The 52,070-nt window shown below is 68.6% G+C and carries 57 protein-coding genes and 2 tRNA genes; 14 read left to right on the top strand and 45 right to left on the bottom strand.

Going from position 1 to position 52,070, the window contains the following annotated elements:
• Window positions 1-1,604: ArnT family glycosyltransferase (locus E4O86_RS09055; RefSeq protein ID WP_161140206.1), on the bottom strand; the 1,604-nt coding region annotated here is incomplete at its 3' end.
• A gap of 84 nt (window positions 1,605-1,688) precedes the next feature.
• On the opposite strand from E4O86_RS09055, the gene E4O86_RS09050 reads away from it, so the two are divergent.
• Window positions 1,689-2,456, top strand: a complete 768-nt coding sequence (locus E4O86_RS09050; protein ID WP_161140205.1) for a phosphatase PAP2 family protein — start codon at window positions 1,689-1,691, stop codon at window positions 2,454-2,456.
• Here E4O86_RS09050 and E4O86_RS09045 read toward each other — a convergent pair.
• The 7 genes from E4O86_RS09045 to E4O86_RS09015 all read right to left on the bottom strand — a co-directional run bounded on the left by E4O86_RS09045 (window position 2,453) and on the right by E4O86_RS09015 (window position 6,702).
• Complete coding sequence (locus E4O86_RS09045) at window positions 2,453-3,949, bottom strand: sensor domain-containing diguanylate cyclase (RefSeq protein WP_161140212.1); 1,497 nt, start codon at window positions 3,947-3,949, stop codon at window positions 2,453-2,455. The two genes, E4O86_RS09050 and E4O86_RS09045, sit on opposite strands and share 4 nt — an antisense overlap.
• Window positions 3,950-4,113: 164 nt before the next feature.
• Window positions 4,114-4,605 (bottom strand): copper chaperone PCu(A)C, encoded by a 492-nt coding sequence (locus E4O86_RS09040; RefSeq protein WP_343039129.1) that lies wholly within the window; start codon window positions 4,603-4,605, stop codon window positions 4,114-4,116.
• A gap of 137 nt (window positions 4,606-4,742) precedes the next feature.
• On the bottom strand, window positions 4,743-5,132 hold the full coding sequence (locus tag E4O86_RS09035; protein WP_161140203.1) for a hypothetical protein: 390 nt from the start codon (window positions 5,130-5,132) through the stop codon (window positions 4,743-4,745).
• A gap of 24 nt (window positions 5,133-5,156) precedes the next feature.
• Window positions 5,157-5,232: transfer RNA gene (locus E4O86_RS09030), tRNA-Arg, on the bottom strand.
• A 52-nt stretch (window positions 5,233-5,284) separates the two neighbouring features.
• The gene (locus E4O86_RS09025) at window positions 5,285-5,590 is read right to left on the bottom strand and encodes an ETC complex I subunit (RefSeq protein WP_161140202.1); all 306 of its coding nucleotides are present in this window, start codon (window positions 5,588-5,590) and stop codon (window positions 5,285-5,287) included.
• A gap of 63 nt (window positions 5,591-5,653) precedes the next feature.
• Window positions 5,654-5,729: transfer RNA gene (locus tag E4O86_RS09020), tRNA-Thr, on the bottom strand.
• A gap of 73 nt (window positions 5,730-5,802) precedes the next feature.
• On the bottom strand, window positions 5,803-6,702 hold the full coding sequence (locus E4O86_RS09015) for a CehA/McbA family metallohydrolase (RefSeq protein WP_161140201.1): 900 nt from the start codon (window positions 6,700-6,702) through the stop codon (window positions 5,803-5,805).
• 241 nt (window positions 6,703-6,943) lie between these two features.
• Between E4O86_RS09015 and E4O86_RS09010 the strand changes: the two genes are divergently transcribed.
• Window positions 6,944-7,081, top strand: a complete 138-nt coding sequence (locus E4O86_RS09010; RefSeq protein ID WP_161140200.1) for a hypothetical protein — start codon at window positions 6,944-6,946, stop codon at window positions 7,079-7,081.
• A 233-nt stretch (window positions 7,082-7,314) separates the two neighbouring features.
• Here E4O86_RS09010 and cutA read toward each other — a convergent pair whose 3' ends face one another.
• A complete protein-coding gene (gene cutA / locus E4O86_RS09005) occupies window positions 7,315-7,653 on the bottom strand; it encodes a divalent-cation tolerance protein CutA (RefSeq protein ID WP_161140199.1) in 339 nt (112 codons plus the stop codon).
• Between the two features lie 83 nt (window positions 7,654-7,736).
• Between cutA and E4O86_RS09000 the strand changes: the two genes are divergently transcribed.
• Window positions 7,737-8,498 carry an NAD kinase gene (locus E4O86_RS09000; RefSeq protein ID WP_161140198.1) on the top strand — a complete coding sequence of 254 codons (762 nt, stop codon included), beginning with the start codon at window positions 7,737-7,739 and terminating at the stop codon, window positions 8,496-8,498.
• A 3-nt stretch (window positions 8,499-8,501) separates the two neighbouring features.
• On the opposite strand, the gene E4O86_RS08995 is transcribed toward E4O86_RS09000, so the two are convergent.
• Window positions 8,502-9,635: a DUF2336 domain-containing protein gene (locus E4O86_RS08995; RefSeq protein WP_161140197.1), complete on the bottom strand. Its 1,134-nt coding sequence runs from the start codon at window positions 9,633-9,635 to the stop codon at window positions 8,502-8,504.
• A 151-nt stretch (window positions 9,636-9,786) separates the two neighbouring features.
• Here E4O86_RS08995 and E4O86_RS08990 point away from each other — a divergent pair, with 151 nt between their 5' ends.
• Entirely contained in the window at window positions 9,787-10,248 is a 462-nt protein-coding gene (locus E4O86_RS08990) for a MaoC/PaaZ C-terminal domain-containing protein (protein WP_161140196.1), read from the top strand.
• Window positions 10,248-11,123, top strand: coding sequence for an HpcH/HpaI aldolase/citrate lyase family protein (locus tag E4O86_RS08985; RefSeq protein ID WP_161140195.1), 876 nt, complete (start codon window positions 10,248-10,250; stop codon window positions 11,121-11,123). Before E4O86_RS08990 ends, E4O86_RS08985 begins: the two co-directional genes overlap by 1 nt.
• On the opposite strand, the gene E4O86_RS08980 is transcribed toward E4O86_RS08985, so the two are convergent.
• The gene (locus tag E4O86_RS08980; protein WP_161140194.1) at window positions 11,120-11,719 is read right to left on the bottom strand and encodes a flavin reductase family protein; all 600 of its coding nucleotides are present in this window, start codon (window positions 11,717-11,719) and stop codon (window positions 11,120-11,122) included. The genes E4O86_RS08985 and E4O86_RS08980 overlap by 4 nt on opposite strands.
• On the bottom strand, window positions 11,719-12,306 hold the full coding sequence (locus E4O86_RS08975; protein ID WP_161140193.1) for a nitroreductase family protein: 588 nt from the start codon (window positions 12,304-12,306) through the stop codon (window positions 11,719-11,721). Before E4O86_RS08975 ends, E4O86_RS08980 begins: the two co-directional genes overlap by 1 nt.
• A 69-nt stretch (window positions 12,307-12,375) precedes the next feature.
• Between E4O86_RS08975 and E4O86_RS08970 the strand changes: the two genes are divergently transcribed.
• Window positions 12,376-13,350, top strand: coding sequence for a hypothetical protein (locus E4O86_RS08970; protein WP_161140192.1), 975 nt, complete (start codon window positions 12,376-12,378; stop codon window positions 13,348-13,350).
• A 48-nt stretch (window positions 13,351-13,398) separates the two neighbouring features.
• Here E4O86_RS08970 and thrS read toward each other — a convergent pair whose 3' ends face one another.
• Together thrS and E4O86_RS08960 are read right to left on the bottom strand one after the other, a co-directional pair.
• The gene (gene thrS, locus E4O86_RS08965; protein WP_161140191.1) at window positions 13,399-15,336 is read right to left on the bottom strand and encodes a threonine--tRNA ligase; all 1,938 of its coding nucleotides are present in this window, start codon (window positions 15,334-15,336) and stop codon (window positions 13,399-13,401) included.
• Between the two features lie 307 nt (window positions 15,337-15,643).
• Window positions 15,644-16,030, bottom strand: a complete 387-nt coding sequence (locus E4O86_RS08960; protein ID WP_205520792.1) for a DUF1236 domain-containing protein — start codon at window positions 16,028-16,030, stop codon at window positions 15,644-15,646.
• 333 nt (window positions 16,031-16,363) lie between these two features.
• On the opposite strand from E4O86_RS08960, the gene E4O86_RS08955 reads away from it, so the two are divergent.
• Window positions 16,364-17,008, top strand: coding sequence for an outer membrane protein (locus E4O86_RS08955; protein WP_161140190.1), 645 nt, complete (start codon window positions 16,364-16,366; stop codon window positions 17,006-17,008).
• Here the strand turns inward: E4O86_RS08955 and yidD are convergent.
• On the bottom strand, window positions 17,005-17,307 hold the full coding sequence (yidD, locus tag E4O86_RS08950; protein WP_161140210.1) for a membrane protein insertion efficiency factor YidD: 303 nt from the start codon (window positions 17,305-17,307) through the stop codon (window positions 17,005-17,007). The two genes, E4O86_RS08955 and yidD, sit on opposite strands and share 4 nt — an antisense overlap.
• A gap of 29 nt (window positions 17,308-17,336) precedes the next feature.
• Here yidD and E4O86_RS23530 point away from each other — a divergent pair, with 29 nt between their 5' ends.
• Complete coding sequence (locus E4O86_RS23530; protein ID WP_161140189.1) at window positions 17,337-17,906, top strand: HD domain-containing protein; 570 nt, start codon at window positions 17,337-17,339, stop codon at window positions 17,904-17,906.
• Here E4O86_RS23530 and E4O86_RS08940 read toward each other — a convergent pair.
• Window positions 17,903-18,349 carry an iron-sulfur cluster assembly scaffold protein gene (locus E4O86_RS08940; protein WP_161140188.1) on the bottom strand — a complete coding sequence of 149 codons (447 nt, stop codon included), beginning with the start codon at window positions 18,347-18,349 and terminating at the stop codon, window positions 17,903-17,905. The two genes, E4O86_RS23530 and E4O86_RS08940, sit on opposite strands and share 4 nt — an antisense overlap.
• Window positions 18,350-18,467: 118 nt before the next feature.
• Here E4O86_RS08940 and folE point away from each other — a divergent pair, with 118 nt between their 5' ends.
• Complete coding sequence (gene folE / locus E4O86_RS08935; protein WP_161140187.1) at window positions 18,468-19,094, top strand: GTP cyclohydrolase I FolE; 627 nt, start codon at window positions 18,468-18,470, stop codon at window positions 19,092-19,094.
• Between the two features lie 11 nt (window positions 19,095-19,105).
• Window positions 19,106-19,507, top strand: coding sequence for a phosphoribosyl-AMP cyclohydrolase (gene hisI / locus E4O86_RS08930; RefSeq protein ID WP_161140186.1), 402 nt, complete (start codon window positions 19,106-19,108; stop codon window positions 19,505-19,507).
• An 11-nt stretch (window positions 19,508-19,518) separates the two neighbouring features.
• Here the strand turns inward: hisI and E4O86_RS08925 are convergent, their stop codons facing one another.
• Both E4O86_RS08925 and E4O86_RS08920 read right to left on the bottom strand, forming a co-directional pair.
• Window positions 19,519-19,947, bottom strand: a complete 429-nt coding sequence (locus E4O86_RS08925) for a CBS domain-containing protein (protein WP_161140185.1) — start codon at window positions 19,945-19,947, stop codon at window positions 19,519-19,521.
• Between the two features lie 72 nt (window positions 19,948-20,019).
• Window positions 20,020-20,724 (bottom strand): rhomboid family intramembrane serine protease, encoded by a 705-nt coding sequence (locus E4O86_RS08920; protein ID WP_161140184.1) that lies wholly within the window; start codon window positions 20,722-20,724, stop codon window positions 20,020-20,022.
• 229 nt (window positions 20,725-20,953) lie between these two features.
• Between E4O86_RS08920 and E4O86_RS08915 the strand changes: the two genes are divergently transcribed.
• The 3 genes from E4O86_RS08915 (at window position 20,954) to E4O86_RS08905 (ending at window position 23,033) form a co-directional block, all read left to right on the top strand.
• Window positions 20,954-21,562: a PAS domain-containing protein gene (locus tag E4O86_RS08915; RefSeq protein WP_161140183.1), complete on the top strand. Its 609-nt coding sequence runs from the start codon at window positions 20,954-20,956 to the stop codon at window positions 21,560-21,562.
• Between the two features lie 99 nt (window positions 21,563-21,661).
• Window positions 21,662-22,276 (top strand): PilZ domain-containing protein, encoded by a 615-nt coding sequence (locus E4O86_RS08910; RefSeq protein ID WP_161140209.1) that lies wholly within the window; start codon window positions 21,662-21,664, stop codon window positions 22,274-22,276.
• Window positions 22,277-22,421: 145 nt separating this feature from the next.
• The gene (locus E4O86_RS08905) at window positions 22,422-23,033 is read left to right on the top strand and encodes a transglutaminase-like cysteine peptidase (RefSeq protein ID WP_161140182.1); all 612 of its coding nucleotides are present in this window, start codon (window positions 22,422-22,424) and stop codon (window positions 23,031-23,033) included.
• A gap of 17 nt (window positions 23,034-23,050) precedes the next feature.
• Here E4O86_RS08905 and E4O86_RS08900 read toward each other — a convergent pair whose 3' ends face one another.
• Window positions 23,051-23,362: a DUF6949 family protein gene (locus E4O86_RS08900; RefSeq protein WP_161140181.1), complete on the bottom strand. Its 312-nt coding sequence runs from the start codon at window positions 23,360-23,362 to the stop codon at window positions 23,051-23,053.
• Between the two features lie 264 nt (window positions 23,363-23,626).
• On the opposite strand from E4O86_RS08900, the gene E4O86_RS08895 reads away from it, so the two are divergent.
• Complete coding sequence (locus tag E4O86_RS08895; RefSeq protein ID WP_161140180.1) at window positions 23,627-24,064, top strand: EamA family transporter; 438 nt, start codon at window positions 23,627-23,629, stop codon at window positions 24,062-24,064.
• A 21-nt stretch (window positions 24,065-24,085) separates the two neighbouring features.
• Here E4O86_RS08895 and E4O86_RS08890 read toward each other — a convergent pair whose 3' ends face one another.
• The 26 genes from E4O86_RS08890 to E4O86_RS08765 form a co-directional block, all read right to left on the bottom strand.
• A complete protein-coding gene (locus E4O86_RS08890) occupies window positions 24,086-24,724 on the bottom strand; it encodes a VUT family protein (RefSeq protein WP_161140179.1) in 639 nt (212 codons plus the stop codon).
• Window positions 24,725-24,731: 7 nt separating this feature from the next.
• On the bottom strand, window positions 24,732-25,034 hold the full coding sequence (gene rpmB, locus E4O86_RS08885) for a 50S ribosomal protein L28 (protein WP_161140178.1): 303 nt from the start codon (window positions 25,032-25,034) through the stop codon (window positions 24,732-24,734).
• A 379-nt stretch (window positions 25,035-25,413) separates the two neighbouring features.
• Window positions 25,414-28,878, bottom strand: coding sequence for a DNA polymerase III subunit alpha (dnaE, locus tag E4O86_RS08880; protein ID WP_161140177.1), 3,465 nt, complete (start codon window positions 28,876-28,878; stop codon window positions 25,414-25,416).
• 235 nt (window positions 28,879-29,113) lie between these two features.
• Window positions 29,114-29,824 carry an ABC transporter ATP-binding protein gene (locus E4O86_RS08875; protein WP_246206309.1) on the bottom strand — a complete coding sequence of 237 codons (711 nt, stop codon included), beginning with the start codon at window positions 29,822-29,824 and terminating at the stop codon, window positions 29,114-29,116.
• Window positions 29,825-29,856: 32 nt separating this feature from the next.
• Window positions 29,857-31,086 carry a lipoprotein-releasing ABC transporter permease subunit gene (locus tag E4O86_RS08870; protein WP_246206308.1) on the bottom strand — a complete coding sequence of 410 codons (1,230 nt, stop codon included), beginning with the start codon at window positions 31,084-31,086 and terminating at the stop codon, window positions 29,857-29,859.
• Window positions 31,087-31,144: 58 nt separating this feature from the next.
• The gene (gene proS, locus E4O86_RS08865; RefSeq protein ID WP_161140175.1) at window positions 31,145-32,473 is read right to left on the bottom strand and encodes a proline--tRNA ligase; all 1,329 of its coding nucleotides are present in this window, start codon (window positions 32,471-32,473) and stop codon (window positions 31,145-31,147) included.
• Window positions 32,474-32,822: 349 nt separating this feature from the next.
• Entirely contained in the window at window positions 32,823-33,074 is a 252-nt protein-coding gene (locus E4O86_RS08860) for a DUF1467 family protein (RefSeq protein WP_161140174.1), read from the bottom strand.
• A 3-nt stretch (window positions 33,075-33,077) separates the two neighbouring features.
• Window positions 33,078-33,482: a methylmalonyl-CoA epimerase gene (gene mce / locus E4O86_RS08855; protein ID WP_161140173.1), complete on the bottom strand. Its 405-nt coding sequence runs from the start codon at window positions 33,480-33,482 to the stop codon at window positions 33,078-33,080.
• Window positions 33,483-33,493: 11 nt separating this feature from the next.
• Entirely contained in the window at window positions 33,494-35,167 is a 1,674-nt protein-coding gene (locus tag E4O86_RS08850; RefSeq protein ID WP_161140172.1) for a ribonuclease J, read from the bottom strand.
• The gene (locus E4O86_RS08845; protein WP_161140171.1) at window positions 35,160-35,933 is read right to left on the bottom strand and encodes a biotin--[acetyl-CoA-carboxylase] ligase; all 774 of its coding nucleotides are present in this window, start codon (window positions 35,931-35,933) and stop codon (window positions 35,160-35,162) included. Before E4O86_RS08845 ends, E4O86_RS08850 begins: the two co-directional genes overlap by 8 nt.
• A 4-nt stretch (window positions 35,934-35,937) precedes the next feature.
• Window positions 35,938-37,374 (bottom strand): NADH-quinone oxidoreductase subunit NuoN, encoded by a 1,437-nt coding sequence (nuoN, locus tag E4O86_RS08840; protein ID WP_161140170.1) that lies wholly within the window; start codon window positions 37,372-37,374, stop codon window positions 35,938-35,940.
• Between the two features lie 16 nt (window positions 37,375-37,390).
• Entirely contained in the window at window positions 37,391-38,908 is a 1,518-nt protein-coding gene (locus tag E4O86_RS08835) for an NADH-quinone oxidoreductase subunit M (protein WP_161140207.1), read from the bottom strand.
• 10 nt (window positions 38,909-38,918) lie between these two features.
• Window positions 38,919-41,036, bottom strand: a complete 2,118-nt coding sequence (nuoL, locus tag E4O86_RS08830; protein ID WP_161140169.1) for an NADH-quinone oxidoreductase subunit L — start codon at window positions 41,034-41,036, stop codon at window positions 38,919-38,921.
• A gap of 4 nt (window positions 41,037-41,040) precedes the next feature.
• A complete protein-coding gene (nuoK, locus tag E4O86_RS08825; RefSeq protein WP_161140168.1) occupies window positions 41,041-41,349 on the bottom strand; it encodes an NADH-quinone oxidoreductase subunit NuoK in 309 nt (102 codons plus the stop codon).
• Window positions 41,349-41,954, bottom strand: coding sequence for an NADH-quinone oxidoreductase subunit J (locus E4O86_RS08820; RefSeq protein ID WP_161140167.1), 606 nt, complete (start codon window positions 41,952-41,954; stop codon window positions 41,349-41,351). Before E4O86_RS08820 ends, nuoK begins: the two co-directional genes overlap by 1 nt.
• Before the next feature lie 84 nt (window positions 41,955-42,038).
• The gene (nuoI, locus tag E4O86_RS08815; RefSeq protein ID WP_161140166.1) at window positions 42,039-42,530 is read right to left on the bottom strand and encodes an NADH-quinone oxidoreductase subunit NuoI; all 492 of its coding nucleotides are present in this window, start codon (window positions 42,528-42,530) and stop codon (window positions 42,039-42,041) included.
• Complete coding sequence (locus E4O86_RS08810; RefSeq protein WP_161140165.1) at window positions 42,530-42,745, bottom strand: hypothetical protein; 216 nt, start codon at window positions 42,743-42,745, stop codon at window positions 42,530-42,532. Before E4O86_RS08810 ends, nuoI begins: the two co-directional genes overlap by 1 nt.
• Before the next feature lie 5 nt (window positions 42,746-42,750).
• Window positions 42,751-43,818, bottom strand: coding sequence for an NADH-quinone oxidoreductase subunit NuoH (gene nuoH, locus E4O86_RS08805; protein ID WP_161140164.1), 1,068 nt, complete (start codon window positions 43,816-43,818; stop codon window positions 42,751-42,753).
• A gap of 10 nt (window positions 43,819-43,828) precedes the next feature.
• On the bottom strand, window positions 43,829-45,934 hold the full coding sequence (gene nuoG / locus E4O86_RS08800) for an NADH-quinone oxidoreductase subunit NuoG (protein WP_161140163.1): 2,106 nt from the start codon (window positions 45,932-45,934) through the stop codon (window positions 43,829-43,831).
• An 88-nt stretch (window positions 45,935-46,022) separates the two neighbouring features.
• Entirely contained in the window at window positions 46,023-47,330 is a 1,308-nt protein-coding gene (gene nuoF, locus E4O86_RS08795) for an NADH-quinone oxidoreductase subunit NuoF (RefSeq protein WP_161140162.1), read from the bottom strand.
• A 105-nt stretch (window positions 47,331-47,435) separates the two neighbouring features.
• Window positions 47,436-48,407, bottom strand: coding sequence for an NADH-quinone oxidoreductase subunit NuoE (nuoE, locus tag E4O86_RS08790; RefSeq protein WP_161140161.1), 972 nt, complete (start codon window positions 48,405-48,407; stop codon window positions 47,436-47,438).
• A 46-nt stretch (window positions 48,408-48,453) separates the two neighbouring features.
• Entirely contained in the window at window positions 48,454-49,644 is a 1,191-nt protein-coding gene (locus E4O86_RS08785; RefSeq protein ID WP_161140160.1) for an NADH-quinone oxidoreductase subunit D, read from the bottom strand.
• A gap of 88 nt (window positions 49,645-49,732) precedes the next feature.
• Window positions 49,733-50,125: a four helix bundle protein gene (locus E4O86_RS08780; protein ID WP_161140159.1), complete on the bottom strand. Its 393-nt coding sequence runs from the start codon at window positions 50,123-50,125 to the stop codon at window positions 49,733-49,735.
• 33 nt (window positions 50,126-50,158) lie between these two features.
• The gene (locus E4O86_RS08775) at window positions 50,159-50,779 is read right to left on the bottom strand and encodes an NADH-quinone oxidoreductase subunit C (protein WP_161140158.1); all 621 of its coding nucleotides are present in this window, start codon (window positions 50,777-50,779) and stop codon (window positions 50,159-50,161) included.
• 2 nt (window positions 50,780-50,781) lie between these two features.
• Window positions 50,782-51,306 carry a NuoB/complex I 20 kDa subunit family protein gene (locus E4O86_RS08770; RefSeq protein WP_425500117.1) on the bottom strand — a complete coding sequence of 175 codons (525 nt, stop codon included), beginning with the start codon at window positions 51,304-51,306 and terminating at the stop codon, window positions 50,782-50,784.
• Between the two features lie 41 nt (window positions 51,307-51,347).
• Window positions 51,348-51,713, bottom strand: a complete 366-nt coding sequence (locus tag E4O86_RS08765) for an NADH-quinone oxidoreductase subunit A (RefSeq protein ID WP_161140156.1) — start codon at window positions 51,711-51,713, stop codon at window positions 51,348-51,350.
• Window positions 51,714-52,070: the final 357 nt, after the last annotated feature.

The raw sequence follows: 52,070 nt of genomic DNA, 5'->3' as shown, positions 1-52,070 counted from the left end.
GCGCGCCCCTCCACGGCCGCCACGCGGCAGCCCTCGCCGGCGAGCCAGTCCGCGGCCGCCTCGCCGCTGCCGCGCCGGAGGTCGGTACCCGCGGAGAGCACGAGGCTCGGCTCGGTGTAGCCGGCCGCGGCAATCGCGACGTCCGGGCACCCGGCCGCGCGCTCCGCCTCGCCCACGATCCGCGGGCTGAGCCAGACCGTCTCGAATGCGGGCAGGGCAAACATGTAGATGCCCGCCTGGAGCGCCGCGCTGGCGAGAATTCCCGAAACGACGGCCGCCTGCACCCGGCCGTTCCAGAAGGCCCGCGCGCCGAGGAGGCCGGCCGCGATCGCCGCGATCAGGAAGAGGTCCGTCCAGGCCGGCAGGCGGCGTTCGACGAAGAGCAGCAGCCCGAGCGCGGCGAGCCCGAGCACGAGCGGGACGAGCGGCAGGAGGAACCCGAGCCCCCTCGCCCATCCCCGGATCCCGATCGTCCGGCCGGTCACGAGCGCCCTGCCTGCCATCAGGGCCAGGGCCGGGTAGAGCGGCAGCACGTAGTGCGGAAGCTTGGTCGGGATCGCTTCGAAGACGAGCCAGGCCGGCACCAGCCAGGCGAGGCAGAAGAGCGTTCCGGGCCGGCGCCAGTCGCGCGTCATCAGGGGCCAGGCAAGCAGCACGAAGGGCGTCGCCGGCCAGGCGGTGCCGAGAAGGGCAAGAAGATAGGAGCCCGGCGGCGCGCCGTGACTCTCCTGCCCGCCGGCGATCTTGCCGAGGAAATCGTGGCCGATCGCCTCGGAGAAGAAGGCGCCGTCCGTCTGGTAGGCGATCGCCGCGAACCAGGGCAGCACGACGAGCAGCATGAGCGGGAGCCCGGCGAGCGGCCTGAGCGACCCGAGGAGGGCGGCCGATCTCCGGGCGACCGTTAGCCCGAGCAGGGTGAGCCCGACGACGAGGACGACGACGGGTCCCTTGACGAGGATGCCGAGGCCGAGCGCGACCCAGAAGCCGAGCGCCATTGCCGTCGGCAGGCGCGCGCCCGGCGGGGACGCGCCGGTCCGGCCGGTGCCGGCCGCGCGCGGGACCGGGGCGGTCCGGACCCAGGCCGAGGCGAGAACCCATTGTGCCGCAAGCGTGAGGAAGAGAAGCACGGAATCGGTCTTCGCCAGCCGCGCCTCGACCCCGATCAGGATCGTGGCCGCGAAGAGCAGCGCCCCGACGAACCCCGACGCGCTGCCGAAGAGTGTCCAGCCGATCGCATAGACGAGGAGGACGGACCCGAAGGCGGCGACCTGCGAAGGCAGCCTGTATGCCCAGAGCGGCGCGTCGGCGCCCCCGAACGGCGCCGTCGCCGCCGCCTGCAGCCAGTAGATGCCGATCGGCTTCTTGTACCGCGCCTCGTCCTGGAAGCGGATGTCGAGATAGTTGCCGGTCTCGTGCATCTGGCGCGTCGCCTGCACGAACAGCGCCTCGTCGCGGTCGGTCGCCGGAAGATCGGCCACGCCGGGAACGAAAAGCGCGCCCGCGACTATGACGAGGATGAGGATCGCGATCGGCGGAAACCGGGCGGCACGTTTCAGCATGACGAGACCGCCGCCCTGCGGCGGCCGCTCGGGCAGATGGCTCATCCCGCTCTCCGTGCACCCCGCGTTCTGCTACGGAGAGATCCGTCGCATTTCAAGGCAGCCCGGGAGCGTGAAGAGCATGCAGCCATGAATGCCTATTACCAAGCCGGGGTCGCGCTGTTCCGCCGCAGCCTCGCGCTCGCGCGCGCGGAGATCGCGACGCTCGCCATCCTGCTCGTGATCGCCGGCGGCTCCTGGACCTTCGTCGAGCTGGCGGAAGAGGTCCGCGAAGGCTCCACCGCGGCGTTCGACCGCGCGATCATCCTCGCCCTTCGCAACCCGGCCAATCTGTCGGACCCGCTCGGTCCGCGCTGGTTCGAGGAGATGATGCGCGACGTGACCGCGCTCGGGAGCACGTTCTTCATCACCCTCTCCGCCGTCCTCGTCGTCGTCTATCTCCTGATGATCCGGAAGCGCGGCGCCGCGCTGATGGTGCTCTTCTCCGTCGCCGGCGGCACCCTCCTGAGCTTCAGCCTGAAGCGCGTCTTCGAGCGCAGCCGTCCCGATCTCGTGCCGCACGGCGCCGAGGTCTATACGGCGAGCTTTCCGAGCGGGCACGCCACCCTCTCCGCCGTCACCTTCCTCACCCTCGGCGTCCTGCTGACGCGGCTCGAACCGAAGCGGCGGCTCAAGGTGTTCTTTCTCGCCGTCTCGGTCGGGCTCACGCTCATCGTGGGCGGCAGCCGGATCTATCTCGGAGTCCACTGGCCCACGGACATCCTTGCCGGCTGGGCGCTCGGCTCCGCCTGGGCGATGTTCGTCTGGCTGGTCGCGCTCTGGCTGCAGCGGCGCGGCGAAGTCGAGCAGAGCGTGGACGCGGACGTGGACGACGGCGACGCGCCCGCCCGGCGCTAGGAACCCGGCCCGCGGCGCCGCTCCGAGCCGGGATTGCTGTAATAGGCCCGCTTCGTCTCATACATCGCGGCGTCGGCGCGCTTGACGACGTTCTCCAGCCGCTCGCCCGGCTCGCTCGTCGCGGCTCCGATCGCGAAGCTCAGCGCCGTTCCCGTATAGAACTGGTTGTTGAGCTCCAGAAGCTTCTCGAGCTTCTCGAGGAGAGGCTCGACCGCGGCCGCATCCGTTGCAGGCAGGAGGATCGCGAACTCGTCGCCGCCGATCCGTGCCGCATGGCCGGGCGGCTCCACCAGCTCGTTCAGCACCTCGCCCGCCCGCCTCAGAAGGGCGTCGCCGGCGGCGTGGCCGAGCGTGTCGTTGAGCGTCTTCAGGCCGTTGAGGTCGGCGATGATGACCGTCACGGGGGACGGTCCCTTCCGCTCGAGCCGGTTCAGCTCGTCGACATAGAAGGAGCGGTTGTAGAGCTTGGTGAGCACGTCGTGCTTGCCGAGATATTCGAGATAGGCCTCGGCCTTCTTGCGGGCGGTGATGTCCGTCAGCGCCACCTGCACCAGCGACCAGTCGCCCTCATGGCCCGGAAGCACGGAGAACTGCATGTGGACATGCAGCTCGCTGCCGTCCAGCGAGTAGTTCACCACCTCCCGCTGCTGGAAGAGCCTGCCCTCCCAGAGATCGGTGAGCTGTTCTCGGAAATGCGGCTCCATGTCGTCGCGCAGCACGTCCTGCAGCCGGTCGAAGAGCGTCTTCTTGTCCGGCGAGGAGAACATTTCGAGCGTGTGCCGATTGACGTCGATCACCCGGATCTCGCTCATGCAGCGCTCGACGAACTCGGGATGGACGTCCGTGAACACCCTGAAATCCTGGATGCCCCGGTCGCGAAGATCGTCGAGGAGCCGCTTCACGGCGGAGAAGTCCTCCACCCAGAGGGAAACCGGCGAATGCTCGAACAGCCCCCGCGCATATTCCTCGGCGGCCGTCAGCGCCCGGCGGGTCCTCTCCCGCTCGGTTACGTCCTCCACCGCGATGAGCACGCGGTCCAGGCTGTCCTCATGGCCGGGCAGGACCGTCCCCTGCAGGTGGATGTCCAGCCGGCGGCCGCTCAGCGTGTAGTTGACCGTGTTGCTCTCGAACTCGCGCGCGCCCTCCCAGAGCTGGCAGAGCTCCTCGATGTGGGTCGTCAGCATGTCGTCCCGGAACACGGTGCCGAGATTGGCGGCAAGGTGGGCAAGGTCGTCCGCCTCGAACAGCGAGAGCGTCTTGCGGTTCACCCTGAGGAGCCGGATGCGGTCGGAGCACGCCTTCACCCGGCCGGCATCGCACCGGAGATGATCCCTGAGCGAGGTGATGCCCGCCGCGCGCCAGGCCTCGAACTGCTCCCGGACCGCGCTGAAATCCTCCAGCCAGAGCGAAACCGGCGCGAGGTCGAACATCTCGGCCTCGTCGCGGCGATCCGTTTCCGTCGATCCTGAATCGGCTGTCGGGCTGATGAACATTAGCTGGCTCATTGGCGCAATGCGGTCTCGGCACGATCAAATTGCAGACAATTCTACTAACTTTGCATTGCTGGGGGAATTCGCCATGGGGGTCGGCCGCTCTGCGCGACCTGCATGGCGGACCGGCGCCGGAAAGGGGCCGGTCCGCTTTCGCCCCTCCCGGCTCAGTGGCCGGTCGCGCCGTGCTCCCCGGAGTCCGGCTGATGCCCGATCGCCTCGACCTTGAACGTGACCGCGACCGTGCCGGCCCGCTCGAAGGTAAGCGAGCCCGGAATGCTCTCGCCCTCCTTCAGGGGCTGCTTCAGCCCCATCATCATGAGGTGCAGGCCGCTCGGCTGCAACACCGCCTCGCCGCCGGCCGGAATCGCGATCCCGCCGGCGACCGGCCGCATCTTCATGACGCCGTCGCTCATCGTCATCTCGTGAATCTCGACCTTCGTCGCGGCTTCGGCCGTGGCGGATACGAGCCGATCCGGCTCCGTGCCCGCATTCCTGACGACGAGATAGCCGCCCCCGACCTCCGCCCTCGGCGGCGTTGCCCGGGTCCAGGGATGGACGATGGTGAGAGGCCCGGCCTTGAACTCGTGCGCCGACGCCAGGGTGGCGGCGGCCGGAGCAAGCGCCAGGGCGCAGAGGAGAAGAGCCAGGTTCCGCACGCGGGAAAACCTGGAGGACAAACGTGAAGCGGCGTTCGCGCCGGAAACAGAACGTGTCATTGCATGCTCCATCCGCTCCGCATCGCACCGATGCAGGCGATTTCGACTGAGTCTGGGGATCGCTGCCTGGGCAGCGTTCAGACCAGCCGGGGCGGCCCGCGCGATCCGACGGAGGATCGCTCGGCAGGCGTCGGGACGTCCTCCGCCGGCGGCGCGGGGAGAGAAGGCGACCCGTGCAGCGCGGCGAAGACGGGGCCGGGTTCCGGGAGGGGCGGCCCTCCCGTCGCGAGGTTGCAGCCCGCCTTGCAGCAATCAGCCGGCCCGCCCGGGGCATGATCGGAGCGGTGGTCGCCGGCCCCCGCATGCGCCGACGTGACGCAGAGCGCACCGCCCCAGGCGTCCCGCCCGGCCGGCGGCGCCGCATGGAGGCCGAGGGACGCCGCCATCAGGACCGCCTCGACGACGAGCGCAAGCGCGGCGGCGAGCGCCAGGTTGCTTCTCCGTCTCGCGATTGCGATGCGCCTCATCCGGCTTCCGATCGACCCTGGGATTGGTGACCCCGGCAGGATTCGAACCTGCGACCAATAGCTTAGAAGGCTACTGCTCTATCCACTGAGCTACGGGGCCATCTTTGCGGCCATGTCTGCGGCCGGGACGGCGGGACGGCGCGGCGCCGGACTTAATGGGTCCAGGGCTGCGCGCGGTCGCGCCGGAAATTGTCGGCATAGGAGATCGCGCGGCGCTTCTTCTCCCGGGGCTCGAAGACGAGATAGGGGATGTCGTTGCGCTCGGCATAGGCGATCGCCTCTTCCTTGGTGTCGAATCTGAGACGCACCTGGCTCAGCATGTCGGTCGAAGCCGTATAGCCCATCAGAGGCTCGATCGTGCGCGGCGCCTCCGGCTCGAACTCGAGCACCCATTCCTTGGTCTTCGCCTCGCCCGAGCTCATCGCGGTGCGCGCGGGCCGGTAGATTCGCGCCGTCATTCCACTTTCCTCGATCTGCGCAGCCGTCTCCGACCCGCCGAGGGGTCCGGAGGTCGATGATACTGGTGCCGGCTGAGGGACTCGAACCCCCGACCCTCTGATTACAAATCAGATGCTCTACCAACTGAGCTAAGCCGGCGCGCGGATCGATTTAGCCCGTTACGCCCGGACTGGAAAGAGTCCGGCGGGCGAGGCGAAGACGTCCGGGCGGCTCATTCCGGCCAGACCGGATTCGACCAGGCGCGCCGCCCGGCCGCATCGGTCACCACCACCCGCAGCCAGTCGCCGGCGAATTTCGCAACAGGAAGGCGCGCCCGCGTGATCTGGCGGCCATAGGCGGTCTCAGCACGCGTCCCGCGCCCGACGAGAGCCACCGTGGTCGCGGGCGAGCACGCCACCTCCAGCTCGCCTCCGTCGAGTCCCATGCCGTCGATCCTCAGACCCTGGCTCGAATAGAACGCGCCGTCCTTCATGGCGGAAAGGAGCGCCTCCGGATCGTTCTCCTCCGCCTTCACCATGATCCAGCCGCCGCCGGAATCCGGCCAGCGGAAATGCGCGTCGTCGGCCGCATAGGCGTTGAGCCGATGGCCCTCGTTGAGCAGCTGATCGAGAAGATAGGCGCCGTCCGGCCGTGCGCACTCGATGTCGCAGGTGAAGTTGTAGATCTCCACCGCATGGGCGATTCCGGCGAGGGCGCGGCCGTCCTCGATGGTGAGCCCGGACCATTGCGGATGGGCGATGCCGACGAACGCGCCGGATTTGCGCGCGCGCTGCGCGAGCGCGACGCCGTCCTCCTGCTCGGCCGGCGGCGCGAAATCCCGGGGCAGCCCGACGGCGAGAATATGCCAGAGCTCGCCGTGGCTCGTCGCCGGCGCGTGCGTCTCGGCCCCGAGGATCGTCGTGAAGCGGTTGGTGCGGCAGGCGCGCGTGTCGGTGATCGGAAAGCCGTAGCGCGGCAGGAAATGATCCGACAGGCAGAGGAAATCGTAGCCCGCATCGGCATAGATGCGCGCGACCGCCTCAGGCGGCAGAACGCCGTCGGAGCTGCTGGAATGCGTGTGGACATTGCCGCGGAAGAAGCGGCCTCCCCGCTCGAAGGCTCTCAAGGTCATGCGCTCTCGCTCTCCTCCTGTGCACGCGCGGCCCGGCCGGCGGACCAACTGCTTCGTCCGCGCGTGCATCGCCGGCCCGGACCGGCCGATCCCGCGGGCGCGCCCGGCGTGGCGAACGCCGCCTTAAGGGGCCGGGCCGCCTTTCTCTGAAAATTTTTCGCCTTAACCATCTTCGTTGGCGGTTTCGAAACCAAGGTTGCCGGAGGCTGATGGCATCCTGTTGACTTCCCGGATGGCGACCATGACTGCCGAAGAAGCGACCAGGCTCCTGGCACTCCTCCAGTCCGAAGACGACGACGTGCCGGAGATCGACCAGACCGCCCTGATCAGGGCCTATCTGTGCGCGATCCGGGCCGCGGGGACCGATCCCCTGCTCTGAGCCGGCCAGGCTCCGGTTCGCCGCGCCGTCAGAAGAAGACGATCATCATCAGGAAGATGCCTGTCGCGAAGGCGATCCCGACGATTGCCGCGCGGGCGATGTCCTTCCGAAACGGTGTCATGGCGGTGTGCGGCGTCTTCATGCGGCGGTCCGGCGGTCCGCGTGGTTTGAATCGGATTTTACGCAAAGGCCGTTCACGCGCCACAGCTTTCGCGGGCGTCGCTGTCCGCCGGTCAGGCCGCTTCGGGACCGATCCGCTGCCGCAGCCACGCGGCATAGCTTGCATTCGCGTCTTCGAGCGGAAGGGTGAGGACGGCCGGGATCTCGTAGGGATGCTCGCGCTCGACGAGCACGCGGAGGCGAGCGGCGGCGGAGGCCGAGGTCTTGAGGAGGAGCACGCATTCCCCGGCTTCCTCCACGGCGCCCTCCCACTCGTAGATGGCGGTCATCGACGGCAGGATGTTCGCGCAGCCGGCGAGCCGCGCCTCGACCGCGGCGCGCCCGATCCGCTTCGCCGTGTCGGCATCGGGACACGGCATGTAGAGCAGCTTGAACTCCGCCGTCGGATCCATCGGCAATGCCCTGCCCTCGGCCCTTTGCGATATCCGGCCGCCATGATAGGCCAGCTTCGCTCCCGGTCCACACCTCTCCCGCCATGACGAAGATCGCCATTCTCGCCAGCGACGCGCCCGACGCGATTGAGGCCGCCGAGGAGCTGCGCCGCCGCTACGGCGAGGTGCTGCCGCACCAGGCCGACGTCATCGTCGCGCTTGGCGGCGACGGCTTCATGCTGCAGATGCTGCACCGGTTCATGAACACGGGGCAGCCGATCTACGGCATGAACCGCGGCACGGTCGGCTTCCTGATGAACGAGTACCGTCCCGACGGGCTGCCCGACCGGATCGAGGCGGCGAAGACGCAGGTCATCCGGCCGCTCGCGATGATCGCGAAGCTGTCGGACGGCCGCACCCTCTCCGCAAAGGCGATCAACGAGGTCTCGCTGCTCAGGCAATCCTACCAGGCGGCCAAGCTGCAGGTCTCGATCGACGGCCAGGTCCGGCTCGACGAGCTCATCTGCGACGGCATTCTGATCGCGACGCCGGCCGGCTCGACCGCATACAACCTTTCCGCCCACGGGCCGATCATCCCGATCAACGCGCCTCTCCTCGCGCTGACGCCGATCAGTCCGTTCCGGCCGCGCCACTGGCGCGGCGCCCTGCTGCCGGACAATGTCAGGGTCCGGATCACGGTGCTGCAGCCCGACAAGCGGCCCGTCAACGCGGTGGCGGACCATTTCGAGCTGAAGAGCGTGCGCGAGGTCGAGATCGTCGAGGACAAGACCGATTCCTGCATGATCATGTTCGATGCCGGTCACAGCTGGGAGGAGCGGATCCTTGCGGAGCAGTTCCGCTACTGAGGCTCAGGCCGCCTGCATCACGCTCGCTATGTAGTCGCGGGCGGCCTCGCGCTTGGCCTCGGCCGCAAACCGGCGCAGCAGCGCGAGGATCTGGTCCAGCTCCTTGTCGGCGCGCGAGCCGTAGCGCGCGATGATGGCGTCGATCAGCCGCGTGGCGCGGCGATAGTCGGTGCCGGCGCCCTCGCCGTCGACGCTGCGGAGCACCTCGACGGCCGCTTCGAAGGCGGCGAATGTCCGTTCCGGAAGCTTTGCGCGGGCGAGGAGCGCACGCAGCGCCGAGGCGCGGCCGGACCGTACCACGCCGGCCACCCTGTCGTGCGGAACCTCGGCCAGGACCTCGAGCGCGGTCTCGAAGAAGAGCGTCTGCCCGGAAGCGATCGCCCTGACGAGGAGCGCCGGCGTCAGCGCGTTCGACCGCGCGAGGGCATCGACGAGGTTCGGCATCTCTTCGGCCGGCGCCTCGAAGGCCATCGCGATGGTGACCCGTTCGCAGGCGTCGCGCGTCACCAGCTCGGCCCGGTCCGCCGGCAGCCAGTTGCGCGAGACGGCGAAGTCCCGGAGCGCAGTGGAGAGCCTGGCGACGAGGGCCTGCCGGATCTCGACGGGCAGGTCGCAGCGGCCGAGAAGCAGCTCGCGGAGCTCCGGGTCGCCGCCGTGCCGCTCCACCATCCGGTCGAGCGAGAAGCGGGCGATCCGCGCGCCCGGATTGCAGAGGAGCTCGACGCAGACGCGCGCGGAGGCGACCTCGGAGAGCGCAGCCGCGACGGCGCGCGAGATGACCGGGCGCCGCGCGATCGCAACCTGCACCGCCTCCTCGCGCGTCCCGATCAGATCGACGAGTTCGGAATCGAAGAGGATCGGCGAGCGCTCGGCGACGAGGGCCGCAATCTGCACCCGGTCCGCTGCGAGGCCGAGCACGAGATGGTGCGGCGCCTGGTCGCTGTCGGCGACGGCATCGGCGAGCGCGAGGCGGACGTCCGGCGAGGGATCGTCCAGGAGCACGGTGAGCGTCGCCTCGATGCCGTCCCGCTCCTCCTCGGACAGGGCGGAATAGAGAAACGCCCGCGCCAGGGCATGGGCTGCTTCGGCCCGCCGCGGCACCGGCGCGCTCCCCATCCAATGCAGAAACCGCTCCACGATCATCCGGACTTCGGCAGCCGCCCCGTTTCGACGCCTGATCCTGCACGGGGAGGCTTAATGATTGGTTCACCCTAACGCGCCTTCGCGGCGCTTGCGCCGGCCGCGGCCGGTCGGCAAGGATCGCGGCACGAACCGAGGGAGGAACGGCGTGGCGGGGCTCCATTACGAGGATTTCGAGGTCGGCCGGCTGTTCCGGCATGCGATCACCCGCACGGTGACCGAGATGGACAACGTCCTCTTCTCGTCGCTGACCATGAACCCGCAGCCGCTCCACATCGACCGCCATTTCTGCGAGACCCGCACCGAATGGGGCCAGCCGCTCGTGAACTCGCTCTTCACGCTCGGCCTGATGATCGGCATCACCGTCCACGACACGACGCTCGGCACGACGATCGCCAATCTCGGCATGAGCGACGTACGGTTTCCGCATCCCCTCTTCCACGGCGACACGATCCGCGTGGAGACGGAGGTCGTCGGCAAGCGCCTGTCGAAATCGCGCCAGGACGCGGGCATCGTCGAGTTCGAGCACCGCGCCTTCAACCAGCAGGAGCGCCTGGTGGCGAGCTGCCGGCGCCAGGCCTTCATGAAGACCCGGACCCTGTCGGTCTGATGCGCTCGCTCCTCTTCGTTCCGGCCGACAGCCCGCGCAAGCTCGAGAAGTCCGTGTCGAGCGGCGCGGACGCCCTCATCCTCGACCTCGAGGATTCGGTCGCCGGCGACCGCAAGGCGGCCGCACGCGCGACCGCCCTCGCCTTCCTCCGGGAGTGGCGCAACGAAAGCGGCGTCCCCCGCATCTTCGTCCGCATCAACGCGCTCGGCTCCGGCCTTTCCAGCCTCGACCTCGACGTCGTCATGACCGGCGCGCCCGACGGGATCATGCTCCCCAAGGCGACCGGCGGCGCCGACATCACGCTCCTCGACGCACGGCTCGCGGTCCGCGAAGCGCTCCACGACTTGCCGCCCGGCTCGACCGGGATCCTCGCCATAGCGACGGAGACGCCGTCGGCGATCTTCGGCCTCGGCACCTACAAGGGGGCGAGCGCCCGGCTCGGCGGGCTGAGCTGGGGCGCGGAGGACCTCTCCGCCGAGATCGGCGCGCTGGCCACGCGCGAGCCTTCCGGGGCCTGGACCGAACCGTTCCGGCTCGCCCGCGGCCTCGTGCTCTTCGCCGCCCATGCGGCAGGCACCGCGGCCATCGACACGGTCTACGTGAACTTCCGCGACCAGTCCGGGCTGCGCGCCGAGGCGGCCCAGGCCGCCCGGGACGGCTTCACCGCGAAGCTCGCCATCCATCCGGACCAGGTTCCGGTGATCAACGAGGCGTTCACGCCGGACCAGGCCGCGGTGGCACGCGCGGAGCGCGTGGTCGCGGCCTTCGCGGAGGCAGGGCAATCCGGCGTCGCTTCGCTCGACGGAACGATGCTCGACCGGCCGCATCTCGTGCTCGCCCGGCGCATTCTTTCGCGAGCGGAAGCGCGGCGCTAGGCCTTCGGCCGCACCATCGCGAAAAGGCTGTCGACCGAAGCGTAGTCCATGTACCCGCACCGCGCGATCGGATGCGCGGCGGCGAGATCGAACCGTCCGTCCCGGACGAAGCGGTCGTCGATATGGACCCCGACCACCTGGCCGAAGGCGACGGTCGCCGACGTCGGGCTGCCGTCGAGATCGGTAAGCGGGACCACCTTGAGGAGCCTGCATTCGAGCGCCGCGGCGGCGCGCGCGACGCGTGGCGCGCCGACGACCTCGCATTCCGCCATTTCCAGCCCGGCGCGCTCGAATTCGCTGGCGCCCGGGGCAAGCGGGGCCGAGCTCGCGTTCATCGCCTCGCGAAGGTCGAAGGAGGCGAAGTTGCACACGAACTCGCCGGTCGCCTCGATGTTGCGGAGACTGTCCTTGCGGCTCTCCGAGGAGAACATCACCACCGGCGGCGCGCTCGCCACCGCGTTGAAGAAGCTGTAGGGCGCAAGGTTCGGGCGTCCCTCGGCGTCGCGCGTCGAGATCCATCCGATCGGCCGCGGCGCGACGATCGCCTTGAAGGGATCGTGCGGCAGGCCGTGCCCCTCGGCGGGCCGGTAGAACATCAGGCCGGTCCTCCGGGCCAGTAGGTCACGAGCGAATCGATGTCGGGCCGCTCCCGCTCGGCCGGCGGCAAGGAAGGAGTGCCGATATGGACGAAGCCGGCGATCCGCTCGCCCGGCTTCGCGCCGAGCAGCGCGGCGGCCTCCTCGTCATAGGCGTACCAGCCGGTGAGCCATTGCGCCGCGAACCCGAAGGCATGGCAGGCATGGACGAGGTTCAGGCAGACCGCGCCGGCCGAGAGCTGCTGCTCCCAGACGGGCACCTTCTGCCCTTCGGCGGCCCGGGAGACGACGGCGACGACCACCGGCGCCTCCCCGAAAGTCCTCGCCCGCTCCGCGCGCCGCGCCGCCTCCCGCTCGTCGGAGATGCCGGCCGCCATCGCCCTGAGCCTCTCCACCAGCCCCGGCCGCGCGGCATTCTCGTAGACGATGAAGCGCCAGGGCGCGAGCTTGCCGTGGTCGGGCACGCGCGCGGCGATCGTCAGAATGTCCCGGAGGGTGCGACCGTCCGGGCCGGGTTCCTTCAGCTGCGCGGCCGCGATGGTCCGCCGCGATCTCAGATAGTCGACAAGGGGTGCGTTCGCGCCCACGTTCTTCTTTCCCGTCTTGAATTCGCCACGCTGGCGGGATTACCACGGGGTCGAGCAAAAGCGAATTCCATGAGCCGCACACTCCTCCTCACCGGCATCATCCTCGCCATGGTCGCGGGCCAGCCGGCCGGGGCGGGGGACAATTTCACGAAGCGGCCGATGGAATTCCTGCCCGATCCGGGCTCGCTCAGCCTTCCCGATCCGGCCCAGGTGCTGAAGACGCCGGTCCCCTATGCACCGGCCGAGCGCAGCCATGACGGTGCGGACGCCGTCGGGACCGAGATTCTCCTCGAAGCCCGCCTGAACGAGCAGGGCGAGCCGGTGTCGCAGGGCGTGCTCTGGCGGGTCTTCAGCGAGACCCCGGAACAGAACGGCGACCTGCCGCTCGTTGCGACCGCGCGCGGCGGCACGACCTCGATCCAGCTCGAGCCCGGCGCCTATCTCGTGCATGCCGCGTTCGGCCTCGCGGGGGCGACGAAGCGGATCAATGTCGGCCAGGACGCCCTTCTCGAGAGCCTCGTGCTCGATGCGGGGGGTCTCAAGCTCAGCGCGATCGCCGGCGAGGATCATGCGATACCCACCGACCGGCTCACTTTCGAGATCTCCCGCGACGGCGAGGACAGCGGGCCCCCGCTCGTCGTGCCGAACGTCAAGCCGGACCGCGTCGTCCGCCTGCAGGCCGGCAATTACCACGTCGTCAGCCGTTACGGCCAGGTCAACGCCGTGGTTCGCGCCGATATCGAGGTGAATGCCGGCAAGCTGACGGAGATCGTCTTCCGCCATTCCGGCGCGCAGGTCACGCTGAAGCTGGTGGCGAACGAGGGCGGCGAGGCGATCGCCAACACGAGCTGGGCGGTCCTCACCAAGGAGGGCGAGACGCTCCAGGAAAGCGTCGGTGCGTTCCCGCAGCTCGTGCTGGCCGAAGGCGAATACACCGCCGTCGCGCGCCATGACGGCCACGTCTACCGCCGGGACTTCAAGATCGAACCGGGCCTCGACCGCGACGTCGAGGTGCGGCTCAGCGACATCGTCTCCTACGACTGACCGGGAACCGGCAAGCCGGGCGGAAGCTCGGCTTTCCCGCAAGCCCGTTCAGGCGGCAAGGTCCGGAGCGCGCGCTTCCGAGGCGAGCTGCGCCAGGATCTCCTCGAGCCCGGCGGTCGCCTGCTCCTTCGAGCCGAGCCTGCGCACGGAGACGGTGCGCTCCTCCGCCTCGCGCCGGCCGACGACGAGCATGACCGGCACCTTCGCCACCGAATGCTCGCGGACCTTGTAGTTGATCTTCTCGTTCCGAAGATCGGCGGCGACCCTCAGCCCGGCCTTCTCCAGGCGTTCCGCGACCTCCTCCGCATAGGGATCGGCATCGGAGGTGATGGTGGCGACGACGGCCTGGACGGGCGCGAGCCAGAACGGCAGCCGCCCGGCGGAATCCTCGATCAGGATGCCGATGAAGCGCTCGAACGAGCCGAGCACGGCGCGATGCAGCATGACCGGCCGGTGCTTCTGGCCATCCTCGGCGACATAGGCCGCGCCGAGCCGCTCCGGCAGCACGAAGTCGACCTGCAGCGTCCCGCATTGCCAGTCGCGCCCGATCGCATCGGTCAGCACGAATTCGAGTTTCGGTCCGTAGAAGGCGCCCTCGCCCGGGTTGAGCTCCACCTCGTAGCCGGCGGCGCGGGTGGCCTCCATGAGCGCGGCCTCGGCCTGGTCCCACACCGCGTCGGAGCCCGCGCGCTTCTCCGGCCGGTCGGAGAACTTGATGCGGAACTGCGAGAAGCCGAGATCGCGGTAGATCGAGGAGAGCAGCGCGCAGAAGCGCACGGTCTCGTCGGTGATCTGGTCCTCGCGGCAGAAGATGTGCGCGTCGTCCTGGGTGAAGCCGCGCACCCGCATGATGCCGTGCAGCGCGCCCGACGGCTCGTAGCGGTGGCACGACCCGAATTCGGCGAGCCGGAGCGGCAGGTCGCGATAGGACTTGATGCCCTGGTTGAAGATCTGGATGTGGCCGGGACAGTTCATCGGCTTCAGCGCCGCCACGAGCCTGTCCTCGCGGCCCTCCTCCTCGACCTCCGCCACGAACATCGATTCGCGGAACTTCTCCCAATGGCCGGACGCTTCCCAAAGCTTGCGGTCGATCAGCTGGGGCGTCTTGACCTCCTGATAGCCGGCCGCGTCGAGCCTCCGGCGCAGATAGGCCTCGAGCGCGCGCCAGATCGCCCAGCCCTTCGGGTGCCAGAACACCATGCCGGGCGCCTCTTCCTGGAGATGAAAGAGGTCCATCTCGCGGCCGAGCCGGCGATGGTCGCGCTTCTCCGCCTCCTCGAGCATGTGGAGATAGGCGTCGAGCTCGTTCCGGTCGCGCCAGGCGGTGCCGTAGATGCGCTGGAGCTGCGGCCCGCGCGCATCGCCCCGCCAATAGGCGCCGGCAAGCTTCATCAGCTTGAAGGCGTCGCCGATCCGGCCGGTGGAGGGCATGTGCGGACCCCGGCAGAGGTCGAACCACTCGCCCTGCCGATAGATCTTCACGTCCTCGCCCTCGGGAATGGCGTCGACCAGCTCGACCTTGAAGCGCTCGCCCTTCGCGTCGAAGACGGCCTTGGCGCGCGCGCGTTCCCACACCTCCTTGGTGAAGGGCCTGTCGTGCGCGATGATCTCGCGCATTTTCGCCTCGATCGCCGCGAAATCTTCGGTCGAGAACGGCTCGTTGCGGAAGAAGTCGTAATAGAATCCGTTCTCGATCACCGGTCCGATGGTGACCTGGGTTCCCGGAAAGAGGTCCTGGACCGCCTCCGCCAGCACGTGCGCGCAATCGTGGCGGATGAGTTCCAGCGCATCGCGGTCGCTGCGCGTGACGATCTCGATCCTGGCATCGTTCCGAATCGGATCGGCGAGGTCGCCGAGCACGCCGTCGACCTTCACCGCGACCGCCTTCTTGGCGAGCGACTTCGAGATCGAGGCTGCGATGTCCGCCCCCGAGACGCCGCGCTCGTAGGACCGCTGCGCGCCGTCGGGCAAGGTGATGGTGATCAAGATCTGCTCCGGCAGGTTTCTCGAGCTGGTCGAGCGCGAACTAGGATTGCGGTCGCGCGACCGCAAGCGAAGCGCTCCGGCCGGCGACGCGGCATTCCGTTACAGGAAGCGGCCCGGAGAGACAACGAATGCCGGGACGGCACGCGCGGCGGCGGAAGGGACTCCGCCCGGATTGCGGCGATCTCACCGCGACCCCGGTGCGCCCGGGGACCCCTGCTTGAAAGCTGCCGGCCCGGCGCGGCCGCAAAGAGAAGGCGGGCAGGATTTCCTGCCCGCCCACTCGCCGGTCGAACGGCGCGTGGCGCCGCTACTGGATGATCCGGACGACCTTGCGCGTGCCGGGATCGACCAGCACCCGCTTGTTGTTCACCACCGCGTACTGGTACTGGTAATTCGGTACCGGCTTCAGGACGACGGTGTCGGGCAGCGCCTCTCCGACGGCGACGGTGCCCTGTATCTCCACCGTGTCGGCCGGCTGCTCGACCACGTATTGACGCACCTCCGGCGGCGGCGGATCGATCGCGGTGCCTGCCGCGGCGCCCGCGACGCCGCCGACGACGGCACCGACGGGACCGCCGACCGCCGCACCGACCGCCGCACCGCCGGCAGCGCCCGCTGCGGTGCCTTCCTGCGCGAATGCGGCAGGCGAGGCCAAAGTGGCGGTCATCGTCGCGGCAACAAGAATCCTGAGCATGATCTCCTCCTGTCGTGCGATGCCCCCGAAACGCCTCGCACCGGCATGGGTTCCGAACCCTTTTCCTTGCAGGAACAACGACTTGGGAATCGTTCGGGAGGCTCTCTGCGCCGATCCCGGTCCGGTACCGCCCGGGAGGCCGGATCCGGGCCGCGGCTACGCCGCCCGGAATGTCCCGTCCGCTCCACGTGATGCTTCGGAACCGGAGCCGGTGTCACCGCCCGGCAACAAGCCGGGGCGCACATGCTCCAACTCCGCCCGCAGATGTGCGGATTCGGTTTGCGCACGGCGTCTTCGGCGCTATCAGTTCAACACGTCTTGGGGATCCCACCTATGAAACTCGTCCGCCTGCTCCTGGCCGGTACCAGCCTGGTCGCTCTGTCGGGCATGGCCGCCGCGGCCGACCTCTACGCGCAGCCGGACATGGCCGCCGCGTCGGACCGCCTCGCCTGCTATGTCGGCGCTTTCGGGGAAGGCATCGTCAGCCACCCCGAAGCCTATTACAACAACGTGTTCGGCGACTACGACATGTTCGGCGGCCGGATCGGCGGCGCCGCCGGCTGCGACTACGTCTTCGCGAGCGGATGGTTCGTCGGCGCCGAGGCGACGGCCGCCTATGGCTGGCTCGATGGCGACCTCGGCAACACCCTTTCCGGCGAGCTTCCCTTCGAAGGCATAGTCCGCGCGCGAATCGGCACCATGATGAGCCCCGAGGTGGCGGCCTATATTGCCGGCGGCTTCGCCGCCGCGCACTGGAAGGCCGGCAACGACGTCGACGCGAGCGATTCGATGTGGGTCGTCGGCGGACAGGCGGCGATCGGCCTCGAATATCATTTCGGGCCGCATTGGCGGGCGCGGGCGGAATACGCCTACAGCTATTACGGCCGCGAGAATTCCGGGTTCGGCGCGGGCATTCCGCTCGTGAAGACCGAGATCTCCTCGCACGCTTTGCGGCTCGGCCTTCTCTACGGCTTCTAGCGCTCGCCGCCGCGCCAGCTGCCGTAGCGCCAGGGCAGGTACCAGCGCGCCGCGGGAGGCGGCCGGTCGGGCACGGGATCGAAGCCGTAGGAGCCGAGCGGGCGGCAGCGCGACAGGCGCGCGAGCCCCATCCATCCGCCGGCCCACAATCCATGCCGGGCGATCGCCTCTTCCGTGAATTCCGAGCAGGTCGGCAGATGCCGGCAGGTCCGCCCGGCGATCGAGGAAAGCGTGAGCCGGTAGGCGCGGATCGCCAGGCGCGCGGCGAGCGCCGGGAAACCGAGCGGGCTCGGATGCATTCTGCTCACGGTCGCGGTCCGGTCCGGCAATGTCTGACGAGATCCTGAAAATCGTGCGTGCGGTCGCCTTCGCGGCGGAGCGGCATGGCCTCCAGAAGCGGAAGGGCGAGCGCGGCCTGCCCTATTTCACCCATCTCGCCGAGGTTGCCGCCCTCGTCGCTGCGGCAGGGCCGGAGGCGATCCCGGCGGCGGAACTCCCGGCCGCGGATCTCCTCGCGGCGGCCTATCTCCACGATGTCGTCGAGGACGGCCATGCGACAGCCGGCGAGGTCGAAACGCTCTTCGGGCGGAACGTCGCCGCGCTCGTCGGGGAGCTTACCGACGACGCGACGCTGCCGGACGAGGTCCGCAGGGAGCGGCAGGTCGATCACATCGCCGGCGCAAGCCGCGCAGCGCGCCTCCTGAAGCTCGCCGACAAGACCAGCAACATCCACGGCATCGCCGAGGACCCGCCCGCCGACTGGCCGCCGGCGAAGCTGCGCGCCTATGTCGAATGGGGCGTGCGGGTGGTGGACGCCGGCTGCCGCGGCATTGCGCCGGAACTCGAGCATCGCTTCGACGCCGCCGTCCGTGAGGCGCTTGCGCGCGCCGGGGACTAGGCGGCCGCCTCCTCCCGCTTGCGCTCCGCCTGTCCGACCGCGTCGACCACGGCGTCGAAGGTGAGGAGGGTCGAGGCGTGGCGCGCCTTGTAGTCCCGCACCGGCTCCAGATATCTGAGCTCCTCGAAGCGGCCCGTGGGGGCCGGCCCGCCCTCCTTCAGCATCCTGTACATGGCCGCGCGCACCTCCCGAAGCTCCTCCGGGGTCGCACCGATCACGTGCCGCGCCATGACCGAGGACGATGCCTGCCCGAGCGCGCAGGCCTTCACGTCGTGGGCGAAATCGGAGACGCGGCCGTCCTCGAGCTTCACGTCGACCGTCACGGTCGAGCCGCACAGGCGGGAATGGGCGCGCGCCGAGCCGTCCGGATCGGAAAGCCGGCCGATCCGCGGGATGTTGCCGGCAAGTTCCAGGATCTTCGTGTTGTAGATGTCGTCGAGCATGAGACCGTCCCGGAGCGTGGCGCCCGGCTTTAAAGGAGCCGGGGCGAAACCCTATATAGTGTCCGCCGGCTTGCCGATGCTATGGGTCACAAGCGGTCGTCGCCGAAGGAGCATTTGGATGGGTGCCGTCATCAACAAGCTTCCCCTCGACCGGGGTTCGAACGTGCAGGCGAGGCCGACCCGCGAGGAAGCCGAGGCGGCGGTGCGCACCCTGATCGCCTGGGCCGGCGACGATCCGTCCCGGGAAGGGCTGGTCGACACGCCGCGCCGCGTCGTCCGCGCCTTCGAGGAGCTCTATTCCGGCTATCGGCACGATCCGCGCGAGGTGCTCGCCCGGCGCTTCACGGATGTCGGGGGATACGAGGAGATGGTGCTCATCCGCGACATCCCCTTCACCTCCCATTGCGAGCACCACATGGTGCCCTTCATGGGCAAGGCGCATATCGCCTATTATCCGGTCGACGGCGTGGTGGGGCTCTCCAAGCTCGCGCGGCTCGTCGACATGTATGCGCGGCGGCTGCAGACCCAGGAGACCATGACCGCGCAGATTGCGACCGCGCTCGAGACCTATCTCGGCTCGCGCGGGGTGGCCGTCATGCTCGAGGCGGAGCATCTCTGCATGTCGATCCGTGGCATCCAGAAGGCCGGCGCCTCGACCATGACCTCCCGCTTCACCGGAATCTTCCGCGAGGATACGGCGGAGCGCGAGAAGTTCCTCAATCTCGTCCGGCCGACGAGCCGCTGACCGGCAGCGCGATGGAGCAGACGGCGCATCCGGATTCGATCGAGGAGACGGCGACCTTCAGCCCGCGCTTCGACGAGCACGGGCTCGTTCCCGCGATCGTGGTCGACGGAGCGAGCGGCTCGGTCGTCATGATGGCCTGGATGAACGCGGAGGCCCTGCAGAAGACGCTCGAGACGGGCTTCGCCCATTATTGGAGCCGGTCGCGGCGCACGCTCTGGAAGAAGGGCGAAACTTCGGGCGCCCTTCAGGAGGTGCTGGAGCTCCGGACCGATTGCGACCAGGACACGCTCGTTCTGACCGTCAGGATCGCACGGCCGGAAGATACCTGCCACACCGGCAGGCCCAGCTGCTTCTACCGCAAGGTGCCGCTCGGCGCGGGACCGCTCAGCCGCGACCTCGTCTTCGACACGTGACCGCGGCCGCTTCACGCGGTCGCGATATATTCCCGGATCTGCTCGGCTTCCTTCTCGACGTCTTCGATCCGCCGCTTCACGACGTCGCCGATCGAGACGAGCCCGGCCAGCCTGTTCTTCTCGATCACCGGCACGTGGCGGAACCGCCCGGTCGTCATCACCTGCATGACGTGGCCGATGCTGTCCTCGGGCGTGCAGGTCACGACATGGGCGGTCATGCAGTCCCCGGCCGTCTTCGACAGCGCCTCCTCGCCGTGAACCGAGATCGCCCTCGCGATGTCACGCTCCGAAAGGATGCCCCGGATCGACTCTCCCTCGGTGATGAGCACAGCACCGATGTTCTTCTGATGAAGCAGCTTGGCGACGTCGATCAGTTTCATTGCCGGTGTCGTGGTGACGACGTCCCGGCCCTTTTCGTTCAGGATCCGCAGGACAGTCATGCTTCAGCTCCCGTTCGCGCCCGCACCGCCGCGCGGCCGATGGAGGAAGTGTAGCCGCAGCGGGCCGAAATGCTAGCGCTCGGCGCGCGCGACGGGATCGAGGAGCGGGAAGAGGACGAGGCCGGCGAGAAAGCCGCCGATATGGGCCTGCCAGGCGATCGCCCCCTCGACCCCGGGAATGAGCGAACCCTGCACGCCGAAGAGCAGGTTGACCCCGAACCACATCAGCACGAAGAACGCCGTCCTGCCGTTCGCGAGAAGGCGTCGGATCGGCGGCGCCGGCACGAAATAGGCGGCGGCGCGCGACCCGCCGCCGAGCGGTCCGCCCTCGACGAAGGCGAACCGCGCGGTCGCCGCGGTCATGCCCGAGACGGCGGCCGAGGCCCCGATCATCGGCACGGCCTCGCTCGGGAAGACGACATAGTGCGCGAGCGCGCCGGCGGCCGACGACAGGGCCGAAAGAAGGAGGAAGCGCCGGGTGCCGAGCCGCCGCGCGGCCGGCGTGCCGAAGCCGGCCATCCAGAAGAGGTTCACCGCGAGGTGCACGAAGTCGCCGTGCAGGAAGGCATAGGTGATGGGCGTCCAAAAGAGCGCGCCGACCCCGCCCGGCCATGCGGCGGGCGCGACATAGCGCGCCGGCACGAAGGCGAACTCGACGATCAGGCGGAAGTCGAGATCCGCGCCGACGGCCATCCGGAGGACGTGGACCGCGACCATGATCCCGCCGAGGGCCACGATCGCCGGCGGCAGGTTGAAGACGGGCTCGCGATCCGGCATGCCGCTTCTCTGCCCGCCCCGGCCCCGCTTCTCAAGCTCAAATCCATCGGGGCGCGCCGCCGCCCTCCCCGCTCCCCGGCCGCCGCCCCGCGAGGCGAGACCGCGGCGTGCCGTCCGAATGGTTCGGCGCGCCGGGCTCGCGGGGCAGATGGCACCCCGGATGCAGAGTTCTTCTTCGAACATGCTTACCGGGATCGAAACGGGACAGCCGGGGCGCGGCTGCTCAGGAATGAGACATCCGACCTCCGTTCTGCTGTACCAATACTGGATTCGGCTGTGGGCCTCCGAGGGCATGCCGCGCCGGCTGGCGGTCGAGCCCTTCGCGCTCGGAGCCGCCATCGTCGACGTCTTCCTGGTCGACCTCGATCCTGCCGCCGCGGGCACCTTCCGCTTCTGCGGGTCGGCCGTCGGGATGCGCTTCGGCCGGGATCTCGCGGGCGAATGCCTCCTGAGGCTCTGGCGCGGAGACGACCGCGCCGCCTTTGCAAAGCAATTGTCCGCCATGCGGCGCGAGCCGCTCGGATGCCTGGCGAGCGCCGTCGGCGAGACGGCGGCGGGCGGCGCGGTGATCCTCGAATGGATCCTGTTGCCGCTTCGCGGCGGCGGCTTCAACGACCGCGCCATCGGCGCCGTGGCGCGGATCGGCGGCCATGACGGGCGGCACCTGCCTGGGGCCCGCGTCGCCGCCCAGTCGCTCCGTTCGATCCGCTCGCTCCGGCCGCCGCGCGGCGGCGGGAACGCCGGAAAACAGGCCGCCTCGTCGGAGCGGCCCGGGGATTCCGGGGGGCGCCCGCCGCGGGAGCGGCCAAACCTCGTGCTCGTTCAAGGTGGTAAATGAATCTTCGCGCCACTTACCGCCTGTTAACGCGGTGGGAATAGTTTTGCGGCCGCCGATGACGGTCGCGATATGATGGCAGAAGGTCAGATCATGCCCGCGATGGAAGCCGTTCAGCTCGATATTGCACCGACCGAAGACCGGCGGATGCATCAGCGCGTCAAGCTGAGCCTTCTCGGGCGCTGCATGTTCGAGGACCGCCGCGAATGCCCGTGCCAGCTCGTGGACATCTCGCCCGGGGGCGCGGCCTTCATCAGTCCCTTCTGCGGTGAGAAGGGGCAGCGGGTGGTGGCCTATATCGACCAGATCGGCCGTCTCGAAGGGGTGATCGTGCGGGTGACCGGCAACGGCTTCGCCATGACGATCAACGCCTCCCCGCGCAAGCGCGACAAGCTCGCCGACATTCTGACCTGGCTCGCCAACCGCCACGTGCTGAACCTCGCGGAAGACCGGCGCCATGCGCGGCGCGTCCCCCGCCGGACCGAATCCGTGATGGAGCTGCCCGACGGCGAGAAGGTGCCGGTGCAGGTGATCGACATGTCGCTCTCCGGCGCGGCGCTCTGCACCGATGCCCGCCCGCCGCGCGGCACGGTCGTGCGCCTCGGCAGGCTCGGTGCGCGGGTCGTCCGCCATTTCGACGACGGGATCGCCATCGAGTTCATGCGCGTGATGTCCGACGCCGTCATCGAGAAGACGATCGAGAAAGACTTCTTTTAGATTCCGATCTCGGTAACTAAGCCGATTGAGCCTTTCTTAGACCGGATCAACAATCCATTTCCCGAGAGCTGCAGAATCGCGGCTCCCGCTTAGCCGCGCCGAAATCCGAAGATGCTAGCCTCCTTTGCAATAAAGGAGGCGAAAAATGTTTGGGGGCTTTGTCAAACTCGCCTGCTGGGCGGCGCTGCTGACGGGAATTGCGGCCGGCCCTGCCGGTGCCGTTTCGGTATCCAAGGAGATGACCGTCGGCGGCCGCGCATCCGCCCCGGTCGGCTATGTCGCGTTCTGCCGGGCCTATCCGGCCCAGTGCCTCGCCTATGGCAAGCCGGCCGAGATTCCGCTGACGAGCGTCCGGCTGCGGGAACTCGAGGACGTGAATATCAGCGTCAACCGCGCGATCGCGCCGCGGACCGATGCCGAGCTCTATCATGTCGAGGAGTACTGGACGCTGCCCTTCGCGCAAGGGGACTGCGAGGATTACGTCCTCCTCAAGCGGAAGGAGCTCATCGAGCGGGGCTGGCCGTCGGGCGCGCTGCTGATCACCGTCGTGTTCGACGAGGCGGGCGGCGGCCACGCCGTGCTCGTCGCCCGCACCGGCGCCGGCGATCTCGTGCTCGACAACAAGGTCGACGAGATCAGGCCCTGGTACGTGACCCCCTATGTCTACGTGAAGCGGCAGTCGGTGGTCGACCCGAACGCCTGGGTGTCGATCGGCGATCCGCGCTGGCCGGTGCCGGTCACCGCAGCGCCGCGCTAGCCCGGCCTCTCCCCGCGTCAGGCCGACAGGAGCACGCTCAGGAAGAAGATGCCGGCGCAGGTGCTCCACATCGCCGAAACGACGAGACCGACGAGCACCGGCGCGACCGACATCTCCCGGGTCCGAAGCCCCCGCAGGACGAGACGCGCGACGATGAAGGGCCCGCCGAAGATGCTGATCACGACGGCCGTCAGATTGCCGAACACCGAGTTCGCGCCGATGCGGAAGTTCGCCGGCTCCGACGTGACGAGCTGGTAGAAGCTCGAGACCGCGCCGGCCAGCGCGAAGCCCATGGCCATGCAGAACACGAATACCTGCAGGTCCGGCATCCGACCCTCCGTTAACATTCTGTTAACGAGGCCGAACTTAGCCGTGCCCGCTTTCCTGCGCAAGCCGGGCCGTGTGTGGCAGGCCGGGCCTTCCGTGCGGCACCACCCCTCCTCATGTCGTCGTCGCCGGACCTGATCCGGCGATCCAGGAGCCGGCAGCGGCGCGCCAGGCGCGCCGGCTGTCCTCCCGCCGGTTTCGGCGCCTTCCACCTCAGCGCCCGCCGGAGCTAGGCGACCGGGTCCCCTCTCGGCTAAGAGCGGGGCATGAAGCCGCTACTCCTCAGCTGGCAGTTCTGGGCGATCCTCTCGGCCATGTTCGCGGCGCTCACCGCGATCTTCGCGAAGATCGGCGTCGCCGGGGTCAATGCCGACTTCGCGACCTTCGTGCGCACGATCGTGATCCTCCTCGCCCTCGGCGCGATCCTCGCCGGAACCGGCCAATGGCAGCCCTTCGCATCGGTCTCCGGGCGGAGTTACGCCTTCCTCGTGCTTTCGGGCCTTGCCACCGGCGGCTCGTGGATCTGCTACTTCCGCGCCCTGAAGCTCGGCGACGCCGCGCGCGTCGCGCCCCTCGACAAGATGAGCGTGGTCCTGGTCGCCGTCTTCGGCGTCCTCTTTCTCGGGGAGCGCCTGACGCTGCCGAACTGGATCGGAATCGCCCTGATCGCGGCCGGCGCGATCCTCGTCGCCCACAAAGCCTGACGGGTCAGGGGGGCTGAGGGGTCAGGCCGTGGCCGGCCGCGTCGCGCTCGCGACCGCCCGGTAGGGCAGGAGCGCCACCGCCATCATCAGGAGCTTCACGAAGAAATCGCCGAGCGCCCAGGACACCCAGCGCGGCGCCTCGGCCGGCAGGATGCCGAAGAGCGGGGCCGGCTCGACCGCGAAGGTGTCGCTCGCGGCGATGAAGGCGAAGGCCGGCGCGAAGGCGAGCGAAAAGAAGATGAGCGTGTCGAGCGCCGAGCCGAAAAGGCTCGAGACCGCCGGCGCCTTCCACCAGGATTGCCGCCGAAGCCGGTTGAACACCGAGACGTCGAGAAGCTGCGCGGCGAGAAAGGCAGAGCCGGAGGCGAGCGCGATCCGCGGCGTGGAGAGCGCGACCGACAGCACGACGGCAGTCGCGAACCCGGCAAAGACCACGCGCCGTGCCGCGCCCGGACCGAGATTGCGGTTCGTCAGATCGACGACGAGGAAGGACACCGGATAGGTGAACGCGCCGAAGGTCAGGATATCGGCGAGGTTCAGCCGCCCGATCGACGCGGCGACCGGATACTGGACGAGCACGTTCGACGCGACCACCACCGCCGTCATGGCGGCGATGGCGAGCCAGAAACCTCTGCCGAATCCTTTCGGCCCGCGGGGCATCGGCGCGTCAGGCCGCCGGCGCGGCCGCCTCGGCCTGCTTCTTCACGAGTTCGCGGCGGATGAGGCGCGCCTTCGGCGAGAGCTCCTCGTCCCGCGCCTTGAGAAGGAACGCATCGAGCCCGCCGCGATGCTCCACGCTCCTCAGCGCCGCCGCCGTGATGCGCAGGCGCACCTTGCGGTTCAACGAGTCGCTCACCAGCGTCACGTTGCAGAGATTGGGCAGGAAGCGCCGGCGCGATTTGTTGTTCGCGTGGCTCACATTGTTGCCTGTCAGCACGGCCTTGCCGGTCAGTTCGCAGCGGCGCGCCATGGTAAGCCTCTTCGTTCTCTCGGGGTCCGGCAAATGGCTGATGCGCCTCGCGCGGGGTGCACGGAAGCGCCGGCCGAACCGATCTGTTTCCGGAATTGGCTTCGTATAGTGATGCGCTCCGCGGAGGTCAAGGATCTGTCCCCTCGCGCGCCGCACGCGACGCCGTCCCTGCACCGCGCAACACCGTCCGTGCAGCGCGCAACACCGTCCGCGCACCGCGCAACACCGTCCGTGCACCGCGCGACACCGCCCGTGCAGCGCGCAACACCGCCCGAGCAGACGGACGCGGTCATCCCCCGAGCGGTGCCGACGCGAAACCTGCAACCCCGCCTCGCGGATGCTTCGCCCCGCACAAGGCTGCCGCCGGCCGACCCCTTCCTCACGCATATTCCACGTGCACGACGCCCGGGACCGCCTTCACGGCCCCCGCGACCTGCGGCGTCACCCGGTACTGGCCGGGCAGCCTGATCTCCACCTCCCGCCCGGCGCGGTCGAGCAGGAGGACGAGCGACACGGTCGACTCGCCCGGCGCATCGAGCCTGCTCGCAACCCGGTCGAGCGGCTCGGGCGTATCGACGAAGACGCGAATCTGCCGGCTCCGGCTCGCGGCGACATCCTCCAGCGAATCGATGCCGAGGATCCGCGCCCGGATCTCCTCCGTCTCTGCGTCGAAATCGGCGCCGATCTGGAGGAGCAGCGATTGCCCCGGCTCGAGCCGGTCGCGCCATTCGAAGAGGCGCTCCTGGTAGACCACCGCCTCGAACTGGCCGGTCGGATCGGAAAGCGTCACGATGCCGATCCGGTTTCCCGACTTCGTCCGGCGCTCCTGCCGCTGGACCACGGTCGCCGCGATGAGCGCGGTGAGCGAGCGCAGGCTTCGCACCTGTTCCGCGAAGGCGAGCCACGTCAGGCCGCCCCGTGCCGCCACCATGGCGCCGTATTCGTCGAGCGGATGCGCCGAGAGGTAGGCGCCGGTCGCCGCGAACTCGCGCTGGAGCCGCTCGGCCGGGGTCCAGTCGGGCTCGTCCACGAGATGGATCGGCTGCGGCCCGCCGGACCCGCCGAATAGGTCGGCGACCCCGCTCGCCGTGCGCGCCGCCTTCTCCTGCGCCGCCGCGAGAATCCGGCCGATATTCGCGAACACCTTCGCCCGGTTCGGCTCCATCCGGTCGAACGCGCCGGCCTGGACGAGGCATTCGAGCGAGCGCCGGTTGGCCTGCCGGGGGTCGATCCGGTCGGCGAAGTCCGCAAGGCTCGCAAACGGCCTGCCGTCCCGGACCGCCACGATATGGTCGATCACCTGCGTCCCGACACCCTTCAGCGCGGCAAGCGCATAGACGATCCTGCCGCCGCGGGCGTCGAAGGCGGAACCGGAACTGTTCACGTCCGGCGGCACCACCTCGATCCCGAGCCGGCGCGCCTCAAGCCGGAATTCGTTGAGCTTGTCCGTGTTTCCCATGTCGAGCGTCATGGAGGCGGCCAGGAACTCGACCGGGAAGTTCGCCTTCAGATAGGCGGTCTGGTAGGAGACCAGCGCATAGGCGGCGGCGTGCGACTTGTTGAAGCCGTAGCTTGCGAATTTCGCCACGAGGTCGAAGATCGCCACGGCATCGGCCCTGCCAATGCCGCGCTCCACGGCACCGTCGACGAAGCGGGCCCGCTGGGCGTCCATCTCCTCCTTGATCTTCTTGCCCATCGCCCGCCGCAGGAGGTCCGCCTCGCCCAGCGAATAGCCGGAAAGCGCCTGCGCGATCTGCATCACCTGCTCCTGGTAGATGATGACGCCGTAGGTCTCCTCCAGGATCGGCCTCAGCATCGGGTGCAGGTAGTCCGGCTCCTCCTCACCATGCTTGCGGCGGTTGTAGGTCGGGATGTTGTCCATCGGGCCCGGGCGGTAGAGCGCGACGAGGGCGATGATGTCCTCGAAGCGGTCCGCCTTCATCCCGGCCAAAGCACGCCGCATGCCCTGGCTTTCCACCTGGAAGACGCCGACGGTCTCGCCATGCGCGAGCATCTCGTACGTCTTGGCATCGTCGAGCGGAATCGCCGAAAGATCGATCCGCCGCCCCGACCGCTCGATGAGCTCGACCGCCTTCTGGAGCACGGTCAGGGTCTTGAGGCCGAGAAAGTCGAACTTCACCAGGCCGGCCTGCTCGACCCATTTCATGTTGAACTGGGTGACCGGCAGCGGCGAACGCGGATCGCGATAGAGCGGCACGAGCTCGTCGAGCGCCCGCTCCCCGATCACCAGCCCGGCCGCATGCGTGGAGGCATGCCGGTAGAGCCCTTCGAGCTTCATCGCCGTGGCGAGCAGCCGGTCGACGACCGGCTCGGCCTCGCGCGCCTCGGCGAAGCGCGGCTCGCCCGCCACGGCATCGGCGAGCGAAACCGGGTTGGCAGGGTCGGCCGGCACCATCTTGCAGAGGCGGTCGACCTGGCCGTAGGGCATTTCGAGCACGCGCCCGACATCGCGGAGCGCCGCGCGCGCCTGCAGCGTCCCGAACGTGATGATCTGGGCCACGCGGTCCGCGCCGTAGCGCTTCTGGACATAGGCGATCACCTCGTCCCGCCGCTCCTGGCAGAAGTCGATGTCGAAATCCGGCATCGAGACGCGTTCCGGATTGAGGAACCGCTCGAAGAGGAGCGCGAAGCGCAACGGGTCGAGGTCGGTGATGGTGAGCGACCAGGCCACCAGCGAGCCGGCGCCCGAGCCGCGGCCGGGCCCGACCGGAATGCCCTGCTCCTTCGCCCATTTGATGAAGTCGGAAACGATCAGAAAATAGCCCGGATAGCGCATGCGCTCGATGATGCCGAGCTCGAACTCCAGGCGCTCCTCGTAGTCCTTCCGGGTGCGGCCGGGCGCGAGCCCGTGAAAGCCGAGCCGCGCCTCCAGCCCGGCGACGGCCTGGCGGCGGAGCTCCGCCGCCTCCTCCCGCGCCGCCTCGTCCGGGTCCTCCGCAGTCGCCGCGAAGCGCGGCAGGATCGGCTGGACCACGAGCGGGCGCGCCCGGCACCTGATCGCGATCTCGACGGTGCTGGCAAGCGCCTCCGGCACGTCCGCAAAGCGCTCGACCATCGCCGCGCGGGCAGCGAAATGGTGCTCGGGCGTCAGCCTGCGGCGGTCGTCCTGCGAGAGCAGCCGCCCCTCCGCGATGGCGAGCAGCGCATCGTGCGCCTCGTGGTCCGCCGCCGCCGGGAAGAACGGCTCGTTGGTGGCGACGAGCGGGCAGTCCATCGCATAGGCGAGCGCGACGACGCCGCCCTCCCCCTGCCGCTCGACGGCCATACCGTGCCGCTCGAGCGCGACATAGAGCCGGTCGCCGAAGATCGCCCGCAGCCGCGCGAGCCGCGCCTCGGCCCGCCCGCCATCGCCGCGGGCCAGGAGCGGATAGAGCGGCCCGTCATGGCCGCCCGTCAGCGCGACCAGCCCCGGCGCGGCCGCCTCCAGGAGCGGCAGCTCGAGCGGCAACGCCCGTCCGAGCTCGTTCAGGTAGTACCGGCTCACGAGCTTCACGAGCGAGCGGTAGCCGTCCTCGTCGGCGGCGAGCAGGAAGACCGGGGCATGGTGCTGGACCCGTTCGCCGCCGCCGCGCGCGCCCGCCCCCGGATCCTCCGGCTCGAACCGGACCGGCAGCTTGCAGCCGATCAAAGGCTGGATGCCGGCCTTCGCGGCCTTCTGCGAAAATTCGAGCGCGCCGAAGAGGTTGGCCGTGTCGGTCACGCCCACGGCCGGCATGCCGTCGGCGACCGCCAGGTCGATGAGCTTGCCGATCGGCAGCGCGCCCTCGAGCAGCGAATAGGCCGAATGGCAATTGAGGTGAATGAAATCCGGGCCGCCGTCCATCGTCTCCTCCGCCGGGCCCAAGTCTGTCGCGTCGGCAGCCTTCCTCGTAAAGGCCGCCGGGGACTTATCCACTCACATGCCGGACACGACGCCGCAGAGCCAGCCGGCAACGCTCGTCATGAGCACGGTGACGAGCATCAGGCTGACGGTCTCGCGCAGGACAAACATCTCATTTCTCCCCCTGTTTGTTCTCATCATGTTCTCATGCGCATGACGAGTCAAGGGCAGAAGCGGATCAGCCGATCTCGGTCGGAACGACGGCGCCGTCGGACAGCGTGATGGCCCGGTCCATGCGGGCCGCGAGCGCGAGATTGTGCGTCGCGATGAGCGCGGCGAGGCCCGATTCGCGCACCAGGCCGAGAAGCGCGGCGAAGACATGGGCCGAAGTGCGCGGGTCGAGATTGCCGGTCGGCTCGTCGGCGAGAAGGAGCCGCGGCGCGTTGGCGACGGCGCGCGCGATCGCCACGCGCTGCTGCTCGCCGCCCGAAAGTTCCGCCGGCCGGTGCTCGGCGCGATGGTCGACGCGGAGATAGGAGAGCAGCTCGCGGCCGCGGCGCTCGGCCTCGCGGCGGCCGAGGCCCGCGATCATCTGCGGCACGACGACGTTCTCGAGCGCCGAGAATTCCGGCAGCAGGTGGTGGAACTGGTAGACGAAGCCGATCTCGCGCCGCCGCATCGCGGTGCGGCCCTGGTCGTCGAGCCGGATGGTGGATCGCCCGCCGACGACGACGTCGCCGCCGTCCGGGCGCTCGAGCAGCCCCGCCACGTGGAGGAGGGTCGACTTGCCGGCTCCCGAGGGGGCGACCAGCGCGACGATCTCCCCGGGCCGGACGGCGAGGCTCGCCTGCTGCAGCACCACGAGCGGCCCCTCCCCCGTGCGGTAGACGCGCTGCACATTGTCGAGCAGGAGCACGGGCTTCGGGAGGCCCTCCCGCAGCGGCTTCATCTCGGGGGCGGATTCGAGCTCGGTCACGCCGGTCATTCGTAGCGCAATGCCTCGACCGGATCGAGCCGCGCGGCCCGCCACGACGGATAGGCCGTGGCGAGGAAGGAGAGCGCCAGCGCCATCAGCACGATGGCCGTGGTTTCGGTGCCGTCCATGTCCGCGGGCAGCCGGCTCAGGAAATAGAGGTCGGGCGAGAACACTTCCGTGCGGCTGATCCAGGAGATGAATTCGCGGATCGATTCGATGTTCAGGCAGACCACCACCCCGAGCACGAGCCCGGCGAGGGTGCCGACCACGCCGATGCTCGCGCCGGTTATGAAGAAGATCCGCATGATCGCGCCCCGCGTTGCGCCCATCGTCCGCAGGATCGCGATATCCCTGCCCTTGTCCTTCACCAGCATCGTCATGCCGGAGATGATGTTGAGCGCGGCGACGAGCACGATCAGCATCAGGATCAGGAACATCACGTTCCGTTCCACTTCGAGCGCCGAGAAGAAGGTGACGTTGCGCTGCCGCCAGTCCGTCGCGAAGACGGGCCGCCCGGCAGCCGCCTCGATCACCGGACGCATCTCGCCGATCCGGTCGGGATCCCGCACATAGACCTCGATCGCGCCGACCTGATCGGGCTGGTTGAAGTAGGCCTGCGCCTCGTCGAGCGGCATGAAGACGAAGGTCGCGTCATATTCGGACATGCCGATCTCGAAGGTGGCGACGATCGGATAGGACTTCACCCGCGGGGCGACCCCCATCGGGGTGATGGCGCCGCGCGGGCTGATCAGGGTGATGCTGTCGCCGGTCCGCAGCCCGAGCGACTGGGCGAGGCGCGCGCCGACCGCAACGCCGTGGGCGGTGTCGAAATTCGCGATCGAGCCGCCGTCCTGGATCGTATCGGCGACCTTCGGCAGGCGCTCGAGATCCGCGCCGCGCACCCCGCGCACCAGCACGCCGGAGCCGCCGCCGGCCTGTCCGGAGGCGAGCGCCTGCCCCTCCACCAGCGGCACCACGTTCCTGACGCCCGCGACGGCGGCGATGCGGCGCGCCACGGCATCGTAGTCCGTGAAGGGCGTGTCGACCGGCTGCAGGATGAGATGGCCGTTTATCCCGAGAATCTTGTCGAGCAGCTCGTTGCGGAAGCCGTTCATGACGGCCATCACGATCACCAGCGTCGCCACCCCGAGCATGATGCCCGCAAAGGAGAACCCGGCGATGACCGAGATGAAGGCCTGCCGCCGCCGCGGCCGGAGGTAGCGCAGCGCGAGCAGCCACTCGAACGGCGCGAAGAGGCCGGTGTCGCCGGTCTCCCGGCCGCCCGGGCGGAGCCTATCGCGCCCGGCCCTGAACCAGGCGTGCAAGCGCGGCATCCAGGCCGAGGGCCTGGCGTTCTCCGGTGGCACGGCGCTTGATCTCCACTTCACCCTTTGCAGCCCCCTTCGGACCCACGATCACCTGCCAGGGCAGGCCGATCAGGTCCATGGTCGCGAACTTCGCCCCGGCCCGCTGGTCGAGATCGTCCTGGAGTACCTCGAGCCCGGCCCCTTCGAGCCGCGATGCGAGCCCGTCGACGACCTCGTCGGTCACCGCGTCGCCGGGTTTCAGGTTCACCAGTCCGACATCGAACGGCGCCACGCTGTCCGGCCAGATGATTCCGGCATCATCGTGGCTCGCCTCGATGATCGCGGCGACGAGGCGCGAGACGCCGATCCCGTAGGAGCCCATGTGAACCGGCCGCTCCTGCCCGTCCGGCCCGGTCACCCGCGCCCGCATCGGATCGGAATATTTCGTGCCGAAATAGAAGATGTGCCCGATCTCGATGCCGCGCGCGGACATCCGCCGCTCCTCCGGCAGGGCGGAGAACGCCGCCTCGTCGTGCATCTCGTCGGTCGCGGCGTAGGGCTCCGTCCAGGCGGAGACGATCGGGGAAAGGTCCGAGCGGAAGTCGGTGTCGGCGGCCGGGATCGGCAGTTCGAGCAGCGAGCGGTCGCAGAAGACCGCGCTCTCGCCGGTCTCGGCGAGGATGATGAATTCGTGGCTGAGGTCGCCGCCGATCGGCCCGGTATCGGCCCGCATCGGGATCGCCTTCAGCCCGAGCCGGTCGAAGGTGCGCAGATAGGCCACGAACATGCGGTTGTAGGCGGCGCGCGCGCCCTCCGCGTCGACGTCGAAGGAATAGGCGTCCTTCATCAGGAATTCGCGGCCGCGCATCACGCCGAAGCGCGGCCGCACCTCGTCGCGGAACTTCCACTGGATGTGGTAGAGGTTGAGCGGCAGGTCGCGGTAGGAGCGCACGTAGGAGCGGAAGATCTCCGTGATCATCTCCTCGTTGGTCGGGCCGTAGAGCATGTCGCGCTCGTGGCGGTCCCGGATCCGCAGCATCTCCTTGCCGTAATCGTCGTAGCGCCCGCTTTCGCGCCAGAGGTCGGCCGACTGGATGGTCGGCATCAGGCATTCGATCGCGCCGGAGCGATCCTGCTCCTCGCGCACGATCGCCTCGATCTTCTTCAGGACGCGCACGCCGAGCGGCAGCCAGGCATAGATCCCCGCCGCCTCCTGGCGCAGCATTCCCGCGCGCAGCATCAGCCGGTGCGAGACGATCTCGGCCTCTTTCGGGTTCTCTTTCAGGATAGGCAGGAAATAGCGGGACAGCAGCATGGCGAGTCATCGTTGGAGGTACCGGACACAAGCCCATCGCATTACCGATAGCAAGAGCCGGCTCGCCGGTGTCCCGGGCGACTGCCTGATCCCGCGCCGCTCCGTGCAAAAAAAGGCGGCACCCGATCAGTAAACCTAGTGACAGGCGGATTTCGATTCGCTATGGTCCCCTGCATCAAATAAGGGTGTCGGAGATACCCGAGTACCTCGCGGTCCAAGTCTTGGGAGGGGTCATCGAGGCAGCGTGAAGATGCGCTGAGAAGATGGCAGGTAATCGCGAAGTCCTCGAGCAAGGCTGGGCCTTGCTCTTTCTTTTTGTCGCAGCCCTTCATCGGAACAGACAGGGACGTCAGACCATGATGTCCTCGAACGTGACGCCGTAGACGGCGATCGCCACATAGATGGCGGCGAACAGGACTGCCGCGATCAGCGTGGTGGCAAGCAGCTTCCGGCCCATGAAATGGCGCGTGGGCGCGCCGTGCTCCGTGCCGAGCGTCACGTCGCCGGATTCCGCCTGGCTCTTCACGCCGAACGGCAGCACCGCAAAGAGCACCAGCCACCAGATGATGAAGTAGATCGCGACCGAACTGACGAGGCCCACGGTTCAGACCTCCTCCAGCTCGATCAGCGTTCCGGCGAAATCCTTCGGGTGCAGGAAGAGCACCGGCCTGCCATGGGCGCCGGTCTTCGGTTCGCCGTCGCCGAGCACGCGCGCGCCGGCGGAGGTCAGCCGGTCGCGCGCCGCCCGGATATCCGCGACCTCGTAGCACATGTGGTGCATGCCCCCGGCCGGCGAGCGCTCCAGGAAGGCGGCGATCGGCGAGGAGGGCCCGAGCGGCTCGAGAAGCTCGACCTTGGTGTTGGGCAGCCGCACGAAGACCACGCTCACCCCGTGCTCGGGAAGCCGCTGCGGCTCGGAGACGTCGGCGCCGAGCGTATCCCGGTAGATGCGGACGGCGGCCGCGAGATCCGGCACGGCGAGCGCGACATGGTTGAGACGTCCGAGCATCTGGCCTCCGCTCAGTCGGCCACGTGGGTGACGTGGACGATCGTCGCCGGCTTCTTGCCCCAGGCGGCGCTGATCGCGGACCGGACCGCGCGGCGCACCGCCTCGCGGACGAGGCCGGCATCCCGCCGCCGCGGCTGCGGCAGGGAATCGAGCGCTTCGTCGGCCGCGTCAAGCGCGATCTCCAGCATCGGTTCGCCGTCGCGGTCGGCCGCCGGAATGCCGACGAGCGCGGCGGTCGGATCCTCCAGCACCACGCCGCTCTCCGAAAGGACGACGGCAACCGACACCACCCCCGCGAAGGCGAGCCGCTTGCGGTCGCCCACACCCGCCGCCTCGGAGCCCACCACCAGCCGGCCGTCGCGGTAGAGCCGGCCGGAAGCGATCCGCTCCAGCCGCTCCGGATCGCCCGGGCCGAGCTTCGTCACGTCGCCGTTGCGCACCTCGAGGACCCTTGCGGCCGTGATCGAGCGCGCGAACCTGGCATGCTCGTGGAGATGAAGCGCCTCGCCGTGAACCGGAATGACGATGTCCGGCTTCGTCAGGTCGTAGAGCTGGCGAAGCTCGTCGCGCCGCGGATGCCCCGAGGTGTGGACGAGCGCCAGCCGATCGGTGATCACCTCCGCGCCGAGATCGATGAGCGCGTTGATGATGTTGTTGACCGCCTTCTCGTTGCCCGGGATGGTCCGCGACGAGAAGATCACGCGGTCGCCCTGGGCGAGCGCCACCGCGCGATGGTCCTTGGTCGCGATCCGGGCGAGCGCGGCGCGCGGCTCGCCCTGGCTCCCGGTCATCAGCGCGAGCACCTTGTTGCGCGGCAGATATCCGTAGGCATCCTGGTCGTGGAATTCCGGAAGACCGTCGAGATAGCCGAGTTCGCGCGCCACCTCGACCGCCCGGCGGATCGCCCGCCCGACCACCACAACGTCCCGCCCCGCCCGCTGCGCCGCCTCGGCGACGGCGCGGATCCGCGCGACATTGCTCGAGAAGGTGGTCACGATCACCCGCTGCGGCGCCTCCATGATGAGCCGCTCCAGCGAATGCGCCACCTCGCCCTCGCTCGGGCTGATGCCGTCGCGGACCGCGTTGGTGGAATCGCAGACGAGCGCGCGCACGCCCTCCCGGCCGAGTTCCGCGAGGCGGTCCTCGTCGGTCGGCGCCCCTGCCCCCGGCGCGGGATCGAGCTTCCAGTCGCCGGTGTGAAGGACGACGCCATAGGGCGTCCGGATGGCGACGGCGTTCGGCTCGGGGATCGAATGCGCCACCCGCACGAACTCGACGTCGAAGCGCCCCACCATCAGGCGTTCGCCCTGCTGCACCGTCTGGACCGGGATTTTCGGCGCGCCTGGCTCCTCGGCAAGCTTCGCCGCCAGCAGGCCGGCCGCGAACGGCGTCATGTAGACCGGCGCCTGCAGCCGCGGCCAGAGGTCCTGGAGCGCGCCGAAATGATCCTCGTGCGCATGCGTGATGACGATGCCGTCGATCCTGTCCTTGCGATCGGTCAGGAACTTGATGTCCGGCAGGATGCCGTCGATCCCGGGCAGATCCTCGGTCGAGAACGACACGCCCATGTCGACCACCAGCCAGCGACGCTCCCGCGGCGGGCCATATCCATAGGCGGCGAGATTCATGCCGATCTCGCCGACCCCGCCGAGCGGCAGGAAAACGAAAGCGTCGGCCTCAGCCATGCGGTGCGAACTCCTGCTGGTCCGATCCAAAGAAGACGTCGCCCGCCGAGATGCGGCGCTCGCCGCCTTCGGTGACGAGGCGCAGGTAGCCGGCCTCGTCGAGGCCCATGAAGCGGCCGACGAGCGTCTCGCGCGGCAGCCGCACCGTGATCGTCTCGCCGAAACTTGCCGCAGCCGCGTTCCAGCGCCTGCGCTGGTCCTGGAATCCCCGCCCTTCGTCCCAGGCCGCCAGCTCGCGCGCCATCTCGCCGGCGAGGGCATCGAAAAGCAGGTCCGGATCGACGGTCACGCCTGACGCCGCCAGGCTGGTCGCCGGGTAGCGGGTCTCGGTCGGCGCATGTCGGCAATTGACGCCGATCCCGACGACGATCGCCGTGCCGCGCTCGCCGAGAGAGCGGGATTCGGCAAGAATGCCCGCGACCTTCCGACCGCCGAGCAGGAGGTCGTTCGGCCACTTGATCGCAAGACCCGCGGCGAGCGTGTCGGGGAGGACGCGCAGCACGGCGCCGTAGGCAGCGAGTGCCGCCACCGTCGGAAGCTGGACGAGGATCGGCAGCGGGATCTGCCGGACGAGCCCGAGCGAGGCATAGAGATTGCCGGGCTCGGAGACCCAGGTCGAACCGAGCCGCCCCCGGCCGCTCTCCTGCCGCGCCGCCGTCACCCAGAAGGGGTGCGGCTCTCCGGCGAGGAGCCGCCGCATGGCTTCGTCGTTCGTCGAGCCGATCCGCTCCAGGATTATGCGGCGAACGCCTTCCGTCGGCTTCATCCCGTCAGAACAGGCTTCGCGCGGCGACCGCGGCCGCCTCGACGAGCGGCGCCGCAAAGAGCACGAAGACCAGAAGGAACGCGCCCGAGAGAGCCGAGACGGTCTTGAGTTCGGCCGGCATCCGCTCGAACGTCACGAGCGGCTCGTCGAAATACATCAGCTTCACGATCCGCAGGTAATAATAGGCGCCCACGACGCTGCTCAGGACGCCGATGACGGCAAGCCCGTAGAGGTGCGCCTCGATCGCCGCCAGGAACACCCAGTATTTCGCGAAGAAGCCCGCGAGCGGCGGGATGCCGGCAAGCGAGAAGAGAATCGCCGCGAACATGAAGGCGGTGAAGGGCTGCGTGCGGGCGAGGCCGGACAGCGATTCGATGTCCTCCACCATCTGGTCGCGCCGGCGCATCGCCAGGATGCAGGCGAAGGCGCCGAGCGTCATGACCACGTAGATCACGAGATAGAGCACGACCCCCTGCACGCCCGCCTGCGTCCCCGCGGCGAGGCCGACCAGGATGTAGCCGACATTGCCGATGGAGGAGTAGGCCATCAGCCGCTTGATGTTGGTCTGGCCGATCGCCGCGAACGAGCCGAGAAGCATGGAGGCGATCGCGACGAAGGAGACGACCTGCTGCCAGTCCGCGGTCACGGGCCCGAACGCCTCGATGGTGACGCGCACCATCAGCGCGACGGCGGCGAGCTTCGGCGCGGCGGCGAAGAAGGCGGTCACCGGCGTCGGCGCGCCCTCGTAGACGTCCGGCGTCCACATGTGGAACGGGACGGCGGAAATCTTGAAGGCGAGGCCGGCGAGCACGAAGACGAGCCCGATGACGAGGCCGACGGAGCGGCCGTCGACGAGGGCCTGCGCGATCGCCTCGAAATTCGTGTGGCCCGTGAAGCCGTAGACGAGCGACGCGCCGTAGAGGAGCATGCCGGAGGCGAGCGAGCCGAGCACGAAGTACTTGAGGCCGGATTCGGTCGAGCGGACGGAATCCCGGTGGATCGCGGCCACGACATAGGCCGCGAGCGACTGCATCTCCAGGCCCAGATAGAGGCTGATCAGGTCGTTCGCCGAGATCATCATCATCATGCCGGTCGTGGCAAGCACGATCAGCACGGGATACTCGAAGCGCTCGAACCGTTCGTTCCGCGCGTAGCCGACCGCCATGGCGATCGCGACGGCGGAGGCCACGAGGGTCGCGATCTTCATGAAGCGCGAGAAGGCGTCGCTGATGAAGGCGCCGCCGAAGGTCACCGAGGTGCCCTCCCCGAGCGCCACCACCAGCACCGCGCCGGCGAGCAGCGCCACCGCCATGCCGGTCACCGTCGGCGTCGAGCGCTCGCCCGTGAAGACGCCGAACATCAGCAGCAGCATGGCGCCGGCCGTCAGCATGATTTCGGCCAGCACCGGCGTCAGGTTCGGCATCGCTGCAACGTCGATCATTCGCGCGGCTCCGCGGTCAATGGCCCAGCAGGGAGGCGGTCGCGCCCGCCCCGCTGATCGCCGCCTGATAGTTGTTCACGAGGTTGTCGACCGCGGCCGTGGTGACGTCCATCAGCGCCGCCGGGTAGATCCCGAAATAGAGGGTGAGAACGATGAGCGGGACGAGGATCACCTTCTCCCGCGTGCCCATGTCGAGAATGGAGCGCAGGCTCTCCTTCTCCAGTTCGCCGAAGACGACGCGCCGGTAGAGCCAGAGCGCGTAGCAGGCGGAGAGGATGACGCCGGTCGTCGCGAACACCGCCACCCAGGTGTTCGCCTGGAAGGCGCCGACGAGCGTCAGAAACTCGCCGACGAAGCCGGACGTGCCAGGGAGCCCGACATTGGCCATGGTGAAGACCATGAAGGTCAGCGCGTACCACGGCATCCGGTTCACGAGCCCGCCATAGGCGTCGATCTGCCGGGTATGGAGCCGGTCGTAGACGACGCCGACGCAGAGGAAGAGCGCGCCGGAAACGAGGCCGTGCGAGAGCATCTGGAAGATGCCGCCCTGCACGCCCTGCATCGTGCCGGTGAAGACGCCCATCGTCACGAAGCCCATATGGGCGACGGAGGAATAGGCGATCAGCTTCTTCATGTCCTCCTGCATCAGCGCGACCAGCGAGGCGTAGACGATCGCCACGACGGACAGCGTGAAGACGAGCGGCGCGAGGTCGGCGCTCGCGAGCGGGAACATCGGGATGGAGAAGCGCAGGAAGCCGTAGCCGCCCATCTTCAGGAGGATGGCGGCGAGCACGACGGAGCCCGCCGTCGGCGCCTCGACATGGGCGTCCGGGAGCCAGGTGTGGACCGGCCACATCGGCATCTTCACCGCGAACGAGGCGAAGAAGGCGAGCCAGAGCCAGGTCTGCATGGAGGCGGGGAACTGGTGCTGCAGGAGCTCGGGGATCGATGTCGTCCCCGCCTCCCAGTACATCGCCATGATGGCGAGCAGCATCAGCACCGAGCCGAGCAGCGTGTAGAGGAAGAACTTGAACGCCGAATAGACGCGCCGCGGGCCGCCCCACACCCCGATGATGAGGAACATCGGGATGAGGCCGCCTTCGAAGAAGACGTAGAAGAGCACGAGATCGAGCGAGCAGAAGACGCCGATCATCAGCGTCTCGAGCACCAGGAAGGCGATCATGTATTCCTTGACCCGGTGCTCCACGCTTTCCCAGCTCGCGAGGATGCAGAGCGGCATCAGGAACGTCGTCAGGATGACGAACAGCATCGAGATGCCGTCGACGCCCATCCGGTAGCTCATGAAGCCGCCGAGCCAGCCGGCCTCCTCGACGAACTGGAAGCCCGGATTGGCCGGGTCGAAGCCCGTCCAGATCATGATCGAGACGATGAACGTGACGACCGTGACGCCGAGCGCGACATGGCGGATGTTGCGCCGGTGGACCTCCTCGTCCCCGTGGATGAAGAAGAGGATGATCGCCGCCCCCACGAGGGGCAGGAAGGTCACCGTGGAGAGGATGGGCCAGTGCATGATCAGGTAATCCTCAGCCCGCGAACATCATCCAGGTGACGAGGATCGCGACGCCGATCAGCATCGCGAAGGCGTAGTGATAGACGTAGCCCGTCTGCAGCTTCACCACGTTGCGCGTCACGTCGAGCACCCGGGCGGAGACGCCGTCCGGACCGAACCCGTCGATCAGCCAGCCGTCGCCGCGCTTCCAGAGGAAGCGGCCGAGGGCCATGACGGGGCGCACGAACAGGAAGTCGTAGAGCTCGTCGAAATACCACTTGTTGAGCAGGAACCGGTAGAGGCCCTCGTGCTGTTCGCCGATCCGCCGCGGCGTGTCCGGGCTGAGGATGTAGAACCAGAGCGCGACGAGGAACCCGAGCACCATCGCGACGAAGGGCGAGATCCCCACCCAGAACGGCGCGTGGTGCATCTCTTCGAGGATCTCGTTCTCCGGTCCGAAGAACAGCGCCCCCTTCCAGAAGCCTTCCTGCGCCTCGCCGATGAAGAGCCCCGAGAACGCGATGCCGGCGAGGAGCGCCCCAGCGGCCAGCACGTAGAGCGGGATCAGCATGACCGAGGCGCTCTCGTGCGCGTGCTCCATCACCTCGGCGGAGGCGCGCGGCTTGCCGTGGAAGGTCATGAAGACGAGACGCCAGGAATAGAAGGAGGTGAAGGCTGCGGCCACGACGGTCAGGACGAAGGCGAGGCCCGCCGCCGTCGTGTGGCCGGCATAGGCCGCCTCGATGATGGCGTCCTTCGAATAATAGCCGGCCGTGAAGGGGAATCCCGTGAGCGCCAGCGTGCCCACCAGCATCATCGCGTAGGTGACCGGGATCACGCGCCGCAGGCCGCCCATCCGCCGCATGTCCTGCTCGTCGGAGACGGCGTGGATGACGGAGCCGGCGCCGAGGAAGAGCAGCGCCTTGAAGAAGGCGTGCGTGAAGAGGTGGAAGATCGCGACCGAATAGGCGCCGAGCCCCAGCGCGACGAACATGTAGCCGAGCTGCGAACAGGTCGAATAGGCGATCACGCGCTTGATGTCGTTCTGGACGAGGCCGACGGTCGCCGCGAAGAAGGCCGTGATCGCGCCGACGACGGTGACCACGATCAGGGCGTCGGGCGCGTGCTCGAAGAGCGGCGAGAGCCGCGCCACCATGAAGACGCCGGCGGTGACCATGGTCGCGGCATGGATCAGCGCCGAGACCGGCGTCGGGCCCTCCATGGCGTCCGGAAGCCAGGTATGGAGCGGCACCTGCGCCGACTTGCCCATCGCGCCCATGAAGAGGAGCAGGCAGACGACGGTCAGCGCGCCTTCGCCGGTGAAGACCGAGCCGAAGATCCGCAGGCCGACCTCTCCGCCCTCCGCCACCGCCTGCGTGTTCGCGAAGATCGAGCTGAACTCGACCGAGCCGAACAGCACGAACACCCCGAATACGCCGAGCGCGAAGCCGAAATCCCCGACCCGGTTGACGATGAAGGCCTTCATGGCGGCCGCGTTCGCCGACGGCCGGTGATACCAGAAGCCGATCAGCAGGTAGGAAGCGAGGCCCACGCCCTCCCATCCGAAGAACATCTGGACGAGATTGTCGGCCGTCACCAGCATCAGCATGGCGAAGGTGAAGAGCGACAGATAGGCGAAGAAGCGCGGCCGGTGCGGGTCGTGGCTCATGTAGCCGATCGAATAGACGTGCACGAGCGCGGAGACGGTCGTCACCACGACCAGCATCACCGCGGTCAGCGTGTCGACCCGCAGCGCCCAGCCGGCGGCGAGCGCACCCGACTCGATCCAGCGCAGGACCGGCACGGTGAAGGCCTCGCCGGTGTTCGCGCCGACGCGGAAGAAGGCGATCCAGGAAAGCACAGCGCAGATCACGAGGAAGGCCGAGGTCACGATCTCGGCCGCCCCCGGGCCGTGCCCGCCATGGGCGGCATCGGATTCCGCGTGCGGCTCGTGATGCGGATGGGCGATCGCGGCGCCGTGATGGGCCGGCGCATGGACCCCGCGGTGGCGCGGCGCGAAGCTGTCCGTCGCGTGGTCCTCGGCGCCGTGGGCGGGGCTGCCGCCCGGATGCCGCGCGGCGGCACCGGCGAGCGAAATCAGGCCGGCAATGATCGCTCCGAAGAGCGGCAGGAAGACGATCGCCGAATACAAGGCCTCAGCCCTTCATCATATTGATGTCTTCGACCGCGATGGAACCGCGGTTGCGGTAGAAGACGACGAGGATTGCGAGCCCGACCGCGGCCTCGGCCGCCGCGACGGTGAGCACCAGGAGCGCGAAGACCTGGCCGGTGAGGTCGCCCAGGAAGGCCGAGAACGCGACGAGGTTGATGTTGACGGCGAGCAGGATGAGCTCGATCGCCATCAGGATCACGATGACGTTCTTCCGGTTCAGGAAGATGCCGAACACGCCGAGCGTGAAGAGCACCGCCGCGACTGTCAGATAGTGCCCGAGGCCGACCGCCATCAGATCCCCCTCCCCGTCTCGACCTGGACCACCTCGACGGTCTTGCGCGGGTCGCGCGCCACCTGCACCGAGATGTCCTGCCGCTTGACGCCCTCCTTGTGACGGAGCGTCAGCACGATGGCGCCGATCATCGCGACGAGCAGGATCACGCCGGCCGCCTGGAAGAAGTAGAGGTAGCGCGTGTAGAGCACCGCCCCGAGCGCGGCGACGTTCGAGACGTCGGCCGGGACCGGCGTGGCGAGCGTCTCGACCTCCGGCGCGATCGCCAGCCCGCCGAGAACCGCGATCAGCTCGACGAGCAGGATCACGCCGACCAGCGCTCCGATCGGCAGGTATTGCAGGAAGCCCTGCCGGAGCTCCGCGAAATCGACGTCGAGCATCATGACGACGAAGAGGAAGAGCACCGCGACCGCGCCGACATAGACGACGATCAGGATCATCGCCAGGAACTCCGCCCCGAGCAGCAGCAGCAGCCCCGCCGCGTTCACGAAGGCGAGGATCAGGAACAGCACGGAATGCACGGGGTTTCGCGCCGCGATCACCATCAGCGCCGAGGCGATGGTGACGAACGAGAAGAGATAGAAGAAGAGCGGCTGGAGGGTCATGTCGGGGATTCCGCGGGCTTGCGCCGCCGGTCTCTTAACGAAGCGGGCACGCCGCGTCCACCGGCGGCGGCGCGGCGCAGCGGCTCACCGATAGGCCGCGTCGAGTGCGATGTTGCGGGCGATCTCCCGCTCCCAGCGGTCGCCGTTCGCGAGCAGCTTGTCCTTGTCATAGTAAAGCTCCTCGCGCGTCTCGGTGGAGAACTCGAAGTTCGGTCCCTCCACGATCGCGTCGACGGGGCAGGCCTCCTGGCAAAAGCCGCAATAGATGCACTTCACCATGTCGATGTCGTAGCGAACCGTCCGGCGCGTGCCGTCGTTGCGGCGCGGGCCCGCCTCGATGGTGATGGCCTGCGCCGGGCATACCGCCTCGCAGAGCTTGCAGGCGATGCAGCGCTCCTCGCCGTTCGGATAGCGCCGGAGCGCATGCTCGCCGCGGAAGCGCGGGCTCACGGGGTTCTTCTCGAAAGGATAGTTCACGGTGGGCCGCGGCTTGAAGAAGTAGCGCATCGCCAGCCCGAAGGCCGATACGAACTCCTTCAGGAGCACCGATCCCGCCGCCTGCGACAGGCTAGCCATCATGAAACTCCCAAGCTGCCGGCCACGTAGGGGCCGGCGATGATTCCGACGAGCGGGAAGAGCACGAGCTGGACCTTCCGGATGAGGTCAAGCACGCGCGGTCCCCGGCCTGTTTCGCCGCGTTCGGCGGCCCGCCCGATCAGGGCGCCGAACATGACGTATTCCGCCGCCGCGAAGGCAAGCCCGACCAGGCCGCCGATGAGCGCCGGCGACACCCCGCTTACCCGGCCGCCGGGACGGGAACGCCGCCCCAGCCCGTCAGCTGCAGAACGAGCGCGACCACCACCACGGCTGCGAGCGAGATCGGCAGGAACACCTTCCAGCCGAGCCGCATCAGCTGATCGTAGCGGTAACGCGGCACCATGGCCTTCACCATGGCGTAGAGGAAGAACAGGAACCCGGCCTTCAGCACGAACCAGATCACGCCGGGGATCCAGGTGAACGGCGCGAAGTTGAAGGGCGGCAGCCACCCGCCGAGGAACAGGATCGTCCCGAGTGCGCAGACGAGCACGGTCGCCACGTACTCGCCGAGCATGAACATCATGTAGGGCGCGGAGGAATATTCCACCATGTAGCCGGCGACGAGCTCCGATTCCGCCTCGGGCAGGTCGAAGGGCGGCCGGTTCGTCTCCGCGAGGCCCGAGATGAAGAAGATCACGAACATCGGGAAGAGCGGCAGCCAGTGCCAGTCGAGGAAGGTGTTCGGCAGGCCGATCATGGTGCCGAGCCCGGTCGTCTGGGCGAGCACGATGTCGGAGAGGTTGAGCGAGCCGACCGCGAGCAGCACCGTGATGATGACGAAGCCGATCGAGACCTCGTAGGAGACCATCTGCGCGGCCGAGCGGAGCGCGCCAAGGAAGGCGTATTTCGAGTTCGAGGCCCAGCCGCCCATGATCACGCCGTAGACCTCGAGCGAGGCGATGGCGAAGACGTAGAGCACGCCCACATTGATGTCCGCGACGACCCAGCCCTCGGCGAAGGGGATCACCGCCCAGACCGACAGCGCCAGCACCGTGGAGACGAGCGGCGCCAGCAGGAAGATCGCCTTGTTGGCCGGCGCCGGGACGACCGGCTCCTTCAGCACGAACTTGATGAGATCGGCGAAGGACTGGAACAGGCCCCAGGGCCCGACGACGTTCGGACCGCGGCGGAGCTGCACCGCCGCCCAGATCTTGCGGTCGGCATAGAGCAGGTAGGCGACCGCGATGAGGAGGAGGACGATCACGAGCAGGCTCTGCCCCGCCATGATCAGGCCCGGAATGAGATAGGTGTCGACGAAGCCGTTCATGGAGGGGCGCCTATTCGGCCGCCTCGGCCGCGGGCGGGCCGAGATGGAGCGCCGAGCATTCCGCCATCACGGCGGAGGCGCGGGCGATCGGATTGGTCAGGTAGAAGTCGCGGATCGGGCTCGCGAACGGCGCCTGGCCGGGTTCGCCGCCCTGCTCGGCGAGCGCGCGCACATGCGCCGCCTCGCCCGGCTCGATCGTGTCGATATAGGCGAGATGAGGATGCGCGCGGGCGAGCTTCGCCCTCAGCTCCGCGAGCGAATCGAAGGGCAGCGGCTCGCCGAGAATGCCGGAAAGCGCCCGCAGGATCGACCAGTCCTCGCGCGCGTCGCCCGGCGGGAAGGTCGCCCGCAGCGCGATCTGCACGCGGCCTTCCGTGTTGACGTAGAGGCCGGACTTCTCGCTGAAGGCCGCCCCGGGCAGGATGACGTCGGCGCGGTGCGCGCCCGCGTCGCCATGCGTGCCGACATAGACCACGAAGGCCGAGCCGAGCGCCCGCATGTCGATCTCGTCGGCGCCGAGCAGGAACAGCGTGTCGAGCCCGCCGTTGCCGGCCGCCTCGATCATGCCGGCCGTCGAGAGCCCGCTTTCGCCCGGCACGAAGCCGATGTCGAGCCCGCCGACGCGCGCCGCCGCCGTGTGGAGCACGCTGAAGCCGACCCATTCCGGATCCGCGCTCTCGAGGCCGGCGGCGAGCCTTGCCGCCGCCGAAAGCACCGCCGCGCCGTCGGGCCGCGCGATCGCGCCCTGGCCGACGATCACGAGCGGCCGCTTGGCCGCCTTCAGCACGTCGAGGAAGTCCTCCTCGCCGGCGGCGAGGCGGGAGAGCGAATCCGGCCCGGCGCCGAGATGCCGGTAGGGATAGGTGAGGTCCGCCGGCTCGCCGATCACGGCCACCGGGAAGTTCCCGAGCCGCCAGCGCTTGCGGATGCGCGCGTTGAGGACCGGCGCCTCCTTGCGCGGATTGGAGCCGATGATCAGCAGCGCGTCGGCCGCCTCGATCCCCTCGACCGTCGCGTTGAAGAGGTAGGCGCCGCGCCCGAGGGCCGGATCGAGCATCGCGCCGTCCTGGCGGCAGTCGAGGTTCGGCGATCCGAGCGAAGCCATCAGGAGCTTCAGCGCGAACATCTCCTCGACCGTCGCGAGGTCGCCCGCGATCGCGCCGATCCGCTTCCCGTCGGCGCCCTTCGCGCGCGCCGCTATCGCCGCGAAGGCTTCCTGCCAGGTCGCGGGGCGCAGCCTGCCGTCGACGCGCACATAGGGACGGTCGAGGCGCTGCGTCCTCAGCCCGTCGACGATGTGACGCGCCTTGTCCGAGATCCACTCCTCGTTCACCGCCTCGTTCATCCGCGGCAGGATCCGCATCACCTCCTTGCCGCGCGCATCGACGCGGATGTTCGAGCCGAGCGCGTCCATCACGTCGATCGACTCGGTCTTGGAGAGCTCCCAGGGCCGCGCCTTGAAGGCGTAGGGCCGCGAGGTGAGCGCGCCGACCGGGCAGAGATCGACCACGTTCGACTGCAGCTCGGACGTCATCGCGTGTTCGAGATAGGTGGTGATCTCCATGTCCTCGCCGCGGCCCGTCGCGCCGAGCTCGGCGACGCCGGCGACCTCGGTCGTGAAGCGGATGCAGCGCGTGCAGTGGATGCAGCGGTTCATCCAGGTCTTCACCAGCGGGCCGATATACTTGTCCTCGACCGCCCGCTTGTTCTCGTGGAAGCGCGAGGCGTCCACGCCGTAGGCCATGGTCTGGTCCTGCAGGTCGCACTCGCCGCCCTGGTCGCAGATCGGGCAGTCGAGCGGATGGTTGATCAGCAGGAACTCCAGCACCCCCTCGCGTGCCTTCTTCACCGTCGGCGAGCGCGTGATCACCTCCGGCGGCTCGCCGTTCGGCCCCGGCCGGCAGTCGCGCACGCCCCAGGCGCAGGAGGCGATCGGCTTCGGCGCCCCCTTCAGCTCGACCAGGCACATGCGGCAATTGCCGGCGATCGACAGCCGCTCGTGAAAGCAGAAGCGCGGAATCTCGGCACCCGCCTCCTCGCACGCCTGCAGGAGCGTGTAGTGAGCCGGGACCTCGACCTCCTTGCCGTCGACCTTGACCTTGCGAAGATCAGACATTCATCTCACCCGTTTGCCGCGCCGCGGCGGTCGTGCGTCCGGAGAAGCCGCTGGTCGCCAAGTCCCACGCGCGTCCACGTCGCCTTCCCTATTCCGCCGCCTGAAGGATTTCAGAGGGCGTCGGCCGCGGCCGCGCCGCATACTCGTCGATGCGCTTCTCGATCTCCGGCCGGAAATGCCGGATCAGGCCCTGGACCGGCCAGGCCGCCGCATCGCCGAGCGCGCAGATCGTGTGGCCCTCGACCTGGTAGGTGACCTCGAGAAGCATGTCGATCTCGCGCTTCTCGGCCTCGCCGCGCGCCATCCGCTCCAGCACGCGCCACATCCAGCCCGTCCCCTCGCGGCAGGGCGTGCACTGCCCGCAGCTTTCATGCTTGTAGAAATAGGAGATGCGGGCGATCGCGCGGACGATGTCCGTCGACTTGTCCATCACGATCACCGCGGCGGTTCCGAGCCCCGACTTCACGGCGCGCAGCGCGTCGAAATCCATCAGAAGGTCGTCGCACTGGTGCGCCGGCACGACCGGGACGGACGAGCCGCCCGGAATGATTGCCAGGAGATTGTCCCAGCCGCCGCGGATGCCGCCGCAATGGCGCTCCACGAGCTCGCGGAACGGAATGCTCATCTCCTCCTCGACCGTGCACGGCCGGTTGACGTGGCCGGAGATGCAGAAGAGCTTGGTGCCGGTGTTGTTCTCGCGCCCGAAGCCGGCGAACCAGGCGGCGCCGCGGCGCAGGATGGTCGGCGCGACCGCGATCGACTCGACGTTGTTCACGGTCGTCGGGCAGCCGTAGAGGCCCATGTTGGCCGGGAACGGCGGCTTCAGCCGGGGCATGCCCTTCTTGCCCTCGAGGCTTTCGAGGAGCGCCGTCTCCTCGCCGCAGATATAGGCGCCGGCGCCGTGCGAGACGTAGCAGTCGAAGTCCCAGCCGTGGACGTTGTTCGGTCCGATCAGCCCGGCTTCGTAGCACTCGTCGATCGCCGCCTGCAGCGCCTCGCGCTCGCGGATGTACTCGCCGCGTATGTAGATGTAGCAGGCATGTGCGCCCATCGCGAAGGAGGCGATCAGGCAGCCCTCGATCAGGAGATGCGGGTCGTGCCGCATGATGTCCCGGTCCTTGCAGGTGCCGGGCTCGGACTCGTCGGCATTGACGACCAGATAATGCGGGCGGCCGTCGGATTCCTTCGGCATGAAGGACCATTTGAGGCCGGTCGGGAAGCCGGCCCCGCCCCGTCCCCGGAGGCCCGACGCCTTCATCTCGGCGATGATCCAGTCTCGGCCCTTGTCGATGAAGCCCTTCGTCCCGTCCCAGGCGCCGCGCTTGCGCGCGCCCTTCAGGCCGCGGTCGTGCAGCCCGTAGATGTTGGTGAAGATCCGGTCCTTGTCGGCGAGCATGCGTTCGACCCGTCCCTCAGGCGCTCGTGCGATCGGCCGCGCGCGGCGGCCGGCTTGCTGCGGCGCGTCGCGCCGCCTCCCGCCGGGATCTGCCCCCGGCCGGCATCATTCCTTCTTGCCCCGGCCGCGCCGCTCGCGCGGCGGGAAGCCCCCGTCCTTCGGTGCTTCCTCTTCCCCGGTCGGCTTCCCTTCGGCACGCGCGCCCATGGCGCGCGAGGCCGCCTCGTCGGAGCGTCCCGTCGGATCGGGCCGTCCCTTCTTCTGCGCGGCCGCCTCGCCGGCGGCGGGATCGGTGCCGGTGCGCAGGACGGCCCGGCCCTTCCGCCGCTCGACCTCGGCCGCGAACTCCTCGCCACCCGCCGTCTCGTCGACCGCCGTGCGGGGCGTCCCCGGCGGGGCCGCGGCGCCGTCGCCCGGATGCTCCGTCCCGGCCGCATGGGCCGGGGCCGGCTCGCGCACGTCCTCCTCGACGCCCCAGTCGAGCGTCGTGAGCGTGGTCGGCCCGCCCGCCGGCGCGGAATGCTGCCGGTCGATCTGCGGACCCGGCCTCGGCGTCTCGCCGCGCTCGAAGGCGTCGATGATCGCGGCCAGCGTCTCCGGCGTGAGGTCCTCGTAGGTGTCCTTGAAGATCTGCACCATCGGCGCGTTCACGCAGGCGCCGAGGCACTCGACCTCCTCCCAGGAGAGCGCGCCGTCGGCCGTCACCTCGTGCGGGTGCGGCGCGATCCGGCTCTTGCAGAGCTCGATCAGGTCGCCCGCGCCGCGCAGCATGCAGGGCGTCGTGCCGCAGACCTGGACATGCGCCTTCCGCCCGACCGGGGCGAGATGGAACATCGTGTAGAAGGTCGCCACCTCGAGCACGCGGATCTGCGGCATGCCGAGCATCGCGGCGATGCTCTCCATGGCGGGCTTGGTGACCCAGCCTTCCTGCTCCTGGACGCGCCAGAGCAGCGGGATGACGGCGGAGGCCTGCCGTCCCTCCGGGAATTTCCGGATCGTCCGCTCCGCCCAGGCCTGGTTCTCGGCCGTGAAGGCGAAGCTCTCCGGTTGCTCTTCAGCGAGGCGGCGGACGGCCATTACTCACCTGCCGTGCGTTTCGTTTCGGGGCGCGCGTCGCGGAGGGTCACCGGTCGACCTCCCCGAACACGATGTCGAGCGAGCCGAGCACGGCCGACACGTCGGCGAGCATGTGGCCGCGGCACATGAAGTCCATCGCCTGGAGATGCGCGAAGCCCGGGGCGCGGATCTTGCAGCGATAGGGCCTGTTCGAGCCGTCCGACACGAGATAGACGCCGAACTCGCCCTTCGGCGCCTCGACCGCCGCGTAGACCTCGCCCTCGGGGACGTGGAAGCCCTCGGTGTACAGCTTGAAATGGTGGATGAGCGCCTCCATCGAGCGCTTCATCTCGCCCCTTTTCGGCGGCACGATCTTGCCGTCCGTGGACGACACCGGCCCCGCGCCCTCCGCCGACCGCAGCCGCTCCAGGCACTGCTTCATGATCCGGGCGGACTGCCGCATCTCGTGCATGCGGATGAGATAGCGGTCGTAGCAATCGCCGCTGTGCCCGATCGGGATGTCGAACTCCAGCTCGTCGTAGCACTCGTAGGGCTGCGCCTTGCGGAGGTCCCAGCGGGCGCCCGAGCCGCGCACCATCACGCCCGAGAAGCCCCACTTCCAGCAATCCTCGAGCGCCACCACCCCGATATCGACATTGCGCTGCTTGAAGATGCGGTTGTCGGTGAGGAGCCCCTCGAGATCGTCGCAGACCTGCAGGAACGGGTCGCAGAAGGCCCAGATGTCGTCGATCAGCGCCGGGGTGAGGTCCTGGTGCACGCCGCCGGGCCGGAAATAGGCGGCGTGCATGCGCGAGCCGGAGGCGCGCTCGTAGAAGACCATCAGCTTCTCGCGCTCCTCGAAGCCCCAGAGCGGCGGCGTCAGCGCGCCGACATCCATCGCCTGCGTGGTGACGTTGAGGAGATGCGACAGGATCCGCCCGATCTCTGCGTAGAGGACGCGGATGAGCTGCCCGCGCTTCGGCACTTCGAGCTCGAGCAGCCGCTCGACCGCCAGGCACCAGGCATGCTCCTGGTTCATCGGCGCGACATAATCGAGCCGGTCGAAATAAGGCAGCGCCTGGAGATAGGTCTTCGCCTCGATCAGCTTCTCGGTGCCGCGGTGGAGCAGCCCGATATGCGGGTCGACCCGCTCCACGATCTCGCCGTCGAGCTCGAGCACGAGACGCAGAACTCCGTGCGCCGCAGGGTGTTGCGGCCCGAAGTTGATGTTGAAGTTGCGGACGTCCGCCTCGCTCATGCGAAGGCTCCGGAAAGAGGGCGGAGGGTGAACGGGAAACAGCGGTGGTGGCCTAGTGAATCGTGAATCGTGAATCGCGTATCGGTCATCAGAACCCATCCGCCCGTTTCATCAGCGAACGGATAAGCGCCCGCAGCATCTTGCCCACAGTCTCGCATTTCCGGCCGAGCGTCGCAGCGTCCTGGGCCGGCAGGAGGTTCACGCGTTCGGCCAGAAGCACATGCGTCTCGAGCTCCTTGAGCGAACCTTGCGCCACGCGGAGCGAGTGCACGAAAGGGCGCGTCTGCTCGCGGCCGAAGCCTTCGGCGATGTTCGCCGGCACAGACGCCGCCGCACGACGCATCTGGGACACCATCCCGAACAGTTCGTCGCGCGGAAAGCCGCGGGTCACCAGGTATATGTCGGCGGCTAATGCCATTGCTTCTTTCCACACGCGAAGATCGCGGTAATCCGTGATCGGATCGGCGCGCTCCTCGTCCATTCACTATTCACTACTCGCTCTATTCACCTGCCGCTATTCGCTTCTCTTCTCGTCGCCGGGCAGCGCGTATTCCGGCCCCTCCCACGGCGACAGGAAATCGAAGTTCCGGAACTCCTGCTGAAGCTTCACCGGCTCGTAGACCACCCGCTTGCGCTCGTCGTCGTAGCGCACCTCGACAAAGCCGGTGAGCGGGAAGTCCTTGCGGAGCGGATGGCCCTGGAAGCCGTAATCCGTGAGGATCCGGCGCAGGTCCGGGTGCTCGGAGAACAGGATCCCGTAGAAGTCGTAGGCCTCGCGCTCGAACCAGTCCGCCGCCGGAAAGATCTCGGTCGCCGAAGGCACCGGCGTGGTGTCGTCGACGGCGAGCTTCACGCGGATGCGCGCGTTCTGGCGCGGGCTGAGAAGATGGTACACGACGTCGAAGCGCAGCGGCCGCGCCGGCCAGTCGACGCCGCAGATGTCGATCAGGCAGACGAAGGCGAGGCTCGGATCGTCGCGCAGGAACCTCAGCACGTTGATGATGTCGCCGACGCCGACATTGATGGTGAGCTCGCCCTGGGCGATCGTGCTCCCCTCGAGCCGCTCGCCGAGCACGTCGGCGATATGGGCGGCGATGTCGGACAGGCCTTCGCTGGTCGGAGCCGGGATCGCCATCGTCAGCGCTCGATCGTTCCGGTGCGGCGGATCTTCCGCTGCAGGAGGAGGACGCCGTAGAGCAGCGCCTCCGCCGTCGGCGGGCAGCCCGGCACGTAGATGTCGACCGGCACGATGCGGTCGCAGCCGCGCACCACCGAATAGGAATAGTGGTAGTAGCCGCCGCCGTTCGCGCAGGAGCCCATCGAGATCACGTAGCGCGGCGCCGGCATCTGGTCGTAGACCTTGCGGAGCGCCGGCGCCATCTTGTTGGTGAGCGTGCCGGCCACGATCATCACGTCGGACTGCCGCGGCGAGGCGCGCGGCGCGAAGCCGAAGCGCTCGACGTCGTAGCGCGGCATCGACACCTGCATCATCTCGATGGCGCAGCAGGCAAGCCCGAACGTCATCCACATCAGCGAGCCGGTGCGCGCCCAGGTGATGAGCTCGTCGGTGGAGGTGACGAGCCAGCCCTTGTCGGCGAGCTCGTCATTGACCTCGGTGAAGAACGGATCCTCGGCGCGGACGCGCGCCTGCGGCGCGAGCATGCCCTGCGGATGCGGATCCTCGATCTTCGGGCGGGTGTCGATCAGTCCCATTCGAGGGCGCCCTTCTTCCATTCGTAGACGAAGCCGACGGTGAGCACGCCCAGGAATGCCATCATCGACCAGAAGCCGAACCAGCCGAGCGACTTGAACGCGACCGCCCAGGGAAACAGGAACGCGACCTCGAGATCGAAGATGATGAAGAGGATCGCGACCAGGTAGAAGCGCACGTCGAACTTCATGCGCGCATCGTCGAACGCGGCGAACCCGCACTCATAGGCGGACACCTTTTCGGGGTCGGGATCCTTGTAGGCGACGATGAAGGGGGAGACGAGCAGCGCCAGCCCGATCACCAGGGCGATACCGATGAAAACGACGATGGGCAGGTAGCTGAGGAGGAGCGCGTCCATGGCTTCCGTTGCAGTGCAGCGTCGGGTGTCTATTTAAGCGTTTCGGCGATCCGCGCAATCGGGCGCAGCGATCGGAATCCCCCGGGGAAGCGAGGCTGGCATGGATTAGACCAGCCCCGCCGGGCCCGCAAGTCCGCCCGGCCGCGCGCGGATGTGGCGCTGTGGCGCGGATGTGGCGCTGTGGCGCTGTGGCGCTGTGGCGCGGCCCGCCGGCCTTGCCGCCGCCTGTCCCTCGCTGCCGCCCCGGTTCCGGCTGTTCCGCCGGTCGCTAGAGAGCGTCCGCCCAAGGCCGCGGCGCCTGTGCGCGCGAGCCCTTCACGGGCATCGCCGGGCCTGCCGAGGAGGCCGGCGTGCCCG

The organism is Propylenella binzhouense, from assembly GCF_009866965.1.
Taxonomy (GTDB): domain Bacteria; phylum Pseudomonadota; class Alphaproteobacteria; order Rhizobiales; family Afifellaceae; genus Propylenella; species Propylenella binzhouense.
The sequence above is the reverse complement of the archived record's forward strand: the minus strand, read 5'-3'. Positions and strand labels throughout refer to the sequence as shown.

Bases quoted from the DNA above. Each gene is read 5' to 3' on its own strand.
- nuoK (WP_161140168.1), bottom strand. From the start codon at position 41,349: ATGGCGGTCGGCCTCGGGCACTATCTGACAGTCGCGGCGGTGCTCTTC.
- E4O86_RS08980 (WP_161140194.1), bottom strand. From the start codon at position 11,719: ATGTTCTACCGGCCCGCCGAGGGGCACGGCCTGCCGCACGATCCCTTC.
- mce (WP_161140173.1), bottom strand. From the start codon at position 33,482: ATGCTCGGACGTCTCAACCATGTCGCGCTCGCCGTGCCGGATCTCGCG.
- rpmB (WP_161140178.1), bottom strand. From the start codon at position 25,034: ATGGCGCGCCGCTGCGAACTGACCGGCAAGGCCGTGCTGACAGGCAAC.
- E4O86_RS08925 (WP_161140185.1), bottom strand. From the start codon at position 19,947: ATGACTGTCCTGCGGATCCTGAACGAAAAGGGCCGGGACGTCGTCACC.
- E4O86_RS09045 (WP_161140212.1), bottom strand. From the start codon at position 3,949: ATGTTCATCAGCCCGACAGCCGATTCAGGATCGACGGAAACGGATCGC.
- E4O86_RS08900 (WP_161140181.1), bottom strand. From the start codon at position 23,362: ATGCCGGACCTGCAGGTATTCGTGTTCTGCATGGCCATGGGCTTCGCG.
- E4O86_RS08845 (WP_161140171.1), bottom strand. From the start codon at position 35,933: ATGAAGCCGACGGAAGGCGTTCGCCGCATAATCCTGGAGCGGATCGGC.
- E4O86_RS08765 (WP_161140156.1), bottom strand. From the start codon at position 51,713: ATGGACGCGCTCCTCCTCAGCTACCTGCCCATCGTCGTTTTCATCGGT.
- E4O86_RS08780 (WP_161140159.1), bottom strand. From the start codon at position 50,125: ATGGACGAGGAGCGCGCCGATCCGATCACGGATTACCGCGATCTTCGC.
- yidD (WP_161140210.1), bottom strand. From the start codon at position 17,307: ATGCATCCGAGCCCGCTCGGTTTCCCGGCGCTCGCCGCGCGCCTGGCG.
- E4O86_RS08775 (WP_161140158.1), bottom strand. From the start codon at position 50,779: ATGGCGATCCCGGCTCCGACCAGCGAAGGCCTGTCCGACATCGCCGCC.
- E4O86_RS08895 (WP_161140180.1), top strand. From the start codon at position 23,627: ATGAAGCCGCTACTCCTCAGCTGGCAGTTCTGGGCGATCCTCTCGGCC.
- E4O86_RS08890 (WP_161140179.1), bottom strand. From the start codon at position 24,724: ATGCCCCGCGGGCCGAAAGGATTCGGCAGAGGTTTCTGGCTCGCCATC.
- E4O86_RS09035 (WP_161140203.1), bottom strand. From the start codon at position 5,132: ATGAGGCGCATCGCAATCGCGAGACGGAGAAGCAACCTGGCGCTCGCC.
- nuoH (WP_161140164.1), bottom strand. From the start codon at position 43,818: ATGAACGGCTTCGTCGACACCTATCTCATTCCGGGCCTGATCATGGCG.
- E4O86_RS08875 (WP_246206309.1), bottom strand. From the start codon at position 29,824: ATGAAGCCGCTGCGGGAGGGCCTCCCGAAGCCCGTGCTCCTGCTCGAC.
- E4O86_RS08955 (WP_161140190.1), top strand. From the start codon at position 16,364: ATGAAACTCGTCCGCCTGCTCCTGGCCGGTACCAGCCTGGTCGCTCTG.
- E4O86_RS08920 (WP_161140184.1), bottom strand. From the start codon at position 20,724: ATGCCGGATCGCGAGCCCGTCTTCAACCTGCCGCCGGCGATCGTGGCC.
- cutA (WP_161140199.1), bottom strand. From the start codon at position 7,653: ATGGATCCGACGGCGGAGTTCAAGCTGCTCTACATGCCGTGTCCCGAT.
- E4O86_RS08970 (WP_161140192.1), top strand. From the start codon at position 12,376: ATGAGCCGCACACTCCTCCTCACCGGCATCATCCTCGCCATGGTCGCG.
- E4O86_RS08905 (WP_161140182.1), top strand. From the start codon at position 22,422: ATGTTTGGGGGCTTTGTCAAACTCGCCTGCTGGGCGGCGCTGCTGACG.
- E4O86_RS08960 (WP_205520792.1), bottom strand. From the start codon at position 16,030: ATGCTCAGGATTCTTGTTGCCGCGACGATGACCGCCACTTTGGCCTCG.
- E4O86_RS08850 (WP_161140172.1), bottom strand. From the start codon at position 35,167: ATGGCTGAGGCCGACGCTTTCGTTTTCCTGCCGCTCGGCGGGGTCGGC.
- proS (WP_161140175.1), bottom strand. From the start codon at position 32,473: ATGCTGCTGTCCCGCTATTTCCTGCCTATCCTGAAAGAGAACCCGAAA.
- E4O86_RS08915 (WP_161140183.1), top strand. From the start codon at position 20,954: ATGAGACATCCGACCTCCGTTCTGCTGTACCAATACTGGATTCGGCTG.
- nuoF (WP_161140162.1), bottom strand. From the start codon at position 47,330: ATGCTCGCCGACAAGGACCGGATCTTCACCAACATCTACGGGCTGCAC.
- nuoE (WP_161140161.1), bottom strand. From the start codon at position 48,407: ATGGCCGTCCGCCGCCTCGCTGAAGAGCAACCGGAGAGCTTCGCCTTC.
- E4O86_RS09025 (WP_161140202.1), bottom strand. From the start codon at position 5,590: ATGACGGCGCGAATCTACCGGCCCGCGCGCACCGCGATGAGCTCGGGC.
- folE (WP_161140187.1), top strand. From the start codon at position 18,468: ATGGGTGCCGTCATCAACAAGCTTCCCCTCGACCGGGGTTCGAACGTG.
- E4O86_RS23530 (WP_161140189.1), top strand. From the start codon at position 17,337: ATGTCTGACGAGATCCTGAAAATCGTGCGTGCGGTCGCCTTCGCGGCG.
- hisI (WP_161140186.1), top strand. From the start codon at position 19,106: ATGGAGCAGACGGCGCATCCGGATTCGATCGAGGAGACGGCGACCTTC.
- E4O86_RS09050 (WP_161140205.1), top strand. From the start codon at position 1,689: ATGAATGCCTATTACCAAGCCGGGGTCGCGCTGTTCCGCCGCAGCCTC.
- E4O86_RS08785 (WP_161140160.1), bottom strand. From the start codon at position 49,644: ATGAGCGAGGCGGACGTCCGCAACTTCAACATCAACTTCGGGCCGCAA.
- nuoI (WP_161140166.1), bottom strand. From the start codon at position 42,530: ATGGCTAGCCTGTCGCAGGCGGCGGGATCGGTGCTCCTGAAGGAGTTC.
- E4O86_RS09010 (WP_161140200.1), top strand. From the start codon at position 6,944: ATGACTGCCGAAGAAGCGACCAGGCTCCTGGCACTCCTCCAGTCCGAA.
- nuoN (WP_161140170.1), bottom strand. From the start codon at position 37,374: ATGATCGACGTTGCAGCGATGCCGAACCTGACGCCGGTGCTGGCCGAA.
- nuoG (WP_161140163.1), bottom strand. From the start codon at position 45,934: ATGTCTGATCTTCGCAAGGTCAAGGTCGACGGCAAGGAGGTCGAGGTC.
- E4O86_RS09015 (WP_161140201.1), bottom strand. From the start codon at position 6,702: ATGACCTTGAGAGCCTTCGAGCGGGGAGGCCGCTTCTTCCGCGGCAAT.
- E4O86_RS08910 (WP_161140209.1), top strand. From the start codon at position 21,662: ATGGAAGCCGTTCAGCTCGATATTGCACCGACCGAAGACCGGCGGATG.
- E4O86_RS08820 (WP_161140167.1), bottom strand. From the start codon at position 41,954: ATGACCCTCCAGCCGCTCTTCTTCTATCTCTTCTCGTTCGTCACCATC.
- E4O86_RS08770 (WP_425500117.1), bottom strand. From the start codon at position 51,306: ATGCTCGCGCCGCAGGCGCGCGTCCGCGCCGAGGATCCGTTCTTCACC.
- E4O86_RS09000 (WP_161140198.1), top strand. From the start codon at position 7,737: ATGACGAAGATCGCCATTCTCGCCAGCGACGCGCCCGACGCGATTGAG.
- E4O86_RS08940 (WP_161140188.1), bottom strand. From the start codon at position 18,349: ATGCTCGACGACATCTACAACACGAAGATCCTGGAACTTGCCGGCAAC.
- E4O86_RS08985 (WP_161140195.1), top strand. From the start codon at position 10,248: ATGCGCTCGCTCCTCTTCGTTCCGGCCGACAGCCCGCGCAAGCTCGAG.
- dnaE (WP_161140177.1), bottom strand. From the start codon at position 28,878: ATGGACGGCGGCCCGGATTTCATTCACCTCAATTGCCATTCGGCCTAT.